The following is a 42,553-nucleotide window of genomic DNA, read 5'->3' on the forward strand; positions in this document are numbered from 1 at the left end:
TCTATGGGGTTGTCTCGTTTATCTCTGCTGATGTCGCTCCTTTAGGTATATGAATTTTGACCAAATTTGGATCTACTGAGTCTGTTTTTCTCCGGCTATGGACGAGAAACACTTCCCCCCGCTCGAACCAAACCCACAAAAGACAGACCATCCCCCTCCCGTTGAAACGTCTGCACTTCTTGAAAACCGGCCTTTTTCCACACCCGCAGCGCGCGTTGGTTGAACTCAGCCACGGTCACGCGAAACATGGGCGGGGCGTAGGTGCGGAAGGCATCATCCCTTTCTGACGGCATATTTTATAAACCATCCGCTTGGCGATTTTGGCCTTTTCGCGTACACTTTTAACATACTCTATCCCAAAAATCAAATCCCCCGGGAGAACGGAAATTGACCACCAGCATTGTTGTTTTAGAGGGCGATCAAACCGGCCAGGAATTAATGGCCGAAGCGCTACGGGTGCTGGATCCGGCGGTAACGGGCCTGGCCTGCGACTTTATCAAATTTAACTTGAGTCTGGCCAACCGGCGCCAAACGCAAAATCAAGTGGTGCTGGAAGCGGCCGAGGCCATGAAACAAACCGGCCTGGGCCTGAAGGCCGCCACCATTACCCCGGAAGGCGCGGGCGACGTGGGCAGCCCCAACGCTATTTTACGTGATGCCGTCAACGGCACGGTCATTGTGCGCACGGGCCGGCGTATTCCCGGCGTGCGGCCCCTGGCCGGGGCTTACGCGCCCATTGCCGTGGTGCGCATGGCCGTGGGCGATGCCTATGGCGCAAAAGAACACCGGGAAGGCACAGGGCTGGATGAAGTGGCCTTCCGCACCGAACGCATTACCCGGCGTCACTGCCGGGCCGTGGCCGAGTTTGCGTTTCGACACGCCGAAAAAATGGGGGTTAAGGTGTTTGGCGGCCCCAAATATACCGTCAGCCCGGTTTACGAGGGCCTGCTCAAAGAAGAGATGGATGCCGCCGCCAAACGTTACCCCTCTGTCCGCTACGAACCGCAGTTGATTGACGCTACCTACGCTCTGCTCATGACCAATGCCGGCGATGGCATGGTCATCCCCTCCTTGAACCGCGACGGCGATTGCCTGAGCGACCTGGTGCTGCAAATGTTTGGCTCCATCGGCGGTTCCGAATCGCTCCTGATTTCTTTTGATGAGGCGTGGCATCACCATGTAGTCATGGCCGAAGCGCCGCATGGCACAGCGCCCGCCCTGGAAGGTAAAAATCTGGCCAATCCCATGGCCATGATCCTGGCCGGAGCGGCCCTGTTTCGATATATGGAAACGCCTCAAGCCACCCAGGTTTCCCGCGCCATCTACGAGGCGGTGTTTGAAGCGGTTTACGATGGCATTCGCACCACGGACCTGGGCGGCACCAGCGCCACCACCGAGTTTACCGATGAGGTGATCCGGCGGGTCAAATCAAAATTGGAGGTGTGGCAAACCCTGGGGGGGTGACCGTGAACGATGAAACCTTTTTAGAAACACGTTCTCAGGGCCGGGAGGGAAGGTTTAGTCAAAGCGCTGCCGGTTCAACGCCGCACTGATTTGTTGAATAAAACTTTTGTCCTATCATGGGCAGGGCTAATCACTGGTATGATGGAAACAGGTTAAGATGCTGCTGTATATTCACTTCGGCAATCAGGCAAAGTCCGCCAGGCGCTTGCGTTTTATGGCAAATTTATTAGCGGTTTTGGGGCACTAACCCTAAAAATGACCCACTTGATCCCTATCATTCCATTGGCGGCAGTCAGCCTTATTTATCTACTGATCGCCGGTATCACCGCCGCCCGAAAAGGCTTTCGTGAGCCTACGATCCGCTTGCTGCTCATCTTCCTGGTTGTTTCGGCCGGAGGAGAATTGCTGCATACCCTCTGGCAACTGGCCGATTTATTTACGCCGCTCCCGGGCGTTTTACGCCTGATCCCCATTCAGGTGGTTTTGGTGCTGGCCTTTCTCTATTTCCACCTCAGCCGGGTCTTTTTACGTCATCAGGAAACGGATTGGTGGCGACCGGGCATTGTGCTGGTGATCATTGAATTACTCCTGCAAGGCGTTTTACTGCTGATTTTGCTCCCCATTCTCCGGCTGGGTCAAGAGAATGTGCGGTACCAACAGCTAGGCCTGAGTATTTTGATCATTGGCTGGGCCATTTTCATTGGGGGAGTAACGCTGCTGACTCTGCGTTCGTACCAACAAGCCCAAACCCCATGGCATCGGAATCGTATCAAATATTGGCTCCTGGGTTTATGTTTGGTGGTTCTGGCCGATGGGCTGCTTTTTGCCGACCATCAGATATTGAGCAGCGGCCTCCGGCTGGCGGCCACCCTGATCATTGTTTACGCGGCGCTGGCTTATCGCCTGCTTGATGTTAGCCAGATGATGCGCTATACCCTCAGTTATCTGATGATCACCTTCTTGACCATCATTTTGTACCTGGTTGGTTTTGTCTCTGCGCAATATGTTTTTCAAGAAATTTTGGTGTTAGATTACGGCCCCCTGGCCCCCACCCTTACCACCGCCCTCATCCTGGCCATTCTCTTTAACCCGCTGCTGCAATTGGTCCAACGTTTGGTAGACCGGCTCATTTTGGGCCGTAGCTACGACCCCAACCTGTTGATGCGAGAATACAGCGCCAGCATTAGCAACATTCTCAGTTTAGACCGCCTGGCCGTGGTTATTTTGCGCCTTATCCGGCGCGCAATGGATATCCAGCATGCCGCGCTCTTTTTGGTGCGTCGCCAAAAAAACGAGTTAGAACAAGATTATTTTCAGTTACAGGCCGTCAAACGGCACGGTAAAAAAAAGACCACGTTTGTTCCCTCTAATACTTTGCCCGCCGATAGTGTGGTGGCCACTTATCTATCCCAGGAACGCCGGCCCCTCACCCAGTATGATCTGGATATGCTGCCCCGTTTCAAAAAAGTGCCGCTGGCCGAACGCGGCTGGTTGACCAGTCTTAAAATGGAGGTGTTTGTGCCCATCCACGCCAAAGATGAGTGGATTGGCCTGCTGGCGCTTGGCCCAAAAACCTCGGCCAAACCCTATTTTGATAGCGACCTGACCCTATTAAGCACCCTGGCCGACCAGACGGCCGTAGCCCTGCAAAACGCGCGTTTGGTTCAGGATTTGGTCAAACTCAATCAAGACCTCAAACAGACCTACCAGGATTTGGATTGGGCTAGCCACCAGTTAAAAGAACTCGACAATCTGAAATCGGCCTTTATTGGCGTTATTACCCACGAGTTACGCAGCCCTTTTGCCAATATAGACTTTTCCTTACAACTCCTGCAGCGATACGGCCTGGACCAACTTGGCCCAAACCAACGGGAACAATTGGCCCAACTCACTTCCGGCGTCAGCGCGGTTAAACAAATGATTGACAATCTGATCAACTTTGCCGCCTTCCTGAGCAAACGCGGCGAAATGCATGCGGTGGAAGTGGATCTATTTACCATCATTACGGTGGCTGTTTCGCTTAATGAAGCAACTGCGGCTAAAAAACAGATCAAGCTTCATCCCAACATCCCCCCGGATTTACCGCCCGTATCCGGCGATCCAGAACGGCTAACCGATGCCCTCCACCAACTCATTAACAATGCCGTTAAATTCACTCCCGCCGGTGGGCAAGTTTGGATCCGCTGCCGGCCCACGCCTGAAATGATGCGCTTTGAGGTGCAAGATACCGGCGTGGGCGTGCCCGCCGACAAACTACCTCTCTTATGGGAAGGCTTTGCCCAAATGTCTGACCCCTTACTACGGGGCGTGGAAGGGCTAGGGTTGGGCTTAGCTCTGGTGCAATACGTGGCCCGCGCCCATCACGGCGACGTATTTGCCCAAAGTAAGGAAGGTGAGGGAAGTACTTTTGGTTTCCAAATACCGTTGGCCGGGCAAGAACAATAAAAAAACCGCCAGCAGATATGCTATGACGGGTTTCAGGAATAAGTATCAATAGCCCCAAATTGGGACAGTGAGGTAGGTCAAACTTTTTTAGTTTGACCCGCGCACACTAAAAGTGGGCGCTACATGTTCCAGAGGTGACAGTCACTTTGGAAGTGACTGTCACCTCTGGAACATGCGTAAGTTCTATACTTTAAATAACCCTTAAATCCGGGCCAACTGGGGCCGGAATTTGTAACCGTAAATAATCAGCCCCTCTTCGCCGTAGCTCCGCAGTTTGCGCGTGACCATTTCCACCGGCATGCCAATCTCAACCTCACTGTTAGCCACGTCGGTCAATTGCGCCGTAATCAGGGGGCCTTCGGCCAGTTTGACCAGGGCTACGGTGTAGGGCGCGCTCTCCTCATAGCCTTCGGGCGGGTTGTGGACGGTGGTGTAAGAGTAAACCTCGCCCTTGCCACTGAAACGAAAAGGAGGCTGCGTCGCCTCCTCCGCGCAGTGGGGACAAACATCGCGCGGCGGAAATATTTTGCCGTTACAATGGGGGCACACCTCGCCCACCAACTGATAACGCTGCGCTTTTAAACGCCAATGTCGAGCAATTTCTGTGGTACTCATTTGTAAAAACCTCCAATTAAGTTTTACCTTTCACGTTTTACAAGTCTGCTCTCTCAAAAATATGGGTTACGATGGTGGCGCCACTGCCGCCGATATTTTGGGTCATGCCTAAACGGGCATTGGCTACTTGATTAGCCCCGGCCTCGCCGCGCAATTGTTGAACAGCCTCCACAATCTGATAAAGGCCCGTGGCCCCCACCGGATGGCCGCGCGCTTTCAGCCCGCCCCGGGTGGTGATGGGGATTTTCCCCTCAAGGCTAATTTCGCCGTCGCCGGTCAGCCACGTGCCCTTCCCCCGTTCGGCGAAACCGGCGGCTTCCAGGCTCAAGGCCGACATAATGGTAAAAGCGTCGTGCAATTCAAAAAAATCAATGTCTTGAGGGCCAACGCCTGCCTGGCGATAGGCGTGTTTGGCCGAATCTTCGGCAGCCTGGAGCCAGAGCGGATCGCGCCGGTCGTGGATGCTCAGGCTGTCGGTGGCCAGGGCGCTGGCCTTGATCCGAACAGCATTGTCGGTAAATTCACGGGCCTGCTCGGCGGGGCAAAGAATGGCCGCCGCCGCGCCGTCGGCCATGGGGCTGGCGTCCAGCAGGCCAATGGGGTCGGCCACCATCCCGGAGCGAATAAAGGCTTCTTTGCTGATGGGGCGCCGGAACATAGCGTTGGGATTGCCGGCCCCGTTAGCATGCGCGTTCACCGAAAAACCGGCAAAATCCTCGTGCGTCACCCGATACTCGTGCATATAGCGCCGCATAATTAAGGCGTTCAGGGCCACAAAACTTACCCCGTGAATGGCCTCATAATCGGCATCGGCGGCAGAGGCCAGGCCGGCGGTCAATTTACTGCCCACGTCGTCGGTCATTTTTTCAACGCCCAGGGCAATGACAATATTTTGCAAGCCACTGGCCACGCCAATGTAAGCCTGCCGAAAAGCCGCCGCCGCGCTGGCGCAGGCCGCTTCCACCTTGATGGCCTCGATCCCGCGCAAACCGGCAAAGTCGGCAATCAACGCCCCCAGGTGAGCCTGTCCCGAAATTTCGCCGGAGAGCATGTTACCCACGTAAATGGCGTCGGCTCGCTCAATACCGGCGTCCCGTTTGGCCGCAACCAAAGCGTCAAAGGCCAGATGGCGCAGGCTTTTGTCCCAATGTTCCCCAACGGGCGTTTGGCCAATGCCAATGATGGATACGTCTCGCAAGGGTTACTCCTAATGTTTTGGGGTAGAGGCAGGACAATGTGCTGTCTCTACTACCCAACAAAATTTAAATTTTGTTTTTCTGAATTTTTATAATTTCTATTTTCTAATTTTTAATGCATTTGCAGCTTTTTCCGGTAACGCACGTAAGTGGCGTAATCAATCTCCGTCCGGCGCTTAACGTAATCCTGGGTGGTTGGCGCTAAACGCTGCTTGCCGGTGATGGTTTCGGTGGCCTGGATGGAGAAGGCATCACTGCCCGCGCCGGAGCCAAAGGAAATACACAGGATTTTGTCATCGGGTTTGGCTACATCCAGAATGGCCGTTAAACCCAACAGGCTGGCCCCGGCATAAGTGTTGCCCACCACGGGCGATAACAGGCCCGTCACCCATTGCTCCTGGACAAAGCCTAGCATTTTGGCGGCCCGTTCCGGAAATTTTTTGTTGGGCTGGTGCAGCACCACGTAATCATAATCTTTGGCCGTGTAGCCCAACTCGGCCATCAAAGCCTGGCCCGCGGCAGTAACGTGATGAAAATAAGCCGGTTCGCCCGTAAAACGCTGGCCGTGGCTGGGGTAGTGGGTCATGGGCCGCCGCCAAAAATCGGGCGTATCGGTTACGTAAGAAAGGCTGGCCTCAATAACAGCCAGGCTCTCTGCCGCCGGGCCAATAAGGTAAGCGGCTCCCCCGGCCGCGGCGGTATATTCCAGGGCGTCGCCGGGCCGCCCCTGGGCGGTATCGGCCCCAATGCCCAGGGCATAATGGGCCATGCCCGCCCCCACCAGGCCAACGGCCGCCTGCAAAGTTTCGGTGCCCGCTTTGCAGGCAAACTGCCAATCTGCCGCTTGAGTATAGGGCGTAATACCCAATGCTTCGGCAATAATGGTGCTGGTTGGTTTTACCGCGTAAGGGTGGCTCTCGCTGCCTACCCATACCGCCCCAATTTCTTGGGGGTCAATTTGGGCCCGGGCCAGGGCGTTGCGAGCCGCTTCCAAGCCAATGGTCATGGTGTCTTCGTCAAATCCCGGCACGGCCTTTTCGGTAACAGGCCCTCCGCCCTGCCCGTCACTCCACACCCGGCTTACTTCTGTAGCGGGCAAACGGTATCTGGGAATGTAACTGCCATATCCCACAATGCCGGTCGCGTTGTTTGGTTTCATTAAAGGCATAGTTTGCTCTGATCAGTAAGTTGCGTATTGCGTATTTTTTACTCTTGACTCTCTGCCAACAGTTCTCTCGCCCTGGTCTCATTGATTTTGCCTTCGGCCACTAATTGGCTGGCGATTTTCTGCACCTGCGTTCCTTGCGCCCCGGCAGCCAGGGCCACTTGCCGGGCGTGCAGGCGCATGTGGCCGCGCTGAATACCTTCGGTAGCCAAAGCCCAGATGGCGGCCAGGTTTTGGGCCAGGCCCACGGCCACCATGATTTCGGCCAGCGCGGCGGCGTTGGGTTGCCCCAAAATTTTCAGCGCCACGCGGGCGATGGGATGGGCTTTGGTGGCCCCGCCAACCGTGCCCACAGCCATCGGCATTTCTAAAACGCCGCGCAAATGAGCCGGTTTCTGGCCCGGCGCAGCAGTTACCAACGACCACTCGGTCAAACTGGTGGGCCGGCCGTTGCGGGCGGCGTAGGTGTGCGCGCCGGCCTCTATGGCCCGCCAGTCATTGCCGGTAGCCAGGGCCACGGCATCAATGCCGTTCATTACCCCCTTGTTGTGGGTGGCCGCCCGGTAGGGGTCGGCGGCGGCAAAGGCCCAGGCTTCAAAAATAGCCTGGGCTACTTCAGCTCCGGGCAGGCCGGCCCGGGCCAACTGTTCAACCGGAATGAGGCATTCGGCGCGGGCGGTGCGCCGGTCGGCCAGGTTAGAGAGAATGCGCAAATTCACCCGCCCGCCGGTAATCTGTTCGATGTGCGGCGCAAGCGTTTCGGCGGCGGTGTTGACCATGTTGGCCCCCATCGCGTCCCGGCAGTCGTACAGCAGATGAATGATTAACATCGGGCCGGCCGGCGTATCGGGCAGAGGGCGGTACTCAAGGCCCCTGGCCCCGCCGCCCAATTTCTGGATGATGGGATCGGATTGGCCGGCTACGGCCAACAGGTCGGTTTCGGCGGCTTTTAATTTGGCCACCGCTTCATCCAGGTCTGTTAAATCCAAAACCTGAATTTGACCGATCATCACCGGCTCGGTGCTGCCGGTTTGAAAACCCCCGCCGGCCCGCACAACTTTGGCCGCGTAACTGGCCCCGGCCACCACGCTGGGTTCCTCAACCACCATCGGCACCAGCACCTCGCGCTGATTGATCAGAAAATTGGTGGCAATGCCCAGGGGCAAAACATACCGGCCAACCACATTTTCAATCATCACCTCGGCCTGTTCCGCAGAGAGGCCGGCCTGCAACACGGCCAAATCTTCTTCAGTTAAACCGGCATATTCGGCTAACTTCTGGCGACGTTCGGCCTGGTCCAGTTTGTAGAAACCGGCCAGAGATCCGGCTTTGGTCACTTTTTGTCTCCTGCTTTGCGCCCGTAAAATATAAAAAATTCCTCAAAGAGAGATGCTCCTCCTTTTGAGGTTTGTTATATTTTAGCACAGGGTGACTCTCAAAAACTATCAAATTGTCAGAAAAACTGATTTTATAGTTGTTCAGATAACGTTTTTGGGTAGAGACAGGAGGACAATGTCCTGCCTCTACCCGGCAAAAATTCAAAATCTTTTTCTGAATAGCTATAGCGTCGGCCCGGCCAATAGGACGTTTTAGCTAGGACTCTTTGCCCTCTTGTCAGGCAATAACGCAGGTGATACAATTTTGGTATAAGGGCTAAGGATTAACGGCCCCATTACAACCGGCTCTTATTCCTGCTATTTGCCAAATACTTTCAAAGAAACCCAGCTTGGCCAATCAAATAAATTGGTCCACTCTTTAAAAAGTGGTTAAAAAAACGCCTGATGATAAGTTTCTACGATTTAAAAAGCCGCCGGGGAGATTATTCGGTGTTTGTGAAAAAGATTGAACGCGGATTAACGCCAAAAGACATCATTGATAGTAGCGTCCAATCCCCCGAAGTGCAAGTGGCTCGATTGGAAATGATGCTGGAAGTTAGCCGGGCCTTTCACTCCACCCTTGACCTGAATACACTGTTACGTTCCATTATAGAAGTGGCCACCCAGTTAATAGACACCGAGGCCGCTTCTATTTTGTTGTTGAACAAAAAAGAGGGTGAGTTTTTCTTTGAAATGACCACTAACGAGCAGAGCGAACCGGTTTTTTTGCCTTTTGAAGGCAGCGTGGCCGGCTGGATAGTGAAAAACGGCGAGGCCCTGGTAGTTGATAAACTTCAAGAAGAGGGGCATCACTTTGGTGAAACCGATAAACTAAGTTTTGCGGCACAATCAGTGTTAGGGGTGCCGCTGATAGTCAATGAAAAAATTATTGGCGTGATTGAAGTGTTCAATTATCAGAATAACGGTGGCTTTACCGGCGACGATATTCATACCCTGAGCACGCTGGCCATCCAAGCTGCGGCGGCCATTGAAAATATCCGTTTTTTTGAGCAAAGAGACCGGCTGGATTGGGTGTTCAACGAGTTACGCTTGCCAATGTCTTCAATCATCGGTTCCAGCCAGGTGATGCTGGCCAACCCCAATATTAACAAACAGGATTTACGTTCTGGCCTGGAGCGGATTAACCGTGAGGCCGTGCGTTTATCCCAAATGATCAATGATTTTCTTGAACTGACCAAAATAGAAACAGGGCGGATCCGGCTGGATAAACAAATGATTGATCTGCACGCCTTAACCCAAGAGGTGATTGATCTATTTTATCCCCAGGCCCTGGAAAAGAAAATTACCCTTTCCTTAAATGCCAAACGGCCCGCTCCCCCTATCCCCGCCGACGCCGGTCGTTTGAAAAAGGTTATTGTCAACCTAATTGATAACGCCATAAAATACAATCACGAAGGGGGAGCTGTAGAAGTTAAATTTACGTGTAACCAGGTGCGGGCGCAATTATCCGTTCAAGATACAGGCAAGGGCATAACGCCCAAAGAGTTAGGCGTGGTGTTTGACAAATTTTACCGGGGGCCAGATGAGGAGCAAGCCACGCGCGGGGTTGGTTTGGGTTTAACCCTGGCCAAAAAAATCATCGAGGCCCATGACGGCGATATTTGGGTGCAAAGTGAAGTAGGCGCCGGCAGCAAGTTTACCTTTAGCCTGCCCCTGGTGGAGAACGGCGAAACATAACCCCGAGTCGGTTTACCATCTGTAAGTGTCGAACTCAATCGCAAAGCCAAAATCATCAATAAGTATCCCCCCTGATTCATCAACCTGATTAACCTGTGCTATAATTGGGCCAATGAAAACGCACCTTGGGCCAAAAAAATGCACATTGGGTTGAACGCCCACTTACTCTCCTTGAGTCAAAACTATCGTGGGGCCGGGATAAGCTGGTACATCTTTAATCTGCTCAAAAATCTGGCCCGCGTATCGCCGGATTTTTTTTCGTACAGCGCCTTTTTAAGCGACCCCTCTTTTGCGGAATCATCGCTCACCCTCCACCGGAGCAAACTGCCCACTCACCGTCCGGCCATGCGGATTTTGTGGGAACAATTCATCCAGCCCATCGCCCTGCGCCGGGCCGGGGTTGATCTGCTCCACGCGCTGGCTTTTGTGGCTCCGGTGGCCACGCCCTGCCCTTTTGTGGTCACTATCTACGATCTTAGTTTTTGGCGTTACCCCCAGGCCTTCCGGCCTTTGCCGCGCCAATACCTGACCCACTTTACCGCTCATTCCGTTAAACAAGCTAAAGCCGTACTTTGCATTTCTGAAAGCACGCGGCAAGACGTTATCACTTTTTTGTCCGTATCACCGGAAAAAGTGCATACTATTTATTGTGGCGTAGACGAGCAATTTCGGCCCCTGCCCCCGGGCCAGGTGTCGGCCTTTAAAACGGCCCATCATTTGCCCGATATTTTTGTTTTATATTTGGGCACGCTGGAGCCGCGTAAAAATGTTGACGGCCTGCTTCGGGCCTACGCCCATTGGAAAGAGCGGCAGCCCGATGTTCCCCCTCTGATTGTGGCTGGCGGCAAAGGGTGGTACTATCAAAAAATATTTGAGCTGGTTGAGGCCCTCAACCTGACGGATTCTGTACGCTTTCCCGGCTATATTCCGCCACAGGAGCTATGTTTGTGGTATAATGCAGCCACCTTGTTTGTTTACCCTTCTCATTTTGAGGGGTTTGGCCTGCCGGTGCTGGAGGCAATGGCCTGCGGCACGCCCGTTATTACCAGCACCGTTTCCTCGCTGCCGGAAGTGGCCGGCAACCAGGGAGCCGCGCGGCTGGTCAACCCAACCGATTATAAAGCCCTGGCCGAAACAATGGCCGAGGTGGCGGCCAACGCCGATGCCCGCGCTTCAATGTCGGAGCGCGGCATGGCCCGGGCGGCCCAATTTAAGTGGGAACAGACAGCCACAGAGACTGTCGCGATTTATCAAAAAGTGCTGGCCCTATGAAACGCCTGGAGATTCTCTTTACTGACCAAAAAGCGGCCACAACTGTTTGGATATTGATTGATATTCTGTTGATCAATATCGCCTGCATCCTGGCCTACTGGATCCGGTACGACCTGCAACTCTTTCGGGCCGTGGACCCGGCCTTTGACGTGCCCTACCGGGTTTACCTGCCTTTTGTGGCCATTTTTACGCTGCTATTGGTTTGGGTGTATCGCCAGCATGGAATTTACCGGCTGCGCCATCAAATCTCGTGGTTTGACGAATTTTACGCCATTGTCAACGGCACCACCACCGGCATTGTCATTATTATTGTTTTTATTTTCATCTACCAGCCCACCTTTTACTCCCGGGCTATTTTTATTTATGCCGGTTGCCTGGCCATGGCCATTTTGAGCTTGAGCCGATTGCTCAAGGTAATGCTGCTGCGGCAGATGCGTCGGCAGGGGGTGGGGGTCAAACAGGTTTTGATTATTGGCGCGGGCGAGATTGCCCGAACCGTGATGCGGGCCATTGTGGCCAACCGGGATTTGGGGTTTAACATCATCGGTTTTTTAGATGACCATCCTACCAGGGGCGAAACCGATATTGGCCGGTTCAAGGCCCTGGGCGGCGTTGACAAATTGGCCGACATTCTGTCAAGCTGGCCGGTTGAAGAGGTGATCATTACCCTGCCCTGGCAATATCATCGCAAAATTTTAAGCATTATGGCCCAATGCGAACGCAAAAACGTGCGCGTGCGCATTGTGCCCGATTTATTCCAGATCACGCTCAACCACATGCAAGTGGATGAAATTGCCGGCGTGCCCATGATTGGCATCAAAGAGGTGGGCATCAGCGGCCTCAGCCAGTTTCTCAAACGGATGATTGATATGGTCTTTTCGGCGTTGGTTTTGGTAATTAGCGCGCCCTTGATGGCCCTGATTGCGCTGATGATTAAAATGGACTCGCCGGGGCCGGTCTTTTTTTCGCAAGAGCGGGTGGGCAAAATGGGGCAGCGGTTTACGCTTTATAAATTCCGCTCGATGGTGGAGAATGCCGAAGAACAGCGCCAGGCCCTGGAAGCGTTAAACGAGGCTGACGGGCCGCTGTTTAAAATCAAACAAGACCCCCGCGCCACCCGGCTGGGCCGGCAACTTCGCCGGTTGAGCCTGGATGAACTGCCCCAATTTTACAACGTTCTGTGCGGCGAGATGAGTTTGATTGGCCCCCGCCCGGCCATTCCGGCCGAGGTGGAGCAATACCAGGAGTGGCAAAAACGCCGGCTGGAGGTGTCGCCGGGCATCACCGGCATGTGGCAAGTCAGCGGCCGTTCCGATTTAACCTTTGACGAGATGGCCCTGCTAGACATCTATTATATTGAAAACTGGTCGCCGGCCCTGGACGCCAAAATTTTTCTGCAAACAATTCCCCGGGTGATTTTTGGCAACGGGGCATATTAACTAAATTTCCGCTTCTTCTTCCGGCGCAGGCAGCGCCGTTCCCACTTCCTCCGCCGCAGGCAACCGGCGCCCGCGCAAACGATTCATCTCTTGCTTCACGCGATTTAGTTCTCGCTGCATAAAATCAATATTAAGCGTTAACTCCAGCGGCGCATGGGGGCCTGCGGCCAAACGCTGCTCCTCTAATGTTCGCAACTTTTGTTGCCAGTCAAGCGCCTGCTTACCCAGCGAATCCAGGGCCAATTCCACGGCCGAGGAGATTTCAGGAATATCCGGCGCGGGCCGGTCGGCCAAATCGGGAATGTCCATATTCAGGGCGTGGTTGATTTCATACAAAAGCATATTGCAACGTTGGTATAGGTCGCCCAAATTGGTCAGGCGCCGCTGTTGGCGCATGTTGGCCGTTCCCAGAACAACAAAAGCGCCTACAACCAGCAGCATGCCCAGCGTACTGATTAAACAGCCCAGGCTGTTGATAATTATGTCTTCTAAAATAATCGAATTAATGCCCAACCCAAACAGGGCCAGGATAACGCCAAAAACAACAATCACCGAAATACGGGGGATGATGTTTTTTTGCGAATGTTCGGCGGCCAATGCCTCGGTTATGGCCCGGGGGACCCTTTTGTCAAAGCCCTGTTTGTTCAGGAGCGCCTGGGCTTCAAGGCGCAGTTGGTTGAATTGTTCGTTGTGGGGCTGGCTCTGTTCATTGGCCGGCAGGGGCGCCACTTCATTTTGGAAAGCCAGCACAGAAACGCGCAGTCGCTGCAATTGTTCCAGTGATTCCGGGCTATAGTCAGATGGAGATGATTGGGTCATAAGAAAAAATCCTTTAACATTTAGGTTAATTAGAAAGGCAAGGTTGCCAATAAGTCCTACGGCTCATCTTCCCCGGCGGTTCGCTTTAATTCTTTTCTGACCATTGCCTCAACCATGCGATTGGTCAAAACGGCGATCAGTGAAAACACTCCTACCAAAATAAGCACCTGCAAAAAGAAAGAAACAACAACCAAAACGGCCATCAAAATCAGCCAGGTAAAAACAACCACCGGATAACGGCCAAAAAGAACTGCGGCATTACGCGTGACCACTTTGAAACCAGGCTCTTCCATCCGGGGATAAATGGCCAGGGCCATCAACTGTAACACAAACCAGAAAAAAGAAACACTCAAAATCAGAAAAGTTAGGGCCAGCGACCATTGGGTGTCAAAATTAATGTAAAAATTAATATTCATCCAAACCACAATGAATATCCCCAGGTTAATCCCACCCCAGGTATAAGCCTGTTTCCACATCGCCCGGCCATAAGAAAAGAACTGCCCAAAACTTATCCCTTTGCCCTGACCAATATCATAAACAATAGCAAAAAGGGCAAAAGTGACAAACGGCCAGGGAATAATCAGTAAAGTGCCAACCACCCAGATCACATTAAAAAGCATTAGGTAAAGCATCTCGTCCCAAATATCAATCGCCGATTGCCTGATGGCGGACCAAATCATTCTGCCCATAATGCCTCCAAACGTTATCTATAACTTAGCATTGCCAGATTGTAACACATTTTGTCCCCTGCCCAAAAAATAGAGGACATCCAGGATGAATGTCCTCTATCAACGCTTGGGCAAGATCAGGCGTTGTCTTATCTCTACCCGGCAAAACTCTCAAACCCCATTATGGGCACCAGGGCGGACGAGTACCCCACACCTGCGTTTGCCCTGACAATGAAGTGCCGTCGGAGAAATTGACCACCGCAGTGTAGATATACTGGTTAGGCACAAAACGGGTCCGGCCTAAATCGTTCGAAGCCCAGAGTTGCACCCTGACGACTCCCGGACTGAATATGACCCCGGAGATAGTGCCGTTGCCAGAATCGTTCAAGGGCGACCCGCCGCTGAAAATGCCCAGCAGCGGCCCACCGCCCACAACGGTATCCCACTCAATACCGGGCTGGCTACTGGTCAACCTGACCTCGGAAACAGTCCTTGGCCCGCCTGAGCCTACATTCACGTTAAGCCAAAATACACCATCAGTTCTGCCGTCAAGAGCCAGGCCGGCTCCGCCGTCAACATCACTCACTTTATCACACACCGTCTCGCCGCCATCCCATTCCAGGATAGCATACTCGCCCACCAGGGTCTGGAAGACAATGGGCAGATAAACGCCGCCCGTGAGGGGGGGTACCCCCTGTACCGGGTGAGTGACCGGGTTGCTGTTCTGCGGCGCTGTCTGGTCGCTGTCCAGCGTGGCCGTGTTGGTGATGGTTGTGGTCAAGTTCGTGGTCACCCGCACCTGGAAAGTAGTGGTCATAGTCGTTCCACTTCCGGCAAAGATGGGGACGTTAACCGTTACCTGTGCGCCAGGAGGTATGGGCGTGCCCAGGGTGGAAGTGAGGCTGCCAGCCACATAGGCGGTATTGGCCGGGATAACGTCGGTGAGCACCACGCCCGTGGCCGTACCCCCGTTATTCACCACCACAATGGTATAGGTGATAAGATCATTCTGGGTCACGGTGGTGCCGCCCGGCGGGTCGGCGCTCTTGGTGATGGTGAAGTTAGGCGGCAGCGATACCGAGTTACTGATAATGTGGGTGACAATACCGCTGTTGAGCGGCAGCGGCGTTTCGGTGCTGGTCACACTGGCCTGATTGCTGATGACCGTGCCACTGACCGTGCCGGTTACTTGCACCCTCAACGTAATTATGTTGTTCTGGCCGGGGTTCAAGTTGAAACCGGTCACCCGCACCGGGTTCGGGCCGCTCAACGTACCCGTTATAGTGCTACTCATCACCAGCGACACATTGGGATCAATTGTATCAGAAACAACCACCCCGGTAGCCGGCCCCGTGCCGTTATTCTGCACCGTAATGGTGTAAGTGATAAAATCACCCGGTTCAACAATACTACCGCTGGCCGGAATGGCCGTTTTGGTAATAGCCAGGCTGGGGGCCAGGATAGTGCTGCTGATGGTGTGTGTCACCGTGCCGCTCAACTGCGGCGTTATCACCTCCGTGCTGGCCACGCTGGCCTGATTATTGATCACCGTGCCGCTCACCACCCCCGTCACCGACACCACCATTGTTATGGTGACCCCCTGGCCGGTGTTCAAATCAAAGCCGGTCAATTGCAGCGGGTTGGGGCCGCTGAGCGCGCCGGTGGTGGTACCACTGGAAACCAGGGTCACATTCACCAGATCAAGCGTATCAGAGATAACCACGTTGGTAGCCGGGCCGCCGGTATTAACGGCTATGACCGTGTAGGTGATGTAGTCGCCCGGCTCAACAAAACTGCCACTGGGCGGCATGGCCGTTTTGGTGATGGCCAGGCTGGGCAGCGGCGCCACCGGGGTAGTGGTAATGATGTGCGTCACCGGCAGCGAGTACTCCACCGCCAGGCCGATGGCCGCAGTTTGGGCGGTGTTGGTAATCACTGTATCGGTGACAACCGCGCTGGTAGTGACCACAATGGTCAGGGTCACCCGGTTGGTCGCTGTCAGCGTGCCGACGCTGGCCGTCAGCGGGTTGCTGCTACCCACGGTCCCACCGTTACTCAAGAAGGCATTCACCAGGTTGACCTCCACCGGCAGGGTATCGGTAATCATCACGTTATTTGCATCGCCTGTGCCGTTGTTGGCTACGGTAATGGTGTAAGTGATAGCCGTGTTGGGGCCAACACTGCTACCGCTAGGCGGCATAGCGGTTTTGGTGATAGCCAGACTGGGCACCGGCAGAGTATTGCTGATCACGTGCGTCACCACGCCGCTGCTAAATAGCGTACTCTGGGTACTGGTCACACTGGCCTGATTGTAGATGATGGTCCCGCTAACGGCGTTAGCCACCGTTACCCCCAGCGTCACGGTCACCCGCTCTCCCGCCGCCAGGCCAAAACCGGAAACCTGGACCGGGCTTAAGCCGGTAACAGCGCCATGCGTGGTATTGCTGGCTACCAGCGTCACATTGGCATCAAGCGTATCAGAGATGACCACGCCGGTTACGGCGTCGCCGGTGTTGGTGACCACCAGCGTGTAAGTGATGAAATCGCCCGGTTCAACCACACTGCCCGCAGGCGGCGCGGCGTCTTTGGCTATGGCCAGGCTGTATATTGGCGCGTACACCGTATGCACGGTCGTTCTGGTAAGGGGCAGGGTGGCCGCGGCGGTTACGCGCGCGGTGTTGGTGAGCAACGTGCCCGACACTGCCGTTGACACTGTCACCTGGAAGGTGGTGGTCATCATTCCCCCCGACGACAACGTGCCGCTCACAACCAGCGTGGGCACAGTAGACAGGATGGTAAAGCCGGGCGTGGCACTCTCGCTGCCGGGCACAAAGCCGACGCCCGCAGGCAGAAAGTCGGTTAAGGTGAGATTATCGGCCGTGGTAGTGCCAACGTTGAGCACTGTTAAAGTGTAGGTTATCATCTCGTTGGGTGATACCAACGAACCGCTGGGCGGGTCGGCCGATTTATCAAACATCAGCGTGGCATATTCTCTGACCACGTGGGTAATGGTGTTAGAATTGGTCAACACCGTCTGGTCGCTGACCACTTGGGCCGTATTGCTGATGACCAGGCCCGCGGGCGCAGTGCCGGCCACATCCACGCTGAACGTCAGCGTCACTACATCGCCGCCGCCGTTCAGTAGCGGAATGGTTACCGCCACCGGGTTCAGGCTGGTCACGGTGCCGGCTCCAATGGGGCTTATGCCCGGCACGCCAAACAAAGTGGTGGAAATGGGAATGACGTCGGTAATGACCAGGTTGGTGACCGGCGCATTGCCGGTATTTTGCACCCGGACAGAGTAGTTTATGGCATCGCCGGGGTCAACCGTGGTGGTGGTCGGCGAAGATTTCTGGATGACCAGGTTGGGAGTGGACGCAACCGTATGGGTCACCTGGTTACTCAGGGTTACGGTTGTTGCCCCGCCAAAGGCCACTTGCGCCTGGTTGGCGAGCACCAGGCCGTTGGTCAGCGGGGTGGTCACCGTGACCCGCACCGTGTAGGTAACCACGCCGCCGCCGGCCGGCACCGTGCCCACATTCAATACCAGGGGATTGGTGCTGCTGACCGCGCCGCCTGGCGTCACGCTGACCAGATTTACGTTCGGGTCAAGAACGTCGGTGATGACCACGCCGGTGGCATCGCCTGTGCCGGTGTTGGTCAGGGTGAGGGTATAGGTGATGGGGTCGGCCGGGGTTACGGTGCTGCCGCTGGGCGGGTCGGCTGCTTTGGCCAGGGTGAGCACGGGGATGAGTTGGACCACGTGCGTCACCGTGTTGCTGGGGGTAATGATGGCATCGTGAGAAACGTAGGCCACGTTGGTAATGATGGTGCCGTCGCTCAAGGGCGAGGTGACGGTTACGGCAAAGGTAACACTGCCGGTGGTATTGCTGCCGGTCAACACCCCTACGTTATACGCGCAGAGCGTTCCGGGCGGGTCGCCATCAAGGCAACTCCAGCCGGGCGAACTGACCCCGGCATTAAAGGTGGTGCTGAGAGGCACGGTATCGGTGATTTGCACGCCGGCGGCAGTTTGATTGCCGGTATTGGTATAAATGATTGTATAAGTGATCACCTGCCCCGGTTCAACCACGCCGCTGGGCGCTTTGCTGATGACCACGTTGGGCGCGGCATTCACCACGTCCACATCGTCGGCGGTGGCCGAAGCGCCGCTATCGTCGGCCACCGTCACCGTGTTGGTGATGCTGCTCACGCCCGCGGCAATGGGATTGTCCACCGTTACGGCAAAGGTGCGGGTTAGTTGCAGGCCATGGGTAAGAACCCCAATAGCCCAGACAATTTGGCGGGCCGCCGGGTTGTACACCCCGCCGCCCGAGGCGGAGCCGGCCACGTAGTTGGTATTGGCCGGCAGGGTATCGGTGACAACCACGTTGGTTGCCGGCGCGGTGCCGTTATTGCTGACGGTCACGGTGTAGGTCAGCAAATCGCCGGGCTGGACAATGGTCACATTGTCGGTTTTGGTGATCACCACGTTGGGGCTGACGATGACGTGCGTTACCGGGCCGGTAGCAATCATCGGCGTTTCGGCGCTGGCAATAGTGGCCACGTTAGTGATTACGATTCCGGCGGCCACCGAGGTCGTTACATTCGCTCTGATGACCAACGACAGACTATTACCCGGCGCCAGCAACGGCCACATAGCAATCCAATCGGCCAGAAACATGGGCGGCGGAGCGGCGGAACCGGAAATAAAGTCGGTGTTCGGGTCCAGCAGGTCAACCAAAATGAGATTGGTTAAAGTGGTAGAGCCGCTATTGGTCACTCTGACCGTGTAGGTTATGGCGCTGCCCGGCAAAAGACCCGTGCCCGCAATGGGTTCGGCGGTTTTGGTGATGGTCAGGGCCGACGTGCCGCCCACGATGTGGGTTACTACGTTGGTGGTGGTCAGCGCCGTCAGGTCGCTGCTGATTTGGGTCACGTTGGTAATCACCAGGCCGGCCGGGGCCGTATCGGTGACCGCGGTCAGGAACAAAAGCCTGGCGGTCCCACCGTTGCCGGGCAACGAGGGAATGGTGGCCACCACCGGCGGACCTGCGCTCACCGTGCTGCCGGTAATGGGCGGCACAAATTGAGCCAGGAAGTACTCGGTGGAAATGGGCTGCGTATCGGTGATCACCACATTGAGGGCCGGGGAGTCGCCGGTATTGGTGATCCAGATGCTATACACAATGGGATCGCCGGGATTAACCTCCGGCGCGGTGGGTAGGGCGGATTTGGACACAACCAGATTTGGCGTGGAGACAACGGTATGGGTAACCTCGTTGCTTGGCGTCAAACTCATGTAATCGGCAGTCATTTGAGCCACGTTGCTAATGATTGTGCCGTTGGTAATAGGCGTGTTCACGGTTACCCGGAAGCTAAAGCTGACGCTCCGGCTGGCGGTCAGCGGGCCAACCCATGCTACCAGCGGATTGGGGCCGGTGGCGGTAATGCCGTAAGCGTTGGTGAAGGAACCGGCCACATAATTGGTGTTGGCCGGTATGGCCTCGGTAATCACCACGTTGGTGGCATCAAAGATGTCGTTATTCGATACCACCACGGTGTAGGTAATCATGTCACCGGCGCCAATGGTGGGGCCGGACGGCTCGGCAAACTTGGTGAGGGTCAGCGCGACACTCATACGGATCAGGTGGGTCACCTGGTTGGTTTGAGTGATTACGGGCGACTCAGTATAACTGACGTAGCCAATATTACTCAGGATGTCCCCATCCGATACGGCGGTGGGAGAAATGGCCGTGGCAAAGGTGGCGGTTACGGTTTGGCCCACGTTCAATGTGCCGGCCACGGTGATCACGTTGGTAGCGGTGGCAACGGCAAAGCCGGGGGTGGCGCTAACGCCGCCAACCAGGTTGGTGCTAAGCGGCACGGTGTCCGTAATCTGGAAACTGGTGGCCGGGCCGTTGCCGCTATTGGTGACAATGAGGGTATAAGTAATGGTTTCAGTGGGGCCAACAATGCTACCGTGCGGCGGCGTAGCCAATTTACTCAGGGTGAGGGTGGGGGTGCTGATGACGGTATGGGTAACAAAATTGGTGGTAGACAGGCCGGTTTGCGCGGTCAGTAACTCGCCCTGATTGGACAAGATGGTGCCGCTGGTGAGAGGGGTGGTGACCGTTACCGAGATAGTGGCCGTAACGGTTTCGTTGGCCGTTAACGTGCCAATATTCCAGGTGAACAGGTTGCCCATCACCACCGGCACGCCTTTAGAACCGGCATAATTGACCACATTCACGTCCGCCGGTAAGGTGTCGGTTAGCGCCACGCCGGTGGCCATTTGGGCGCCGGTGTTGGCCGCAACCAGGGTATAGGTAATGGTATCGCCCGGCGCAACCACGTTGCCGGAGGGCGGATTGGCCGACTTGGTGAAGGTGATGTCGGTGCTGCTCTGCACCAGGTGAGTGACCACGTTGGTTTGGGATAGGCCGGTGGTTTCGGCAATGTCCAACCAGGCGCTATTGCTGATGATTAAACTATTGGTCAACGGCTGGTCAACCTGCACCGCAAACGTGACACCGGCGCTGCCCCCGCCCCCACTAATCGTGCCCAAATTCCAAACCAGGGGGCTGGTAGAAACTGGCGCAGGCACAGCCGACCCCAACACGTACTGGGTATACAGCGGCACGGCGTCGGTTAGCACGGCGCTGGTGGCGTTGGCGGTGCCGTTGTTGGTGAGAGCAATGGTGTAAGTAATATAGTCGCCCGGGGTAACAGGAGAGCCATGGGGCGGCGCAGCCGTTTTGGTCAGGGTGATATTAGGCGAACTGCTGACCAGGTGGGTGACAATATTTGTTTGAGAGAGAGCGGCTGATTGGTCAAAAGTATACCAGCCGCTATTGCTGATAATTGTGCCATCGGGCAAGGGGCTGTTGACCGTTGCTCGGAAGCTCATTGTTATTACGTTGTTGGGCGTAATCAGGTTAGAGACGGTCAGGGTAATCACTGCCCCGCCCGTATCATCCACGCTTGCTCCCGCACTGGCGCTGGCGCTGCCCGCCACATACGTTGTGTTGGCCGGAATGGTGTCCGTCAACACAAAGTTTGTGGCGGTGGCTGTGCCGCTGTTGGTAATGGCAAAGTTGTAGATAATGACCTGGCCGGGCGTCACCACGCTGGTGGGCGTTGGCACCGAGGTTTTGGTTACACTCACTGCCGTTGCGCTGCGAATCAGGTGGGTCACTATATTGGTTGGACTGATGGGCGAACTGGAGGTGAATACCCCCGGCAGCTCGTTGTAACTTACCTCGTAGGTATTCGTAATCACGGTCATATCCGGCAGCGGCATATTAACCGTGACCACAAACGAGTTGCTGGCCCCGCCGCCGTTACCGGCCAATGTACCCACCGCCCACGGAGTCAAGCCGCCGCCGCTGGTATTGGCCGGGACCGTATCGGTGATGATCAGGCCGGTTGCGTTGGCATTGCCGGTATTGGTGACAAAAATGGTGTAGGTGATTTGACTTGGCGAGGCCAGACCCAGGTTGATGGTGCTGCCGGCAGGCGGCTGGGCAATCTTGGTGTAGGTCACGTTCGGGCTGCTGGTGACCAGATGGGTGACGGTATTGCTGGGCGTGACCACAGTTGTGCCGGTATGGCTTACATAGCCCATATTCTGAATAATCAACCCGTTAGTCAACGGCGTGGTTAGGGTAACTACAAAGCTGGCGTTCACCGGCAGGTCTACAGTCAACGCGCCTACATTCCACGTCACCACACCGCCGCTCTCGCTAATCGAACCCACGCCCGCGCTGCCATTCACATAGTTGGTATACCCCGGCACTGTGTCTGTCACCACCACGTTCTGGGCGATGGCGTCCCCCGTGTTGGTAATCCGTAAAGTGTACGTGATCGCCTGGCCCGGACTCACCGTTGATCCATGCGGCGGATTGGCTTCCTTGCTGATGGTGATGACCGGCGCACTCTCTACTTGGTGCGTGACCACATTGGAATAGGTGATCGTGGCTACTTCTGTAGACGTGACCCAGGCCGTGTTGGTGATGATCAAACCGTTCGTCAGGGGGCGCGTCACCATAACGGCAAATGTGGCCGTGACTACCCCATTGGGCGCAGGAATATTGCCTCCCCAGAAAGTGATCTGCCCACCCGGCAGCATCGTGGCAAATCCCCCGGCCCCGCCCCCGTAAGCCAGACTACTGCTGCCCAAAGCATATCCCGTATGCGCCGGGAACGTATCACTGATGACCACCCCGGTGGCGTTCGCATTGCCAATATTGCGCACCACCAGCGTGTAGGTGATCGTATCCCCCGGCCGCACCGGCCCCGGCGATACCGGCACCGCACTCTTCACCATCGTCAACACCGGCGAACTGCGCACCAGATGAGTGACCTCCTCCGAATAGGTGATCGTCGGCACCCCCGTCGCCGTCACCCAGGCCGTGTTAGCAATGATGGTGCTGTCCGTCAGCGGATTTGCCACCTGCACCGTCAAGGTGATCACTTCCACCCCACCCGGCGCGGCCAACACCCCAATATCACCTCGCAACGGGTCTGGCCCACTCAATACCACTCCCCCCGTCGCCGCGCTGAACACCAACGTCGTATGCGCCGGAACCGTGTCGCTCACCACCACCCCCAGCGCATTGGCATTGCCGGTGTTGCTCACCCGCAAGGTGTAAGTGATCAAATCACCCGGACTGACCACACTCCCCCCTATCGGTTCCGCTTCCTTCGTGATCGTTAGCTGCGGCGTACTCTCCACCTCATGCGTCACTTCATTGGCATAAGTAAGTGTGGCTATCTCGGTAGATGTCACCCAGGCCCTGTTCGTCAAAATCAGCCCATCCGTCAGCGGCGTCGTGACCGTCACCACCACACTCACCGTTAGCACGCCACCTTCCCCGGCCAGGAACGGGGTATCTACCGTGATCAAATTGCCAGCTTGAGCCAGACTGGCCCCCGCCGAGGCGCTCCCATTCACATAGTTGGTGTACTGCGGCAAGGTGTCGCTCACCACTACCCCTGTGGCATTGGCATTGCCCTCATTGGTGATGCTCAAGGTGTAGGTTATCCTCTGCCCCGGACTCACGTAACTGCCTGAAGGCGGCTCCGCTCGTTTGGTGAGGGTCAATTGCGGTGAACTCTGCACCACGTGCGTGACGACATTGCTGGGGGTGACGACCGGCGACCCTGTAAAGGTCACATACCCCGTGTTGGCAATCAACGTGCCGCTGGTCATGGGCGTGGTTACGGTTACTACAAAGGTCACCCGGATGGAGGATTGGGTACCGTCCAGCAGCGTGCCGGTTAGCACCGGCGCTGTTACTCGCAGCGCGGGCGGCAAATTGGTAATTGTCCCGTTAACCGCTGTAGCGCTGCCGCCCACATAATTGACCTCTGGCGGGGTCACATCGGTAATCACCACGCCGTAGGCGTTATCATCGCCGGTATTGGTAATAATGAGGGTGTAGGTGATGGGATCGGCGGGTGAAACCACGCTTCCGTGCGGCGGTTGGGCCATTTTAGTGATGGTCAGCACGGCGGCGCTCTGCACCCGATGCGTGACGGTATTGGAATAGGTGATAACGCTCGACGTTTCGTTTGACGTGACTTGAGCCGTATTAGTAATCAAGGTATTGTTGGCCAGCGGCGAAGTGACCCGCACGGTAAACGTAATTTGGGCTGTGCCGTTGGGCGCGGGCAAAAAGGCGATGTCGCCCCGCAGCGGGTTGCCCGCCGTGGTCATCACGTTTGGCGCGGCGTCAAGCGAAACCAAGAAGGTATTGGCCGGAATGGTATCGCTGACCACCACGCCGGTGGCATTGGCGTCTCCCTGATTGGTGAGGGTCAGCGTATAAGTAATGTAGTCGCCCGGACGGACATTGCTGCCGTGAGGCGGCTGGGCCGTTTTAGTCAGCGTAATATCGGGCGAGCTGGTGATCTGGTGTGTCACCGGGTTGGTGGAGCTAATCACGTTGGCGGTGCCGTTGAAGTAGCTGATAGAGCCGGTGTTGGTCAAAATAAGCCCGTTGGTCAGGGGCAGGGTTACGGTGACGCGCATAGTCACGGACATTACGCCGTTATTGGGCGGAATGGGGTTAAAGGTGGCCGAGACAGGATTACTTGAGTTAATGATGCCGGCATCAATGGCAGTAGCGGCCAGGGTGGTGAACGTGGGCATGGTGTCGGAGAAGACCACGCCGCTGGCCGTATAGGCCCCGGTATTGGTAACGTAAACGGTATAGGTGATGGGCGCGCCGGGCCGGACCAGGCTGCCGGAGGGAGGATCGGCGGTTTTGGTGGTGGTCAAAACCGGCTCGCCCACAATAATGGTGGCCGTGACCACGCCGCCGCAATCGTCGGTGGCGGTGATGGTGTGCGCGCCCAACACTGTGCCGGTGTAAACGGTGTTAGCTAATCCGTTCAAGGTGGCAGTGTTGGCTACCGACAGATTCCCGGCGGTGGCGGAAAAATTAATGCCGGTACCGTCTAAAACATTGTAACCGCCGCCGCTCATGGTCAAGGTAACACCTACCGTGCCGTTGAGGGGAATTAAAGCCGGGCTTGGGTTCAGGGTGAGAACCATTGAAATAGGCGAGGAGATGACCGAGCCGGAATAATCGGAGAAGCCTCCGGCGTTCAGAGGCGGGTTATGTCCCCACCAGTTGCCGGAAACCGTTTGGGTAAACCCGCTGCCGTTGCTCAAGCCCACCGATGAATTCCGGCAAATGGTGTTGCCGCCGGCGGTTAAGGGACCCGAACTATTGTAAATCAGGCCCGCCGGATTATTGACAATCCGGTTCTGAATAATAGTGGGGGTGGCCGCGTCGCTAACCTGGATGCCCCCCCCAAAACCGGCATTATTATTAATAATGGCATTGGTGAGAATTTGCGGTTGAGCATCATCTTCAATATTGATCGCCAGCAAGTTGTTGGCCAGGGTATTGCTCACAACCCGCGGCTGGGCGTAGTCAAGAATGTGGATGCCAAAGGTGCTGTGGCCCGAGATATTGCTATTGAAAATATTTGGGGTGGCCGACCCATCAACCTGAATCCCAAAATCAAACAGGCTGTCAATGGTGTTTTGGGTTACGGTTGGATTGGCCGTTCCGGTTAAACGAATGCCGATAAGCGGAGCGGTAGGGCCAATCAATTGATTGTTCCGCACCACCGACAAACCGCTCTGATCCAGGTAAATTGTGCCTTCCGCGTTGGCTCCGCCGGCCGTCAGCACGTTGCTGGCAATCAAACTGGGCGCCAAGCCATTGGCCTGGATCAAGGGCCAGACGCTATAGCCAGAAATCTGGTTCGACTGCACAGTGGCCTGGATGGCTCCCACGCCGGCTCCGGAGCCTAAAAAATAGATACCGCCGTTCCCTATAGCCCCGCCGCCGGGTTCCTGAATAAGGTTGTTGGTAATGGTAATCCCGGTGGGTCCGGCTATGGTGCGCCGAACCTGGATGCCGGTGGGGTAACTCTGCACCGAAACATTGGTTACCTGCACGTTACTACTGTTATCAATCCGCACCGCGCTGTGCTGCACAAAACCAACGCCTAGCAGGGTCATATTGGTCACGGTAACGTTGTTGGCTGCCACCAGAATGGAGGGAGCGGTGGGAAACGGGAACACCCCATTGTAAACAAGGGTGGCCGCGGAGGATGAACCTTGCAGGGTGAGAGATTTATTGATGACAACATTTTCAGTATAAGTGCCGGTGAACTCCACGATGTCGCCGGGGGAGGCGGCGTTAATGGCGGCTTGAATGGTGGTTGTAACCGGAATGGTTGCCTGTGAAGCCAGGGGAAGCGAATTGTGCCGGGGGAGAATAGGGGCGGCGCTGACCGGCTGAATAACGTTGCCAAACAATAACAGCAAACCACAAACCAGAATTATCCCCAGGCCAAGAGAAGCCAGGGTTCTCCTGATTCTTGGGGCAATGGGTTGAAGCTCCATAGACAAACCCTCCAGTTGGTAAAGAACAACATTCCTCTTCGGGATTCCAGCCCAAAAACGAAACCCCTGAAGATAATTATAGAATCCGTAAAGGGCGCCAAGTTTTTGGCTTTTATAACCTGGCAACCCTAGAAACGAATCCACTTAAACCACAAAACATAGACCCACCACCGGGCCTATTTTAAAGTCCGGCTCAGTTGCCGGAAGATATGGCACACCAACGATTTTTAAGTAAGTTAAGGCTGCGCCCTAACCGCCAATCTACTCAACCTTGAATATTTCAAAACTAAATCCATCGTCGCCCACTTCAAACGGCACCAGGGGCGGCGCAGCCGGATCGTTGAACACCGTCAGATAACCTGGGTTAGTGCCGCTGCTGACGTAGGCCCGGTCAAGGCTGCGGTTGATGGCAATCCCTTCTGTCGGGTTAAGGTGAACGTTGCACCCAATTGGCGAGTGGAAATCGCTGACAAAGCCTTTAGGAATGAGCAGGGACTGGTCGGCCTCGCTGCCGTCGCCGGTGGCGGTGGTGGTCCACACGTGGCCGCCGTCGTCCATGTTGGGCGGGATGGAGCCAATGCTGGGGTTAACGGCAATGGCCCGCATGGGCACCGGCCGGTGCGGCGGCGGCGGGTTAAAGTAACCGCGATGGAACGCGCCCCAGCCCAACAATTGGTCAGGTTGACCACCTTTAGGCCCAATCGCCACCACCCGGTGGCTGTCAACCGTAGCCACATAAATTATCTCTCTCATTTCGTCTACGGCCACGCCATAGGGCTGGGTGCTGGGGTCGCCATCGGTGAGACTAATGATCCTGCTGACGGCTGTCCCATTTAGCACGGTGACGGTATGGTTGCCAAAGTTAGGCACATACGCTTTGCCCGTAGCCGGGTTAACCGCAACATGGAAGGGCTGGCTGAAACTCCCACTCACTACCCCGATAATTTCTTGCGTGCCAGCATTGATTACCGTCACCGAATTTCCTAAATTATTGACCACATAGACGTAGTTGCGTCCCGGCGTATAGTCCACCGCCACGCCCCACGGCCCATCGCCCACAGACACAGGCGACAACACCGTGAAATTGCTCGCGTTGGCGTCGGCCTGGATGGGCGTCACCCGGTCGGTGCTGTAGCTGGTCACCCAGATGATGTTGTTGGTGGGGTCGTAGGCCAGGCCATTGGCCGCCGTAATGGGGGCGATGGTTTGCAGCACGGTATTGCTGCCGCTGTCAATCACCGACACGCTATTACTGCCGTAATTGGCTACGTACACCCGGTTGTGTGTTTCATCCACGGCCACGCCGCGCGGCGTATTGCCCACCATAATGTCGGCGACCGGATCACAACCAGGCGCTGGCGGCAACGGCGGCAAGGCCGGGATCCGGGCCGCCGCCATTACCGACGTCCCATCCGTAAAGGTGACAATGACCGTATAGTTGAAAGTATCGGGCGGGAAGCGACTGCCGCCATCATCCGAGGCGTACAGGGTCACCACCACCTGTCCGGTGATCGTTTGGTCAATGGTGCCGTCATTATTGTTCAGGCGCGTGCCGCCATTAAAAATGCCCAACACCGGAATGGTGTTGACCACGGTATCCCACTCAGCGCCGGGCTGGCTGCTGACCAACTGCACCCTGGACACAGTTTTAGTGCCTGCGGAACCCGTATTGACCGTTAGCGAGAACGCGCCATCATTTTGACTGTCCGGTGTAAAGGCCAGCGGGTCGCTGCCGTCCACCTCCCGCACCCGGTCCTGGTCTTGCGCAATCCAACTCAAATTGGCCCATGGGCCGGAATAGTTCAAGAAAATAATCGGCAGGTAAACGTGGATCAACGATGTTCCGCGCACGGGATGGGTAACCACGTTGCTGGTAGTTATTGGCGTCTGGTCACTGTCCAGGAGAGCCTGGTTGGTAAGGGTGGTGGTGAAATTGGTGGTTACCGTCACCCGGAAAGTCGCCGTCAGGCTGGCCCCGGAGGAGAAATTGGGCACGTTGACTATCGTCTGGAAACCATTGAAGCTGACGCTGCCCAGGGTGGCCGTAATACTGTTGGTTACGTAAGCCGTACCAGCCGGGATAACATCGGCCAGAACCACATTCGTAGCCGGGTCGCCGCTATTGGAAACCACAATGGTATAGGTGATCGTGTCGCCTGGGTTTACGGGCGTGCCGCTGGGCGGGTCGGCGCTCTTAAACAAACCAAAGGTGGGCGTAACCACAATGGAACTGCTAATTACGTGCGTCACCACGCCACTGACCTGTGGCAGTGGCATCTGGGTGCTGGTGACGCCGGCCTGGTTGGAAATGAGCGTGCCACTCACGTTGCCGGTCACCGTTACGCCCAAGGTCACCGTTACCACCTGGCCCACGTTCAAGGTGGGGATATTGACCTGCACCGGGTTTGGCCCACTAAGCGTACCGGTGACAGTGTTACTGGTCACCAAGTTTACGTTGGCATCTAGCAGATCAGAAATAACCACGTTATTTGCCGGGCCGGAACCGTTGTTGAGAACAGTAATGGTATAAGTAATGGGGTCGCCCGGCTCAACCTGGCTGCCGCCGGGTGGCGCGGCTGTTTTGGTGATGACCAGGGTAGGCGTGGGCACTACCGGAATGGTGCTGGTAACCACGTGCGTGACCGGCATTGACATCTGCACCGGCAGGGTGTTAGCCACAGCCTGGGCGGTGTTGGTGAAGATGGTGCCCGTGACCACGTTGTTGACCGTCACCACTACGGTCATGGTCACCGCGCTGTTGACCGTTAAGGTGGGTACGGTGGCCGCCAATGGATTCGGGCCGCTGAGAGGATCACCACTGCTCAACGTGGCGGTGATGAAACTGACCTCGGTCAAGGGCAGGGTGTCGGTGATAACCACGTTGTTGGCCGGGGCCGCGCCATTGTTGAGCACAACTACGGTATAGGTAATCGCCTGGCCCGGCGCCACGGCTGAACCGCTGGGCGGAACCGCGCTTTTGGACACATTCAGGCGCGGGGTGTTGGTGGTCACCAATGTTTGCTCAAAGGAGCAATTGTTGCCGGGAATAACGTCATTCTCAACGCTGCCAACGCAGACGGTGTTGGTGATGAAACCTCCCGGCGGGATGGTATCAACCCGCACGGCAAAGGTGATAACGTCACCGGAACCGGCCATTACCGTGCCCACGCTGTAGGTATAATCGCGGGTTGCGCCAACCTGGAACCAACCGCTGGGGCCGCCGGGACCAACAAAGCTGGTATGATCGGGCAGGGTTTCCGTAACCACTACGCCGGTGGCCGGGCCGGTACCCAGGTTGTTGTAGCTGAGGCTATAGGTGATAACTTCGCCGGGCTGTACATAAGGCGGTTCAGTGGGACCACCCACACCATCATTCTTGAGGATAGACAAATCTATGCCGCAAAGCACCTGCATCTGGGCGGCAGCGCCATTGTTGGGTGAATATTCATCCGGGGAGGTGGTGGTGATGGCGGCCGTATTGGTTAACGTTGAACTACAGGGCACGGCGGCATTTATGTGGGCCGTAATCACAATGGCGCCGGTCAGCCCGGCCGGTATATCGCCAACGGACCATTGATAGGCTCGGCCAAAGGGGCCAAAGGCCGGCGGCGTGCTGGATATAAAACTAACGCTCAAGGGCAGCGTATCCGTTATGACCACATTGGTGGCGGTGAAAACGCCGGTATTGGTATAGTTCAGAGTAAAAACGACGTCCCGGTCCGGCGTTGTCACCGGCATATTAACGGCTTTGCTGATTCCCACGTCATCACAGATAAGAGTGGGCAGGGTAGTGGTGTAAACGTTGTTGCCGGGATAGGTGTCGGTTTCCGCTGCAAATGCTTCGATACGATTGATCAAGGGGCGGAATAAACAGGTCCAGGCATCGGTATCCGCCGTTAAGGTAAAGGTGACGGTTTGGCCCGGATTGAGCTGGCCCATATTCCAGGTAACTTCATTCAGATTAAGGGTCGGCGATACGCCGCTTGTGTCGGTTACATAATTTGTGGCAAACGGCAGGGTATCGGTGATAATTACGTTGGTGGCGGTCAAGGCGCTCTGATTGTTTACCGTGATCGCGTAAGTCACCTGGTCGCCAGCGGTAGCCACGGTAGCCAGGGCTGTTTTGGTGATAGCCAGATTGGTGGTCAAAACCAGGCCGGGCATCACGTGCGTGACCGGCATTGACATTTGCACCGGCAAGGTGTCGGCCACAGCTTGGGCGGTATTGGTAAAGATGGTGCCTGTCACCACGTTGTTGACCGTCACCACCACCGTCATCGTCACCGCGCTGTTGACCGTTAAGGTGGGTACGGTGGCCGCCAATGGATTCGGGCCGCTGAGAGGATCCCCACTACTCAACGTGGCGGTAATGAAACTGACCTCGGTCAGGGGCAGGGTGTCGGTGATAAGCACGTTGGTGGCCGGGGCCGCGCCATTATTAAGCACAACGATGGTATAAGTAATTGTCTGCCCCGGCGCAACGGCAGAGCCGCCGGGTGGAACGGCGCTCTTGGACACGTTCAGGCGCGGCGTGTTGGTAGTTACCAGAGTTTGCTCAAAGGAGCAGTTATTGCTGGGCACTACATCGTTGTCGGCGCTGCTAATGCAAACCGCATTGGTGATATAGCTTCCCGACGGGATGGCGTCCACCCGCACCGCAAAGGTAATAACGTCACCGGAGCCGGCCGTTACCGCGCCCAGGCTGTAGGTATAATCGCGCGTTGCCCCCACCTGGAACCAACCGCTGGGACTGCTGGGGCCAACAAAGCTGGTATGATCGGGCAGGGTTTCGGTCAACACCGCATTGATCGCATCGCCCGTGCCCAGGTTGAGATAAGGCAGGCTGTAGGTGATCACATCACCCGGCTGCACAAACGGCGGTTCGGCCGGGCCGCCGACGCCATCATTTTTGTAAACCGCCAGGTCAACGCCGCAAACAACCTGAACCGTGGCGGCGGCGATATTGTTGAGCAGGTTTGCGTCGGTTGAGGCGGTAGTGATTTCGGCGGTATTGGTGAGCACAGAGTTACAGCCGGCGGCGGACACGTGCCCGGTGATAACAATAGTCCCGGCGGTCGCGCCCGGCAGGCTGCCGATAGGCCAACGGTAGGCGCTGCCAACCGAGCCGGAAGGCGGCGGCGTGCTGGATACAAAGACAATGTCGGCGGGCAGGGTGTCGGTGACTACCACGTTTGTGGCCGTTAAGATATTATTATTGGTATAGGTCAAGGTAAAAACGACATCCTGGTTTGGCGAAGTCAAGCCTGTATTGACCAACTTGCTGATCGCCACGTCGTCACAAATGAGATCAGGCAGGTTAACCACGGCGGCATTGTTGGCGGTGTTACTCTCCGGCTCAAGACCAAAAGCTTCCACTCTGTTGGTCAACGGATGAACCAGGCAGGCAAAGGAGTCGGTGTCCAGGGTCAGGGTAAAGGCCACCGTTTGCGCCGGGGCCACCGGGCCGATGTTCCAGGTGAGGGGATTGGTGTTGGTGATAACCGGCAGGCCAATGATGGTATTGGTTACGTAATAAGTGCCTGTCGGCAGGGTGTCGGTAATAATAACATTGGTGGCGGTGAGATTGCCATGGTTGGTGACGGTGATGGCGTAAATGACCTGATCGCCCACAGTGGCTATCGTCGCCAGCGCCGTTTTACTCACCGCCAGGTCGGGCGAGGGAATGGTAGGCGTAACAATGTGTGTCACCGGCAACGATGATTGCACGGGTAGGGTGTCGGCCATTGTCTCGGCGGTGTTGGTGAAAATGGTGCCGGTGACCACGTTATTGACCGTCACCATTACGGTCATAGTGATGGCGCTATTCACGGGCAAAGTGAGCGCGCCGACCGACAGCGGATTTGGGCCATTGATGGGGCCGCCGTTACTGAGGGTGGCGGTCACAAAGCTGACCTCGGTCAAGGGCAAGGTATCGGTGATCAGCACATTGTTGGCTGTGGCCGCGCCGTTGTTCAGCACTACCACGGTATAAGTGATGGCTTGACCCGCTTGAACGGCGCTGCCGCCGACCGGTAGTGCTGTTTTGCTGATCACCAGGCTGGGGGTCAAGAGGACCGGATGGGCCACGATATTCGTGCTGATGGGCGCGGTCTGATCGCTGTCAATCCGGGCCAGGTTGGTAATAACGGTCCCGGAGCCGACCGCGCCGTCAACCCGCACGGTGAATGTAAAGCCGGCCGATTGCCCGTTATTTAGCGTGCCCAGCGCCGCCACCAACGGGTCCGGCCCGCCGATACTGCCCTGGCCGGTGGCGCTGCTGACAAAGGTGGCGCTAATGGGCACAAAGTCGGTGATGACCAGGCCGGTAAGGGGAGCAAGGCCGGTATTGGTAACGCGGATGGTGTAGGTGATGAGCGAGCCTGGCTGCACCACGCTGCCGCCAACCGGGCTGGCCGTTTTGACGGCACTCAACAGCGATGACGCCACCAAATGCGTGACCACATTGGTGGGGGTGGGGCTGGTTTGCGCGCTCCACACCGTGGCATAATTGGTCAGCACGGTACCGGAGATAGCGGCGCCGTTGACCTGCATGGTAGCCGTAAACACAACCCCGGCTCCCGGCCCCAACGAACCTACATCCACCACCACAGGATTGGTGCCGGTAATGCTACCCTGGCCAGTGGCGCTGCCGACCAGGGTGGTGCTCAGGGGCAAACCGTCGCTGATGAACACGTGGGTGGCCTGGGCTACGGCGCTGGTATTGGTGACTCGGACGGTGTAGGTAATAAGATCGCCCGGATTGACCATACTGCCGCCAGCGGGGTTGGCCTGCTTGCTGATGGCCAGGGGCAAAGTAGCCACCACGTGGGTGACGGGGCCAGAAGTTTGCAGCGTTGAACTGATAGAAACGGTTTCGGCGGTATTGGTAAAGATGGCGCCGCTAACCACGTTGTTGACATTGACCACTATCGTCATCGTCACCGCGCTGTTGACCGGCAGGGTCAACCCGCTGACAGAGAGGGGATTCGGCCCGCTGATGGGCTGGCCGCTGCTCAAGGTGGCGGTCACAAAAGTAACGGCTGTAGGCAGGGTGTCGGTGATGGCAACGTTTTGGGCCTCAGCCTGGCCATCGTTGAATACCACCACTGTGTAGGTGATGGGTTGGCCCGGCTCAACCGTAGCGCCGGCGGCGGGGCTGGCCGCTTTGGCTATGTTCAAACGCGGCAAGTTAGAGGTGACCAGGGATTGCTCAAAAGAGCAGTTGTTGGTTAGAGTGATTTCTTCATCCGGGCTGCCCAGGCAAACGGTGTTGGTAATAAAGTTGCCGATCATCCCCGGCGGCAGGGTGTTGGTCACCTGCACGGCAAACTCAACCTGAAAACCGGAGCCGGAGGCGACATCGCCCAGGCTGTAGGTGTATTCGCGGCTAGCGCCCACCTGGAACCAGCCGGACGCGCCCGCCGGCCCCCTAAAAGCGGTATAAGCCGGCAGGGTTTCGGTGAGCACCACGTTGTGGGCCGTGCCCCGGCCAATGTTGTTATAAAGGATGCTGTAGGTAAAAACCTCGCCGGGCTGGACAAAAGGCGGTTCGCCGGGGCCGCCCATCCGGTCGTTTTTGGCAACCACCAGATCGGGGATGCATCTGACCGTGACGGCGGCGGCGGCCTGATTGTTGCCGGGATATTGGTCGGCCCCGGAGACAAAACCGGCGGTAACGGCGGCGGTATTGGTTAAAATAGAGTCGCAGGTTGCGGCGGCGGCCACGTGGCCGGTGATAACTATGGCGCCGGTCATATTGGGGGGCAGGTCGCCCACGTTCCATTGATAAACGTTGCCGGCGGCGCTGGAATAAACGGGGGCGCTTTGCCCAAAACTGATGTCCAGGGGCAGGGCATCGGTAATAATGGTATTGGTGGCCGTAACCGCGCCCAGATTGCGATAAACCAGGGTAAAGGCTATATCCCGATCCGGGTTGATCTGCGGCAGGCCGGCCGACTTTTCAATAGCCACATCGCGGCAGCCTACGGCTGAGATGGCCGTGGTGGTATTGTTAGCCGGGTTGGCGTCCGGCTCGTTTGCGCCGGCCTCAAGGGTGTTGATCGCCGAGTTGCCCAGGCAGACGCTTGGCCCGGCCAGCAGGGTCAGGCTAAAGTTGCGCGACCCGGTAATGGGCGACAGCGCGCCGATATTCCAGGAGATAGGGCCGCTGCCGCTACCGTTATGCGGGAAAGGCAAGGTGTCGGTAACGTAGATTGTTCCGGCAGGCAAGGTATCCGTTAAGACCACGTTATTGGCCGAACCCAGGCCCTGATTGGTGACGGTAATCAGGTAAGTAAGCTGCTGGCCGGGACGCGCCACGGGCGTCAGGGCCACTTTCTCCACCCGCAGGTCGGGCACGGCCCGCACGGGGGTCCATTCAATGGACTCGTTGTCGGCAGGTTCGGCATCCGGCTGGTTGCCGCCAATTTCAAGGCGATTTTCAAGCAGGGTAATGCTGCCGGGCAGGGTGGAAGTGACTCGCACCACAAATTGCAGTTTATCGCCTTCTTTGGCCGTGAGCGTGCCGGAAGTAACGCCCGGATAATAGCGATATTGGCGGGCGCTGCCCACCTGGAACCAACCGTTTGATCCGGCCGGCCCCACAAAATCGGTATAATCGGGCAACGTCTCGGTGATGACCACGCCGGTAGCGGTAGCGTCGCCAGCGTTGACGTAACTGATGGTGTAGGTGATCAAATCGCCCGCGTACACAAAAGGCAGAGATGGCCCGCCCACGTTATCATTTTTGACCACCACCAAGTCAACCTGGCCGCACGGAATGGAGACCGGCCCGGCCTGGCTATAATTGTTGATCAGATACGGCTCCACGGTGGTGGAGCCAATGCCAACGGCATTGGTAAACGACACGCTGCCGGTCAAACACGTGAGCGGGCGTATGCCCACCTCAAAGGAGCCGGACGCGCCGGAGGGCAGCACGCCCAGGTTCCAGGTGACCAGGCCGGTGGTGGTCATGGCGCCGCTGACGTACTCCACGTTGCCGTCCAGGAAATCGGTGATAACCACGTTGGCCATTGGTTCCAGACCGGCGTTGCGATAAGTTACCGTAAAGGTAGACACCTTGCCGTAACTGGGGGCTACATTCTGGATAGTTTTGGTGATAACCAGGTCCCGACAGGCGATGACGGGGGAGTTGGCCGGGGTGGTGGCGGCGGTATTGTTGGCATAATCGAGTTCCATCGTATCCCCCCGGACCTCGATAGTATTCAGCAGATATGTTTGGGCGCAGATGCCGGAATCGCTATCGGTTTGCAGGGTCAGACTGAAGTTAAGAGTCTGGCCGGGGTCAATTTGCTCCACATCCCAAATTACCGTATTGGTGGTAGTGCTGACCGGCGCGCTAATGACCGTGTTGCTTTGATAGGTGGCGCTGGCGGGAAGGGTGTCGGTGATGAGAACATTGGTGGCGGTGATGCTGCCCTGGTTGGTAACGGTAATAGCATACGAAACCGGATCGCCGGGGAAAGCCAGCGGGGTGAGGCCGGTTTTTTCTATGGCCAGGTCGGTTACGGCCCGCACCGGGGTATTTTCGTAAGAAACGTTGTCGGCGGGATAGGCGTCGGTTTCAGCGCCGCCAATCCTGACTTCGTTGTAAACCACACTGACATCACCCGGCAACGTGGGGATGACCCGCACCACAAAACTCCGCGAGCCGCCGATAGAGGCCCCCACTGTATTTAAATTGTAGGTATAAAGCGAGCTGGCCCCTACCTGATGCCAGCCGGGCGGTCCCACAAAAATGGTGTGGGCCGGCAGTGTTTCGGTTAATACTACACTATGCGCCGGTTCGCCGCCCACGTTCACGTAAGTAATAGTATAGGTGATCAAGTCGCCGGCCAGCACTTCCGGCCGCTGCGGCGGCGGCCCGCCCACGCCGTCGTTTTTGGTGACCACCAGGTCGGGGCTACAAGAAATGCTGCCCGATCCCTCAGTGTCAACATTGTTGCCGGGGTTGGCGTCGGGCCAGGGGGCGCCAATTTGGACCGTGTTGGTAAAACTGGTTGTGCCAAAGCATGAGCCGGGATCGTATCTGAGGCCCACGTCAAATGAGCCGCTAGCACCCGGGGCCAGGTCGCCCAAATTCCAGGCAACGGTGCCGGTGGTTGTTATCGGCGGGCCGGTAGCAAAGGTATCGGTAACGTAATTAACATCGGCAGACAACAAATCGGTAATCACAGCGCCGGGCGCGGTGAAAACGCCGGTGTTGGCATACTCAATGGTAAAGGTAATCACCTGGCCCAAGCTGGCCGCGCTGCTGATGCGAGTTTTGGTGATCACCAAATCCGACGCACATTCCACCACCCTGGCAACTGAGGAAGCATTATTTCCAAAATTGCTCTCCGGCGTAATGGTTCGAATGTAGCCCGTGTTGGTAATGGAAACCGTAGGGTTGGTCCCGCAGACGACCGGGTCAATCCACACCGGGTAAGCCAGGCTGCCGTTTTGGCCGGGGTTAAGGGTAACGCCGCTCAAGAGCAGGTCAATACCGCCGGTAAGGGGGTGAACGTCGGTGATGGTCACGTTGGCTGCCGGAGCTGTGCCGGCGTTGGTGTAATCAAGGGTATAGGTGATGGTAGAACCGGCCACCACATTGCCGCCCGGCCCTGTTTTGTTCAGGGTCACATCGGCGCAGACTGTAGTAATCCCATTGTGGCCGGCCTGCCGGTTGCCGACATTTTCATCGGGCGTGGCGCTGGTGATGACCACCCGGTTATTAAGCGTTACGCCACAGCCAATGGCCGGGTTGGTTTGGCCAACCAGGGTGATGGCGCCATTGGTGTTGGCCGCCAGCGAGGGGCGTGTCCAGACCACGGTGGGAGTTGTTTGGGGCCGGCTGAAACCCTGGGCCAGCGCGTCATCAGCCAACCAGCTAACGTTGCCCGGCAGGGTATCGGTAATGACAACGTTCTGGGCCGGGGCGTCGCCGCTATTGCTATAGGCAATGGTATAGGTGACGGTTTGCCCCGGCAGAACCTGGGTTAAAGTTGACGATTTGGCCAGGCCCACATTGGCGCAAATCACCTGAATCCCGCCGCCGTCGGTGGCGCTGTTGTTGGTGGAATCGCTCTCCAGGGTAGTAGTGGTGATAATCACGCTATTGGTCAAAGTTTGGCCACAACCAGCTATGGCTGTTTGAGGCAACCGGCCTACCAGGGTAATGGACCCAACGGCGTTTCCCCCCAACGAGGCGCGCGACCAGACAACGTTCTGCCCATTGACAAGGCGGGTGAAGCCTAACGCTTCGGCTGTATCCGTTAGCCAGGTAACATTGGCCGGCAGAGTATCGGTCAGCGCCACGTTGGCGGCGGGCACCATGGTGTTATTGCTATATTCAACTGTATAGGTAATGGTTTGGCCGGGCACAACTTCGGTGAGAGCCGTGGATTTGCTGACCGCCAAATCTGTAGGCAAAAAGGCAACCGTGGTAGTGACAGGATAGCCGCAAAATTCGGTGGCGGTGATAAGGGCGGTGCCAACCGTGGTTGCGGCCTGGAGGGTAACGGCAGCCAGCCCATTAGCATCCAGCGTTACCTGGTTGGCCGACAGGGTGCCCAGGCTGGTGGTCAGGCTAACTACGCGGGTGCGGGCCGGCACCGTAGCGCCTCCACCTTGCAAAGAAACCGTAACCACGGTGGTGGAAACGCCATCCGCCGGAAGCCAGGTGATAACCGGGGTAGCTGTAAAAATGAGGCGGGGGTCAATGTTGACCGAACCCTGAATGTCGGCGCCGGAACCTATCGGTCCAAAGGTGGGTGAGTTGGCGCCCCACCAATCGGGAGTGACCGAGATGGAAAAGGTATCGGTGTTGCGGAAGGAATACGGCGTATTTTGGCAGATAACGTTGCCCAGAAAACGATACGTGCCGCTGACAGAATTGTTGGGTCCCCACAGAATGCCGCCGCCCTGGTTGCGCACGAGTACATTTTCAACCACAAAAAGGTCAGGCTGAAGAGCCGAGGAGGTGGCGGTGATCACGGTTAAGGACAGGCCGGGGCCGGCGTTATTATAAATATCGTTATAACGAATATAACCAAAAAGGGTTTGGTCTTCAAACCGAATTCCACCGGCCGTATTGTTATAGATCTGGTTGGTTTGAATCCAGTTCACATTGCCGGTGGCCATGTAAATGCCATACCCCCCGGCATAACGAATAGTATTGCTCAAAATAAGATTATCTTGGGACGGCGTGCCCAGGGTGGGGCCAAAAAAAACGCCATTTTGAGTGGTGCCGGAAATAACATTCTCTTCAATTCTATTAACGCTGGACCGGCTGAGGTAAATGGCCGTTTGATTATCGGTGAAAACATTCTGGCTGATAATGGTGCGGTCGGTGGCGCCGATGATGGCGCCACTGGTGGGGTCGGCAAAACAGCCGCCGTTATGTTGGAACGTATTAAATTCAATGGTGTTGAGATTTGAGCTAAACTCGAACTTAACAGCTTGTTTGGCATATTCAAGCCAGGCATAACGCAGGACATTGTTGTTACTTTTGAGATCAAGGCCCTCCCAGGCGCAAACACCGGGATTTTGGGCCGTGAACCGGATTGGCTGCGCGGCCGATCCCTCGGCATGCAACCGGCCGCTTGATTCGACCACCAACTGCGCCCCATTGGCAAACGACACGACCACGCCCGGCTGAATGGTCAGAACCGCCTGCACCTGCACTATGCCGGTAATAGTATAGGGGTTGCCGGCCGGGGTCCAAACTGTATCTGAGCTAATCGGGCCGCTAACCGTGATAGGTAAAGGGGCGGCCAAAATCGGCGAGGCCAATCCGGCCAACAAAAGCAAAAAAGCGCAAACCGTGGTCAGGCCCAAAACAACCGTAACCGTAAGTTTTGCCAGTTTAATGGATGGTTGCACTACCCTCATATCCCATCCTCCTAAAAGGGTGGCCATAAGCACTATATAGCGGGCCAGCCACGCCGGTGGCTACAAGTCTACAGCACTGCCCTGGTAATCAAGCTGAAGTTGTTAAGGTACAAGTTTCTCAAAATTAGTTTAACACATCTCTATCTGCTCAACAATGGGAATCCCGTCCCCCTGTACAACATCCCTACTAAAGAGGAATTTATTGAGATTTTTTGTTCAGGCCTGGCGCAAAACCCGGCTTGCCCCTGGCCTTGATATTTCAAATAACCCCTTCAACATTTCCAATAGGTCAGGCTATTGTTTGAAGATAAGGGGCAAACGGTACTCGAAGACTTTGGGGAAGTAGTAGAGTTGAACTTCGGTGGTTCTGGGGCCAAGTTCTATTCCTGAAGCGGTGGTACCGGACACCAGCACCGTGGCCGTAAACGGCGTATCGGCAAAAGTAATGGTAGAGGTATTGGCCAGGAGCATAATCTGACCCGGCGATGACGCCGCCGAGATAGCGCCGGAAGCAGGCGGGGAAACGTTTAGCCACGAAACGGCGGGTGAGATTGTGGTTGTCCAGGTAATGATACCCGGGTTAAACGTGGTAACAGAAATACTCTTTGAAGTTGGGCCGTCGGGGTCAATAAACCAAACCATTTGGGCCGGGGTTTGCAAAATGAGGGCTTCCATAGACCGGCGGGCATTGATGCGGCCATAACCAAATTGCTGGTCCCAGCCGGCCGGCAACAAATCAGTGGCATTGTTTTGAATGATGTTCCTCACCTGGTTAGAGTCCAACGAAGGCGCAAGTGACCAAACCAGCGCTGCCAGGCCGGCCACGTGGGGCGCGGCCATTGAAGTACCGCTTTTATAGGTATATGTGTCGTTCAAAATTGTGCTGTAAATACTATCACCCGGCGCGGCAATATCCAGCCGGGGGCCATAATTGGAGTAGTAAGAACGGGTATCGCCGGAGGAGGTGGCCCCAACGGCCATTACCTGATCGTAAGCGCCGGGGCAGTTAACACCATTTTGACCATCATTGCCGGCAGAAACCACTACCAACACGTCATGGCTCACCGCATAGTTGAAAGCCGTTTCAATATCGGTCCAGGCGCAGGGCCATTTGGAATATTTTGCGCCCAGGCTCATATTAATGACCCTGGCCCCACTATCCACAGCAAAATAAATGCCCTCCGCCACATCAGCCGTATAACCCCCGCCGCCTGAATTGAGCACTTTGACCGGCATGATCCTGGCCCCCCAACTGACCCCGGCCACGCCCCGGCTATTGTTACTGGCCGCCGCCGCAATACCGGCTACATGGGTGCCGTGTCCATGGTCATCTTGAGGCTCAGTGTCATCATTCACGTAATCATAACCAGGTACAATTTTTGCCGATAGATCGGGATGGTCCAGGTCAACGCCGGTATCAAGAATGGCAACAATAATATTATCGGCGCCTGTGTAAATGTCCCACGCTTCCGGCGCGTCAATTTTGGGCAGCGCCCATTGGGTGGAATAGTATGTATCGTTAGGGTCGCCCAGGGCTTCAACGTAGTAATTGTAAGTAGCAAATTCCACATCGCCGCGAGCCATTAACTCGGCAATGGCCTCGGCTTCCTGGCCGGGCGGAACCTGAACGCGCAACATGCCGCTGTTGGGCAAAACTTGCAAGGTATTCAAGCCCGTGGCCTGCATGGAGTTCTGAGCGCCGCGCATCCCAACGTGAGGTTGGAACTTGACCACAACTTCGCCGGGGGCAAAGATAGCTGAAGGAGTTGGCGGAGACGGCTGAAAGGAAGGATCCTGCGCCAAGCCAGGCGCAACTGTTAGAAAAAGAACAGTTAAGAGGGTAAAGCCAACAAATAACGGTTTTATAAGTGACATTTTATCAACAGGAGGGCCGTGCCTGACCGGTCCTCTTATTTCATCCTAAAACTGCTATAATTGTACCACATTTGACCCCGGTCTCACAATATGACTCATCGGCCAGATCAATCAACTCCACTCATTTGAGCGGCGTTCTCCTAATTTATAAGTCTACGGCTCCTCTAAAAAGATGCGCTACGCAGGCGATAGAGGGAGAATTTTAAGGTTTTTGGGGTAGAACCTTTTGTGGGCCTTAGAGATTTTCTGACAATCTGGGGGGCAGCGGCCTGCCGGCGGCTACGGGGAGAGGGTCGCCGGCCAGGAGAGCCTGATAAACCGCTTCTATTTGTTCGCCGTTGCGCTGCCAAGAAAAATGATGGGCTACCCGCTGGCGAAAATAACGGCTTAATCCGGCTCGTTCGGTTGCGGATAAGTTCAGCGCCCGGTTAAGGGCCATGGCCAGGGCCTGGCTGCTAATTTCGGCGGCATAGATTCCGCCATCGCCCAAAAACTCCCGGCTGACCGGCATGTTAAAAGCCACGGTGGGCAAGCCCAGGGCCATGTAATTAAGCATTTTGCCGCTGCCCTCGGTAGCCGAGATTTTGGGCGCCACGGCCACATCGCCCAAAACCAGGTGACGGCAGGCTTCCTGGTAGGGAATTTTGCCGGTAAAGGTAACGTGGGCAGATACTCCCAATTCTTTGGCCATGGCCTGGTAGCGCCCCACGCCCGGATAGCCCATCAGCAGCAGGTGAAAATCATGGCGCGTTTCCTTTAGCCACACCAGGGCCTGGAGGAGTTTATCAATGCCCTGGTAGGGGGTTAGCACGCCCAGGTAAACAATGAGTTTTTTCTTATCGGGAACGGCCAAAACATGTTTGAGCTGCTGCTTTTCTTCTGCCAAAAATCTGTCAGGGCAAAACGTGTCAGTATCCACGCAATCCGGCGTAGAAATAACTTTATCGGCGGGGGCGTGAAATTGTTCAATCAATACTTTGGCCGCGTGGGCCGAACTGGTCAAAATAACGTCGGCGGCGTGGTCAATGCGGGTTTCCAGCCAACGCATGGGGTTATACCAGATACTTTTGGCCGATAAAAAATTGTGGTCAATCATCTCGGCCGTAAGACTACCCTGGAAATCAAAAACCAGCGGTGCGCCGGTCAGCCTGCTTAAAACCCAGCCAATCAAGCCCCCTTCGTGTAGATGAGCGTGGATAATATCGGGCTTGTAGCGCAGCACGTACCACAGCGCCATCACCGCCAACAAAACATCCAGGTAGATTTTGTGACGCGAGGAACCAACAATCACCCGGTAATTAAAAGGGACGCCCCAACACCGCCGCACCTTTATGCCCTCAATATCCCGGCCGTTGGGATAAGCCAGAATGGTGACCCGGTGGCCCAACTTTTGCAAAATCCGCGTTTCTTCCAAAATACGCACGTGCGCCCCATAATCGGCAAAAAACATGGTGGGCGATAGCATGAGGATATTGAGGCTTTTGGCGGGGAAATTTTGTTTGGGCAAAGTCAGTGGTCTCCGGGATTGGATTTTACTCCTGGTAAAAAGGAATGGCAAGAAGCCGATAATGTGTTATAATGGGTTGGCGCGGCAAAACTTCAAACCAGGCGCAAACTCTAACTGAAACCGTAAGTAAAGGTGGATGAATAATGAGCCTGAGATTAGCCTATTTATCTCAAGGAAAACTCTTTTTCAAAGAA

The 42,553-nt window shown here is 56.1% G+C and carries 16 protein-coding genes; 5 read left to right on the forward strand and 11 right to left on the reverse strand.

Annotation, left to right across the window (positions count from 1 at the left end; all coding sequences use genetic code 11):
• Positions 1-95: 95 nt before the first annotated feature.
• Positions 96-293, reverse strand: coding sequence for a hypothetical protein (locus tag JW953_19460; GenBank protein MBN1994883.1), 198 nt, complete (start codon positions 291-293; stop codon positions 96-98).
• A gap of 94 nt (positions 294-387) precedes the next feature.
• On the opposite strand from JW953_19460, the gene JW953_19465 reads away from it, so the two are divergent.
• Both JW953_19465 and JW953_19470 read left to right on the forward strand, forming a co-directional pair.
• Positions 388-1,464 carry an isocitrate dehydrogenase gene (locus JW953_19465; GenBank protein MBN1994884.1) on the forward strand — a complete coding sequence of 359 codons (1,077 nt, stop codon included), beginning with the start codon at positions 388-390 and terminating at the stop codon, positions 1,462-1,464.
• A gap of 255 nt (positions 1,465-1,719) precedes the next feature.
• Complete coding sequence (locus tag JW953_19470; protein ID MBN1994885.1) at positions 1,720-3,909, forward strand: GAF domain-containing sensor histidine kinase; 2,190 nt, start codon at positions 1,720-1,722, stop codon at positions 3,907-3,909.
• A gap of 201 nt (positions 3,910-4,110) precedes the next feature.
• Here the strand turns inward: JW953_19470 and JW953_19475 are convergent, their stop codons facing one another.
• The 4 genes from JW953_19475 to JW953_19490 all read right to left on the reverse strand — a co-directional run bounded on the left by JW953_19475 (position 4,111) and on the right by JW953_19490 (position 8,222).
• Entirely contained in the window at positions 4,111-4,524 is a 414-nt protein-coding gene (locus JW953_19475) for a Zn-ribbon domain-containing OB-fold protein (GenBank protein ID MBN1994886.1), read from the reverse strand.
• 37 nt (positions 4,525-4,561) lie between these two features.
• Positions 4,562-5,722 (reverse strand): thiolase domain-containing protein, encoded by a 1,161-nt coding sequence (locus JW953_19480; protein MBN1994887.1) that lies wholly within the window; start codon positions 5,720-5,722, stop codon positions 4,562-4,564.
• A gap of 110 nt (positions 5,723-5,832) precedes the next feature.
• Positions 5,833-6,888, reverse strand: a complete 1,056-nt coding sequence (locus tag JW953_19485) for a hydroxymethylglutaryl-CoA synthase (protein ID MBN1994888.1) — start codon at positions 6,886-6,888, stop codon at positions 5,833-5,835.
• 38 nt (positions 6,889-6,926) lie between these two features.
• The gene (locus JW953_19490) at positions 6,927-8,222 is read right to left on the reverse strand and encodes a hydroxymethylglutaryl-CoA reductase, degradative (GenBank protein MBN1994889.1); all 1,296 of its coding nucleotides are present in this window, start codon (positions 8,220-8,222) and stop codon (positions 6,927-6,929) included.
• Positions 8,223-8,717: 495 nt separating this feature from the next.
• Between JW953_19490 and JW953_19495 the strand changes: the two genes are divergently transcribed.
• The 3 genes from JW953_19495 to JW953_19505 all read left to right on the forward strand — a co-directional run bounded on the left by JW953_19495 (position 8,718) and on the right by JW953_19505 (position 12,670).
• Entirely contained in the window at positions 8,718-9,959 is a 1,242-nt protein-coding gene (locus JW953_19495; protein ID MBN1994890.1) for a GAF domain-containing sensor histidine kinase, read from the forward strand.
• A gap of 138 nt (positions 9,960-10,097) precedes the next feature.
• A complete protein-coding gene (locus JW953_19500) occupies positions 10,098-11,231 on the forward strand; it encodes a glycosyltransferase family 4 protein (GenBank protein ID MBN1994891.1) in 1,134 nt (377 codons plus the stop codon).
• A complete protein-coding gene (locus JW953_19505; GenBank protein ID MBN1994892.1) occupies positions 11,228-12,670 on the forward strand; it encodes an undecaprenyl-phosphate glucose phosphotransferase in 1,443 nt (480 codons plus the stop codon). Before JW953_19500 ends, JW953_19505 begins: the two co-directional genes overlap by 4 nt.
• On the opposite strand, the gene JW953_19510 is transcribed toward JW953_19505, so the two are convergent.
• The 6 genes from JW953_19510 to JW953_19535 all read right to left on the reverse strand — a co-directional run bounded on the left by JW953_19510 (position 12,671) and on the right by JW953_19535 (position 42,359).
• Positions 12,671-13,489 carry a hypothetical protein gene (locus tag JW953_19510; GenBank protein ID MBN1994893.1) on the reverse strand — a complete coding sequence of 273 codons (819 nt, stop codon included), beginning with the start codon at positions 13,487-13,489 and terminating at the stop codon, positions 12,671-12,673.
• Between the two features lie 56 nt (positions 13,490-13,545).
• The gene (locus JW953_19515; protein MBN1994894.1) at positions 13,546-14,178 is read right to left on the reverse strand and encodes a hypothetical protein; all 633 of its coding nucleotides are present in this window, start codon (positions 14,176-14,178) and stop codon (positions 13,546-13,548) included.
• A 160-nt stretch (positions 14,179-14,338) separates the two neighbouring features.
• Positions 14,339-26,086, reverse strand: a complete 11,748-nt coding sequence (locus JW953_19520; GenBank protein MBN1994895.1) for a DUF11 domain-containing protein — start codon at positions 26,084-26,086, stop codon at positions 14,339-14,341.
• Between the two features lie 261 nt (positions 26,087-26,347).
• Positions 26,348-38,977, reverse strand: a complete 12,630-nt coding sequence (locus JW953_19525) for a DUF11 domain-containing protein (protein ID MBN1994896.1) — start codon at positions 38,975-38,977, stop codon at positions 26,348-26,350.
• A gap of 294 nt (positions 38,978-39,271) precedes the next feature.
• Positions 39,272-40,852 carry a peptidase S8 gene (locus JW953_19530; GenBank protein MBN1994897.1) on the reverse strand — a complete coding sequence of 527 codons (1,581 nt, stop codon included), beginning with the start codon at positions 40,850-40,852 and terminating at the stop codon, positions 39,272-39,274.
• Between the two features lie 235 nt (positions 40,853-41,087).
• Positions 41,088-42,359 (reverse strand): glycosyltransferase family 4 protein, encoded by a 1,272-nt coding sequence (locus tag JW953_19535; GenBank protein MBN1994898.1) that lies wholly within the window; start codon positions 42,357-42,359, stop codon positions 41,088-41,090.
• Between the last annotated feature and the right edge of the window lie 194 nt (positions 42,360-42,553).

It is taken from the genome of Anaerolineae bacterium (assembly GCA_016931895.1).
GTDB lineage: Bacteria > Chloroflexota > Anaerolineae > 4572-78 > J111 > JAFGNV01.

Bases quoted from the DNA above. Each gene is read 5' to 3' on its own strand.
- JW953_19500 (MBN1994891.1), top strand. From the start codon at position 10,098: ATGCACATTGGGTTGAACGCCCACTTACTCTCCTTGAGTCAAAACTAT.
- JW953_19530 (MBN1994897.1), bottom strand. From the start codon at position 40,852: ATGTCACTTATAAAACCGTTATTTGTTGGCTTTACCCTCTTAACTGTT.
- JW953_19505 (MBN1994892.1), top strand. From the start codon at position 11,228: ATGAAACGCCTGGAGATTCTCTTTACTGACCAAAAAGCGGCCACAACT.
- JW953_19510 (MBN1994893.1), bottom strand. From the start codon at position 13,489: ATGACCCAATCATCTCCATCTGACTATAGCCCGGAATCACTGGAACAA.
- JW953_19460 (MBN1994883.1), bottom strand. From the start codon at position 293: ATGCCGTCAGAAAGGGATGATGCCTTCCGCACCTACGCCCCGCCCATG.
- JW953_19475 (MBN1994886.1), bottom strand. From the start codon at position 4,524: ATGAGTACCACAGAAATTGCTCGACATTGGCGTTTAAAAGCGCAGCGT.
- JW953_19470 (MBN1994885.1), top strand. From the start codon at position 1,720: ATGACCCACTTGATCCCTATCATTCCATTGGCGGCAGTCAGCCTTATT.
- JW953_19520 (MBN1994895.1), bottom strand. From the start codon at position 26,086: ATGGAGCTTCAACCCATTGCCCCAAGAATCAGGAGAACCCTGGCTTCT.
- JW953_19485 (MBN1994888.1), bottom strand. From the start codon at position 6,888: ATGCCTTTAATGAAACCAAACAACGCGACCGGCATTGTGGGATATGGC.
- JW953_19525 (MBN1994896.1), bottom strand. From the start codon at position 38,977: ATGAGGGTAGTGCAACCATCCATTAAACTGGCAAAACTTACGGTTACG.
- JW953_19515 (MBN1994894.1), bottom strand. From the start codon at position 14,178: ATGGGCAGAATGATTTGGTCCGCCATCAGGCAATCGGCGATTGATATT.